51 protein-coding genes (2 of these 51 cut by a window edge) are annotated in these 57,671 nt (G+C 47.2%); 40 read left to right on the top strand and 11 right to left on the bottom strand.

Going from position 1 to position 57,671, the window contains the following annotated elements:
* The 7 genes from JK130_RS05605 to pseF all read right to left on the bottom strand — a co-directional run.
* Positions 1 to 917, bottom strand: the 5' portion of a protein-coding gene (locus tag JK130_RS05605) for a glycosyltransferase family 25 protein (protein WP_218353241.1). It extends 559 nt beyond the left edge of the window; the window shows 917 of its 1,476 coding nt (coding positions 1–917); it begins with the start codon at positions 915 to 917; its stop codon lies beyond the left edge, outside the window.
* A 106-nt stretch (positions 918 to 1,023) separates the two neighbouring features.
* Positions 1,024 to 1,680, bottom strand: a complete 657-nt coding sequence (locus tag JK130_RS05600; protein ID WP_218353240.1) for an HAD family hydrolase — start codon at positions 1,678 to 1,680, stop codon at positions 1,024 to 1,026.
* A complete protein-coding gene (locus tag JK130_RS05595) occupies positions 1,677 to 2,735 on the bottom strand; it encodes an ATP-grasp domain-containing protein (protein WP_218353239.1) in 1,059 nt (352 codons plus the stop codon). Before JK130_RS05595 ends, JK130_RS05600 begins: the two co-directional genes overlap by 4 nt.
* Positions 2,729 to 3,643 (bottom strand): LicD family protein, encoded by a 915-nt coding sequence (locus JK130_RS05590; protein WP_218353238.1) that lies wholly within the window; start codon positions 3,641 to 3,643, stop codon positions 2,729 to 2,731. Before JK130_RS05590 ends, JK130_RS05595 begins: the two co-directional genes overlap by 7 nt.
* Before the next feature lie 2 nt (positions 3,644 to 3,645).
* Positions 3,646 to 4,695: a pseudaminic acid synthase gene (pseI, locus tag JK130_RS05585; protein ID WP_218353237.1), complete on the bottom strand. Its 1,050-nt coding sequence runs from the start codon at positions 4,693 to 4,695 to the stop codon at positions 3,646 to 3,648.
* 1 nt (position 4,696) lies between these two features.
* Positions 4,697 to 5,728: a UDP-2,4-diacetamido-2,4,6-trideoxy-beta-L-altropyranose hydrolase gene (gene pseG, locus JK130_RS05580; RefSeq protein WP_218353236.1), complete on the bottom strand. Its 1,032-nt coding sequence runs from the start codon at positions 5,726 to 5,728 to the stop codon at positions 4,697 to 4,699.
* Positions 5,725 to 6,426 (bottom strand): pseudaminic acid cytidylyltransferase, encoded by a 702-nt coding sequence (gene pseF, locus JK130_RS05575; protein ID WP_218353235.1) that lies wholly within the window; start codon positions 6,424 to 6,426, stop codon positions 5,725 to 5,727. The genes pseG and pseF overlap by 4 nt, the downstream gene beginning before the upstream one ends.
* A 273-nt stretch (positions 6,427 to 6,699) precedes the next feature.
* Between pseF and JK130_RS05570 the strand changes: the two genes are divergently transcribed.
* From JK130_RS05570 to JK130_RS05390, 37 genes are all read left to right on the top strand, one after another.
* Complete coding sequence (locus JK130_RS05570; RefSeq protein ID WP_218353234.1) at positions 6,700 to 7,497, top strand: flagellin N-terminal helical domain-containing protein; 798 nt, start codon at positions 6,700 to 6,702, stop codon at positions 7,495 to 7,497.
* A 149-nt stretch (positions 7,498 to 7,646) separates the two neighbouring features.
* Positions 7,647 to 9,110 (top strand): sigma-54 dependent transcriptional regulator, encoded by a 1,464-nt coding sequence (locus tag JK130_RS05565; protein WP_218353233.1) that lies wholly within the window; start codon positions 7,647 to 7,649, stop codon positions 9,108 to 9,110.
* Positions 9,111 to 9,228: 118 nt separating this feature from the next.
* A complete protein-coding gene (locus tag JK130_RS05560) occupies positions 9,229 to 10,362 on the top strand; it encodes a sensor histidine kinase (protein WP_218353232.1) in 1,134 nt (377 codons plus the stop codon).
* Positions 10,359 to 11,702, top strand: a complete 1,344-nt coding sequence (locus tag JK130_RS05555) for a sigma-54-dependent transcriptional regulator (RefSeq protein WP_218353231.1) — start codon at positions 10,359 to 10,361, stop codon at positions 11,700 to 11,702. The genes JK130_RS05560 and JK130_RS05555 overlap by 4 nt, the downstream gene beginning before the upstream one ends.
* Positions 11,703 to 11,934: 232 nt before the next feature.
* Positions 11,935 to 12,264: a flagellar hook-basal body complex protein FliE gene (fliE, locus tag JK130_RS05550; RefSeq protein ID WP_218353230.1), complete on the top strand. Its 330-nt coding sequence runs from the start codon at positions 11,935 to 11,937 to the stop codon at positions 12,262 to 12,264.
* 16 nt (positions 12,265 to 12,280) lie between these two features.
* The gene (gene fliF, locus JK130_RS05545) at positions 12,281 to 13,978 is read left to right on the top strand and encodes a flagellar basal-body MS-ring/collar protein FliF (RefSeq protein WP_218353227.1); all 1,698 of its coding nucleotides are present in this window, start codon (positions 12,281 to 12,283) and stop codon (positions 13,976 to 13,978) included.
* Positions 13,979 to 13,990: 12 nt separating this feature from the next.
* Positions 13,991 to 15,031 carry a flagellar motor switch protein FliG gene (gene fliG / locus JK130_RS05540; protein ID WP_218353226.1) on the top strand — a complete coding sequence of 347 codons (1,041 nt, stop codon included), beginning with the start codon at positions 13,991 to 13,993 and terminating at the stop codon, positions 15,029 to 15,031.
* A 22-nt stretch (positions 15,032 to 15,053) separates the two neighbouring features.
* Complete coding sequence (gene fliH / locus JK130_RS05535) at positions 15,054 to 15,827, top strand: flagellar assembly protein FliH (protein WP_218353224.1); 774 nt, start codon at positions 15,054 to 15,056, stop codon at positions 15,825 to 15,827.
* Positions 15,820 to 17,154: a flagellar protein export ATPase FliI gene (gene fliI, locus JK130_RS05530; RefSeq protein ID WP_218353222.1), complete on the top strand. Its 1,335-nt coding sequence runs from the start codon at positions 15,820 to 15,822 to the stop codon at positions 17,152 to 17,154. The genes fliH and fliI overlap by 8 nt, the downstream gene beginning before the upstream one ends.
* A gap of 87 nt (positions 17,155 to 17,241) precedes the next feature.
* Entirely contained in the window at positions 17,242 to 17,688 is a 447-nt protein-coding gene (gene fliJ / locus JK130_RS05525) for a flagellar export protein FliJ (RefSeq protein WP_218353220.1), read from the top strand.
* A 161-nt stretch (positions 17,689 to 17,849) separates the two neighbouring features.
* The gene (locus JK130_RS05520; RefSeq protein WP_218353218.1) at positions 17,850 to 19,631 is read left to right on the top strand and encodes a flagellar hook-length control protein FliK; all 1,782 of its coding nucleotides are present in this window, start codon (positions 17,850 to 17,852) and stop codon (positions 19,629 to 19,631) included.
* 74 nt (positions 19,632 to 19,705) lie between these two features.
* Positions 19,706 to 20,236: a flagellar basal body-associated protein FliL gene (gene fliL, locus JK130_RS05515; RefSeq protein WP_218353217.1), complete on the top strand. Its 531-nt coding sequence runs from the start codon at positions 19,706 to 19,708 to the stop codon at positions 20,234 to 20,236.
* A 13-nt stretch (positions 20,237 to 20,249) separates the two neighbouring features.
* Positions 20,250 to 21,308, top strand: coding sequence for a flagellar motor switch protein FliM (gene fliM, locus JK130_RS05510; protein ID WP_218353216.1), 1,059 nt, complete (start codon positions 20,250 to 20,252; stop codon positions 21,306 to 21,308).
* Positions 21,309 to 21,340: 32 nt separating this feature from the next.
* Positions 21,341 to 21,751 carry a flagellar motor switch protein FliN gene (fliN, locus tag JK130_RS05505; protein WP_218353215.1) on the top strand — a complete coding sequence of 137 codons (411 nt, stop codon included), beginning with the start codon at positions 21,341 to 21,343 and terminating at the stop codon, positions 21,749 to 21,751.
* A gap of 28 nt (positions 21,752 to 21,779) precedes the next feature.
* Positions 21,780 to 22,196 (top strand): flagellar biosynthetic protein FliO, encoded by a 417-nt coding sequence (gene fliO / locus JK130_RS05500; protein WP_218353214.1) that lies wholly within the window; start codon positions 21,780 to 21,782, stop codon positions 22,194 to 22,196.
* A 19-nt stretch (positions 22,197 to 22,215) separates the two neighbouring features.
* Entirely contained in the window at positions 22,216 to 22,944 is a 729-nt protein-coding gene (gene fliP, locus JK130_RS05495; RefSeq protein WP_218353270.1) for a flagellar type III secretion system pore protein FliP, read from the top strand.
* Positions 22,945 to 22,953: 9 nt separating this feature from the next.
* On the top strand, positions 22,954 to 23,223 hold the full coding sequence (gene fliQ / locus JK130_RS05490) for a flagellar biosynthesis protein FliQ (RefSeq protein ID WP_218353213.1): 270 nt from the start codon (positions 22,954 to 22,956) through the stop codon (positions 23,221 to 23,223).
* A gap of 2 nt (positions 23,224 to 23,225) precedes the next feature.
* Positions 23,226 to 24,008, top strand: coding sequence for a flagellar biosynthetic protein FliR (fliR, locus tag JK130_RS05485; RefSeq protein WP_218353212.1), 783 nt, complete (start codon positions 23,226 to 23,228; stop codon positions 24,006 to 24,008).
* A 12-nt stretch (positions 24,009 to 24,020) separates the two neighbouring features.
* Positions 24,021 to 25,148 carry a flagellar biosynthesis protein FlhB gene (flhB, locus tag JK130_RS05480; protein WP_218353211.1) on the top strand — a complete coding sequence of 376 codons (1,128 nt, stop codon included), beginning with the start codon at positions 24,021 to 24,023 and terminating at the stop codon, positions 25,146 to 25,148.
* A gap of 96 nt (positions 25,149 to 25,244) precedes the next feature.
* Positions 25,245 to 27,344: a flagellar biosynthesis protein FlhA gene (flhA, locus tag JK130_RS05475; RefSeq protein WP_218353210.1), complete on the top strand. Its 2,100-nt coding sequence runs from the start codon at positions 25,245 to 25,247 to the stop codon at positions 27,342 to 27,344.
* Between the two features lie 27 nt (positions 27,345 to 27,371).
* A complete protein-coding gene (flhF, locus tag JK130_RS05470) occupies positions 27,372 to 28,808 on the top strand; it encodes a flagellar biosynthesis GTPase FlhF (RefSeq protein ID WP_218353209.1) in 1,437 nt (478 codons plus the stop codon).
* On the top strand, positions 28,805 to 29,671 hold the full coding sequence (locus JK130_RS05465) for a MinD/ParA family ATP-binding protein (RefSeq protein WP_218353208.1): 867 nt from the start codon (positions 28,805 to 28,807) through the stop codon (positions 29,669 to 29,671). The genes flhF and JK130_RS05465 overlap by 4 nt, the downstream gene beginning before the upstream one ends.
* Positions 29,668 to 30,396: an RNA polymerase sigma factor FliA gene (locus tag JK130_RS05460; RefSeq protein WP_218353206.1), complete on the top strand. Its 729-nt coding sequence runs from the start codon at positions 29,668 to 29,670 to the stop codon at positions 30,394 to 30,396. The genes JK130_RS05465 and JK130_RS05460 overlap by 4 nt, the downstream gene beginning before the upstream one ends.
* 47 nt (positions 30,397 to 30,443) lie before the next feature.
* Positions 30,444 to 30,827 carry a chemotaxis response regulator CheY gene (cheY, locus tag JK130_RS05455; RefSeq protein WP_218353205.1) on the top strand — a complete coding sequence of 128 codons (384 nt, stop codon included), beginning with the start codon at positions 30,444 to 30,446 and terminating at the stop codon, positions 30,825 to 30,827.
* A gap of 36 nt (positions 30,828 to 30,863) precedes the next feature.
* Entirely contained in the window at positions 30,864 to 31,613 is a 750-nt protein-coding gene (locus JK130_RS05450; RefSeq protein WP_218353204.1) for a protein phosphatase CheZ, read from the top strand.
* 12 nt (positions 31,614 to 31,625) lie between these two features.
* Positions 31,626 to 33,887: a chemotaxis protein CheA gene (locus tag JK130_RS05445; RefSeq protein ID WP_218353203.1), complete on the top strand. Its 2,262-nt coding sequence runs from the start codon at positions 31,626 to 31,628 to the stop codon at positions 33,885 to 33,887.
* Between the two features lie 29 nt (positions 33,888 to 33,916).
* Complete coding sequence (locus tag JK130_RS05440; RefSeq protein ID WP_218353202.1) at positions 33,917 to 35,053, top strand: protein-glutamate methylesterase/protein-glutamine glutaminase; 1,137 nt, start codon at positions 33,917 to 33,919, stop codon at positions 35,051 to 35,053.
* Between the two features lie 26 nt (positions 35,054 to 35,079).
* The gene (locus tag JK130_RS05435) at positions 35,080 to 35,856 is read left to right on the top strand and encodes a ParA family protein (RefSeq protein WP_218353201.1); all 777 of its coding nucleotides are present in this window, start codon (positions 35,080 to 35,082) and stop codon (positions 35,854 to 35,856) included.
* The gene (locus tag JK130_RS05430; protein ID WP_218353200.1) at positions 35,853 to 36,596 is read left to right on the top strand and encodes a chemotaxis protein CheW; all 744 of its coding nucleotides are present in this window, start codon (positions 35,853 to 35,855) and stop codon (positions 36,594 to 36,596) included. The genes JK130_RS05435 and JK130_RS05430 overlap by 4 nt, the downstream gene beginning before the upstream one ends.
* Before the next feature lie 23 nt (positions 36,597 to 36,619).
* Positions 36,620 to 37,111 (top strand): chemotaxis protein CheW, encoded by a 492-nt coding sequence (locus tag JK130_RS05425; protein WP_218353199.1) that lies wholly within the window; start codon positions 36,620 to 36,622, stop codon positions 37,109 to 37,111.
* Positions 37,112 to 37,219: 108 nt separating this feature from the next.
* Positions 37,220 to 37,636 (top strand): DUF2802 domain-containing protein, encoded by a 417-nt coding sequence (locus JK130_RS05420; protein ID WP_218353198.1) that lies wholly within the window; start codon positions 37,220 to 37,222, stop codon positions 37,634 to 37,636.
* Between the two features lie 500 nt (positions 37,637 to 38,136).
* The gene (metA, locus tag JK130_RS05415; RefSeq protein WP_218353197.1) at positions 38,137 to 39,081 is read left to right on the top strand and encodes a homoserine O-acetyltransferase MetA; all 945 of its coding nucleotides are present in this window, start codon (positions 38,137 to 38,139) and stop codon (positions 39,079 to 39,081) included.
* Positions 39,078 to 40,133, top strand: coding sequence for a homocysteine S-methyltransferase family protein (locus tag JK130_RS05410; RefSeq protein WP_218353196.1), 1,056 nt, complete (start codon positions 39,078 to 39,080; stop codon positions 40,131 to 40,133). The genes metA and JK130_RS05410 overlap by 4 nt, the downstream gene beginning before the upstream one ends.
* Positions 40,134 to 40,142: 9 nt before the next feature.
* The gene (gene metH / locus JK130_RS05405; protein ID WP_218353195.1) at positions 40,143 to 42,767 is read left to right on the top strand and encodes a methionine synthase; all 2,625 of its coding nucleotides are present in this window, start codon (positions 40,143 to 40,145) and stop codon (positions 42,765 to 42,767) included.
* Positions 42,760 to 43,344 carry a DUF938 domain-containing protein gene (locus JK130_RS05400; protein WP_218353194.1) on the top strand — a complete coding sequence of 195 codons (585 nt, stop codon included), beginning with the start codon at positions 42,760 to 42,762 and terminating at the stop codon, positions 43,342 to 43,344. The genes metH and JK130_RS05400 overlap by 8 nt, the downstream gene beginning before the upstream one ends.
* A 451-nt stretch (positions 43,345 to 43,795) precedes the next feature.
* On the top strand, positions 43,796 to 44,737 hold the full coding sequence (locus tag JK130_RS05395; RefSeq protein ID WP_218353269.1) for a transposase: 942 nt from the start codon (positions 43,796 to 43,798) through the stop codon (positions 44,735 to 44,737).
* Positions 44,738 to 45,230: 493 nt separating this feature from the next.
* Entirely contained in the window at positions 45,231 to 47,252 is a 2,022-nt protein-coding gene (locus tag JK130_RS05390; protein WP_218353193.1) for a methyl-accepting chemotaxis protein, read from the top strand.
* Here JK130_RS05390 and JK130_RS05385 read toward each other — a convergent pair.
* A complete protein-coding gene (locus JK130_RS05385; protein ID WP_218353192.1) occupies positions 47,249 to 48,142 on the bottom strand; it encodes a LysR family transcriptional regulator in 894 nt (297 codons plus the stop codon). The genes JK130_RS05390 and JK130_RS05385 overlap by 4 nt on opposite strands.
* Before the next feature lie 97 nt (positions 48,143 to 48,239).
* Between JK130_RS05385 and metE the strand changes: the two genes are divergently transcribed.
* Positions 48,240 to 50,537 carry a 5-methyltetrahydropteroyltriglutamate--homocysteine S-methyltransferase gene (metE, locus tag JK130_RS05380; RefSeq protein WP_218353191.1) on the top strand — a complete coding sequence of 766 codons (2,298 nt, stop codon included), beginning with the start codon at positions 48,240 to 48,242 and terminating at the stop codon, positions 50,535 to 50,537.
* On the opposite strand, the gene JK130_RS05375 is transcribed toward metE, so the two are convergent.
* Positions 50,489 to 51,442 carry a hydrogen peroxide-inducible genes activator gene (locus JK130_RS05375; protein WP_218353190.1) on the bottom strand — a complete coding sequence of 318 codons (954 nt, stop codon included), beginning with the start codon at positions 51,440 to 51,442 and terminating at the stop codon, positions 50,489 to 50,491. The two genes, metE and JK130_RS05375, sit on opposite strands and share 49 nt — an antisense overlap.
* A 1,374-nt stretch (positions 51,443 to 52,816) precedes the next feature.
* On the opposite strand from JK130_RS05375, the gene JK130_RS05370 reads away from it, so the two are divergent.
* Positions 52,817 to 53,455, top strand: a complete 639-nt coding sequence (locus tag JK130_RS05370; protein WP_218353188.1) for a carbonic anhydrase — start codon at positions 52,817 to 52,819, stop codon at positions 53,453 to 53,455.
* A gap of 19 nt (positions 53,456 to 53,474) precedes the next feature.
* Positions 53,475 to 55,115: a SulP family inorganic anion transporter gene (locus JK130_RS05365; protein ID WP_218353187.1), complete on the top strand. Its 1,641-nt coding sequence runs from the start codon at positions 53,475 to 53,477 to the stop codon at positions 55,113 to 55,115.
* 92 nt (positions 55,116 to 55,207) lie between these two features.
* On the opposite strand, the gene JK130_RS05360 is transcribed toward JK130_RS05365, so the two are convergent.
* Positions 55,208 to 57,286: a M13 family metallopeptidase gene (locus JK130_RS05360; RefSeq protein WP_218353186.1), complete on the bottom strand. Its 2,079-nt coding sequence runs from the start codon at positions 57,284 to 57,286 to the stop codon at positions 55,208 to 55,210.
* A 29-nt stretch (positions 57,287 to 57,315) separates the two neighbouring features.
* A protein-coding gene (locus tag JK130_RS05355) for a GNAT family N-acetyltransferase (protein WP_218353185.1) crosses the window boundary here: on the bottom strand, positions 57,316 to 57,671 show its 3' portion. The gene runs 823 nt beyond the window's last position; only the last 356 of its 1,179 coding nucleotides appear in the window; the start codon falls outside the window, past its right edge; the stop codon is at positions 57,316 to 57,318.

Below are 57,671 nucleotides of genomic sequence, written 5' to 3'. Positions count from 1 at the left end.
AATTCTTCGTGGCCTACATCTAATCTCAGCGCATTTAGTAGACTAGCGGTATAGCCTGAGCCACAACGTGGATGACCAATACCAAGGATGTTATAAACGCTCACATGCTTATTGTGAAACTGAATTTTTTTCTCAGTATCTTTAATTAACTGGTTATCTTGCTTATGGGCAGTCAGGTAGTCCAGGCGAACTTGCTTGGGGTGGATCAAAGAGTCTACTTCACCAGTGCTCCATGAAAGCTCATAAAATAGTGGCGGGAAACACGTAGCTGAGTTTGTCTCGTTTGCAACCTGATTATGTTGAAAAATATCGACGGTGGTATCGATATTTGTGGCCGCAGTTAGCAGTTTTGCGGCCATTTTTTTATTAATCGCGTGTGCGGGGTTCGCCATTCGGGAAAAGGTTTCAAGGCGAACTTCCGACTCAAGAGCATGCTCTTCACAAAGCGCCCATCCAAACCGTACCAGGTAGGCTGATTCATTAAGTAGCAGTGGCGAGGAGTCTAACAAACCTTTATTGAAAATATCTTGCGAACGACTTTCTGCGTTATCGGCCAATACAAGGTCGTCCTCAACCAACAGTGCATTAGACAAACTGCTTTTTGCTAACCAGGCCCATACCGCCTTATAACTTAGAAATGTGGCGACCTGGGCAGGAATCAGAACATTATTGCAGTCATCGTTTCCGCAGCTGAGTTTTTTGCATCTAAAGCACGGCGGAAACGTTGCTACCTTGCCTTCAGAATAACATGCAGCCACTTCCTCACTGCTCTTATCAACAGCATCGAAAAACATATAATTAGCGATACCGATTTGCTTGAACACGGCGCGCATTCGCGCTCTTCTTTCAAGACTATCGGCAAGTGATATGCAGATGACTTTATCAAACTGGTTAAAAAATCGGTGAATATTCTTCAAAATACAACTCTAAAAAATTGGGCAGTTTTTTATAATTAGGTTAACGGCGCAGGTTTAAAAATCTGAAGTCAGGTGGCCAGCAGTATTACCCAATATCCGGATCTTTCTACCGGCTGAATGCGCCTTTTAGTTGAAGTAATGAGTTGATGACGACCGAAGCATCAAAACCTTTTTTAGCCGGCACATCACGATGCACACCGGTTAGTACCCGTACCGTGTGCATACCCAGCTTGTTCAGATTAACAAAGTCTTTGGCTGGGTTATCGCCGATATAAACCATATCATGCCAGGCGCAATCTTCGGTTTGTTTGATAATTTCAAAGCAATGAATAGAGGGCTTGGCATGCCTTGTTCCAAACCGGTGAGTAATAAAAACGCGTTTAAATAGAGGTTCGATACCCAGCGCCTTTACTTTATTGTGTTGTACGATTTTATTGCCATCGGTCACCAGGTACAGCGGTTTTGGTAAACGGTGCAGTAGCTCTGAATGTGCCTCGGGCATATTAATATCTGGCTGATGCATACGGTAAACCGAAAGACAGCGCTTTATATTGGTCTTGCTATCTAGGTTAAATAACGCTAACCAGCGATTGAACACCGCCCCGCGGCCTTCGTTGTCAAGTATACCTATCATGGATTTCAGCGAATCTTGCTCGTTCAGCCCCCACTGCTGCTTAGCAAAACGGGCCACCGCTTTAAAGCCACTTTCAACATATTGGCGCTCATCGTATAGGGTGTCGTCTAAATCGAAGATATAAATCACAAATAACTATCCTGAGAATGACGGATCTGGGTAATGGGGGTAGGTAAAGGTGCAAAAGGAAGGAGTTGAATATCGTGGCCCAGGCTTTCGGCCAGACTCCAGTAAAAACTGTCTACACCGGCCTTAATACCTAGTGTAGATGCGCCGCCGAAACGCGCGTTACATTCGATAATATGTAAAACATCATGGGCATCTATAATGGCTTGCAACACAACCGGGCCACTCAGCTTTAAGCCTTCTAAAAAGCTGGCCACCACCGGGTCGAATTTTGGCAGACTCACGGTTTGTGTTACCTGTGACTCGCCGTGCCTGACTATCAGGCGGTAGCGATAGATATGACCTTTTAACTTGTGATGTTTATCAAGCCAGGCGTCAATGCTTATCTCGCTGCCTGCAATAAATAGCTGGTAGATAGGATGAGTTAACTTTTGAGCGTGTCTTGTTGCTTCGGCCTTTTTAACATTGAGCAACATGCTTCGACTGCCAGCGCCATACCGCTCTTTCACTACATAGCGGAGGGTGTCCAGTGATTGGTGGGTGTCCAATGACTGGTGGGTGTCCAATGACTGGTGGGTGTCCAATGACTGGTGGGTGTCCAATGACTGGTGGGTGTCCAGGGACTGGTGGGTGTCCAGTGACTGGTGGGCGTCCAACAAATCTATGGCTTCGCTTGCAGCAATAGTCGGGCCGTTGAGTTGCGCAAATTTTAATTTGTCTAAACATAAGTCAAGGGCGGCTGATGACGCACAGACTAGCTCAATGTGATGCTGCTTAAGCAATTCACGATTTGTTGCCCAAAACTGTAATTCGGCATCGCGACTGGGGATCACATGTGTAATATTTCGACTTTTTAGCCCTTCTACAATAAGCTGGATATTCGCGGCGCAAACAGCCGGCATACACCAAAAATCATCTGCGAAATACTGACTTATCGCCTCGTTGTCGCTGTCGCCAGCAATTACCTGTGCTTTGTCATCTAATCTCACCGCGGCCTGTTTAATTGCCTTTAACATCGGAATTTTGGCTGCGGCACTGGTCAGGAGTAGGGTTAACATGGTCGTGCAATTTCCTGTTTGGTAATAACAGGCTGAGCTTTATCCAAGGGCAAATCTGCACGACGACTGTGATATTCGGTAATACGAAAATCTTTTTGTGGTGTTTGCCAATTGCCGTACATAAACGTTAAAAAATCGTTGGCTTTAGACGGGATCCAGAATATTTTGCCCAAAAACTCTTTTTGCTCAAGCTGGGCAAAATGCTCTGCCGGAGCAAAAAACAGACCGGTAGACGATATCAATTCTGAATAGCCGCCCGACACTTCACGCAGTTGCAGGCTTAAATCAAAAGAAATCCAATCGCCGGCAACTTCGCAAGTAAATTCAATATTGATACAGCACGCACGCCCATTAACCTCTATTTTTACCAGCTGCCAGTGTAAACCAGACTGACTCGGTAAATACCGATATAGCTGGTCTGATACCAACAGCAGTCGGTTAAAATTGACTGGGTCGAGGGCTAAATCAATATCGTCGTCCCACGGAATTAATTGTTGGTCACGCACCGCACCCAAAAGGGTGCCAGAATCCAGACAGGCTACAATTCCATAGGTTTCAAGAAAGCTATGCAGTTGGTGCATCAAGGTATGAGCCAGCTTAAGAGTCGGGGGGTGCATAAAGGGGTGTGCTGCTTTTACCTGCTGTTTTGGCGGGATGTGAATTAATGCCGGGTCAATATTGAGCTCGTTCACCAGTTGGTGGCGAATAGCGTCTACCCACTGGCTGGTAATAATAAGAGCATCAAAATTCAGCTCAGATAAACGGGCGGGGGGAATCACCGGAACATCTAACAGCTGGGTGCCATGACGCCCGGTATCATTGTCGGCCACGGCCACAATATTGGCAGAAGGATTTTGCTCAATAAAGTATTGCCCGGCTTTACTTGCTCCAAATAACACCGTACGCATGGTTATATCAAATCCCAGCTCATGGCGGTGCCTTTGGTCACAGCCTGTTTTACCGGCTTACCCAGTAATAAGGGTAAATACTTTGGTGCCAGCCCTAAGCCTGGGCGCACAGACCGTAAGTTCGTTTCAGTAAGAATATCTCCGGCTTGCATGTCCTGCGCAATATACAATGAACGCCGGTGTACCTTTGAGGCCTGCTCTTTGGCAGTGGCACCATAGGTTACCCGACCTAAAGCAATGGCCGCACGCTCGGTTTCTTCTACCAGTAATTTTACTTCATGGGGCTCTAAAGAAAATTCGGCGTCTACTTCTCCGCCATTACGGTCAAGCACAAAATGTTTTTCGATAACCGTAGCACCTAACGCCACCGCCGCCACAGCTACGCCCACGCCGGGTGTATGATCAGACAATCCAACCTGACAATCAAACAGCTGAGACATATGCGCAATAGTGCGTAAATTTGCATCTACCGGACGAGCCGGATAATTACTGGTGCATTTTAATAAAATAAGATCTTCACAGCCGTTATTTTTAAGCACCTCAACCGCTTCGGCCAGCTCTGCCTGAGTTGCCATGCCGGTAGATACAATAACCGGCTTACCGGTTTTGGCTACCGCCGCCAAAAGCGCATGATCAATATTTTCGAAGGAAGCTATTTTGTAGCACGGCGGATTTAGTGTTTCTAAAAATGTTACTGCCGATAAGTCAAATGGGGTACTAAAGGCTAGCAGCCCCTTTTGTTGGGCATAATCAAACAGTTCGGCGTGCCACTCCCACGGTGTCATGGCTTCGCGATAAAGATTGTACAGCGAATTTCCTTCCCACAAACTATCGGGGTCATTAATAAAAAATTCGTTTTCATGCACATCAAGGGTAATGGTGTCGGGCGTATAGGTTTGAAACTTTACCGCATGTGCGCCTGCGCCAGCGGCTGCATCAATCAATGCTTTTGCCTTTTCCATCGACTGACCATGGTTACCCGACATCTCCGCTATAATAAACGGCGGATTGTCGGCGCCAATGGTGTAATGTCCAATGGTAATGTTTTTCATATTAACCTCTTAAATACGCACGAATTTGGTTTGCCACCCACGCAGCCCCGCCGGTACGCGGAACAACGTTTTGCGCCTGTACGGCCATAGCTTGCAGTTTGCTCGGCGAGCTTAGCAAACTTTCAATACTGTCAGAAAGCTGCAATGTCTCGGTTTCACGGGCATCGCCCAGCCACCAGCATGCTTTTTGATTTGCCAGTGCTTCGGTTGTGGCGCGCTGATTATCGGCAATGGTAATCACAATTCCCGGCAGCCCACTGATGCAGCGTTCCCAGTGAATGGTGCCCCCGCTGCTGACCATCAACGTGGCCTGTTGCATGAGCCTGGCCATATAGTCACACTGATGATGTAGGGTCATCTCAGGGTGGTTCGTTATTTGCTCTTGCAATTGTTTAAGCCAGGGATAACTGCCGCCCACTACAATATCGGTGCGTATCGGTAAATTCTTTAATTTTTGCAGTGCGGTAACGGTTTTACCGGTCATATTGAGCTCATCGGCGCCGCCAAAACAGACTAAAACCCGATTAGCCTGACGGGGCAGGGTACGCTGATAAAATTCGTCACGTAAAAGCGCGTAGCGGGGTCCAAGCAGCAGTTGGGTGGCGGGTGACACCCACTTTTGGTATCGGTGTTGCGTATTGGTGAATAAATTCTGATCCAGCAAAAAATCACAATGGTGGGGCCGGTTAGCAAGGTCGTCTATTACTAACGTTGCCTGACGATACTGGTGCAGCACCTTACAAAATGTTGAGCCTAATGCGTAATGATCTACCACTAATACTGAAAACGGCAACACATCGGCCAGCATGTTAAGTGTCGCCCGGGCATCCTGAGTTTCATCAATATCGTCAGTCGCTGTGATTAACCGACATTCAAACCCGGCTTCATAAACAACTTGCTGCAAGTGTCCTGGCAAATTCTGACACACAAACACACAGCGTTTTGGCTGTAAGGCTTTAGCCAAAGTTATACAGCGCATCACATGACCTGAACCGATATGGGTTGATGCATCAACCCTGAATACCGCACTCACGGCTGTACCTTTTGCTCAATCAGTTTATACAGCATCTCAGCGCGCTCCCAATCTTCGGGCGTGTCGATATCCTGAACCTGATAATCTGGCAGCACCAGCATGTGCGAATTAGCCCCAAAAATATGTTTTTGCGGGTCAAGCCAGGTTTTGTAGTGGGCCCAGTATAATTGTCCCGCATCATGAAATGCCGGGGGCAAATCTTGCGAGCGCTGAGTAATTCCAAAGGCATCAAATGGCACTACTCCGCCCTTATCTGTTTGCATAATAGCGCGTTGAATAGGAAACGAATAACGGGCTGCGGTAAATACATAGTCCCATGAACTTTGCTCAAGTTGGCGCAGCGCATCGCTCACCTGTTCAGACTGCAATAGCGGTGCGGTAGCATAAATACATGCGCAAGCGTCAAGCGGCCAACCCAATGCCAGTAGTTCGTTAATAGCATGACGTACCACAGGAGAGGTGCCGGTATAATCATCGGCGAGTTCGGGTGGGCGTAAAAATGGCACTTCAGCCCCGTAATCACGAGCGACCTGTGCAATGTCTTTGTCATCGGTCGATACAACCACTTTGTCTACCACACCGCTGGCTAAAGCCGTATCAATCGAATGAGCCAGCATAGGCTTACCACAAAAGAGCCGAATATTTTTACGCGGTATACGTTTGCTGCCACCCCGGGCCGGAATAATGACGATATTCATGCTTTTCCTTAATTTAAAACCCGGGCCATACAGACTGATAAAAGCTCCTTTGGTACTCAGGTATCAAAAAGACAATGTTTTAAAACTGGCTGACTGCTTTATTTTTGAATTACAAATGTGTAATAAAATCAGAGTATAACGCAATACTCTACCGGGAGGAAAACGAGTAAGTATGGGCGTCAGAGCATTTTTGGCGTTATCAACACACATACCCATAATAGTCTGCAAACTTAGACGGCTGTGCTAACATGTAATCAGTAAAAGGAGCATCTTATGATTAACTTCAATTCCGAAGGTCCGTCAAGTTTGTTGCAACAGGTACAGGACAAAAAAACTGACCTGATGGAAAAACTTGCCAGTGGCAAACAGGTAAACAACGCCTCAGACGGCGCTGCAGCGCAACAAATTATTGACCGGTTGACCTCGCAGGTTGAAGGCAGTCGTCAGGCGGTCAGCAATGCTTACGATGGTATTTCGCTGGCGCAGGTAGCAGAAGGCGGCCTGGCGAATATTAATGAAGATGTTAGTCGTATTCGTGAGCTTACCATGCAGGCAGGTAATGGTATTCTTACCGGCAGTGACCGCGAAGCCATTCAAGCAGAGATTTCAGCCTTGCAGGACAACATCAGTCTAACTGCAGAACAAACTAACTTTGCGGGCAAGCCATTATTGGGCGAGTCTAGTCAGGTGAGTTTTCAGGTAGGCGCCAATGCGGGGCAGAATATCGACGTTCAAACGAACGATGTGGTCCGTGAACTTAGTGAAGTTATGAGTATTGATGTTACTTCCGGGGACATTAATGATGCCCTGGAGGCTACCGATGCTGCGCTGCAAACTGTCGGCGGATATCGCTCTGATCTGGGTGCAACCCAAAATCAGCTGGCCAGCAGTGCGCGTAACATGACGCAGTCTGAGGTAAACACCGCAGCCGCACGTGGCCGTATTCAAGACCTTGACTATGCGCAGGCTGTCACGCAAAGTGTGACACAGGATGTATTGAGTCAGTCCAGTACTTCGGTACAAGCTCAGGCCAATCAGCAACAAGGGCAGGTTTTAGCTTTGTTAAGCTAAATACGTTCGGCATTTTTTAAAAGCAGGCTCGCCTGCTTTTTTTCTGAGCACAATTTAGCGATCAATAGTTGCGCCAGATTCGTTTACCGCTAAAATCATGCAAATGCGCTAAACTGTTAATAATAAGAACGCATCTTTTCGGGGAATTAATGAAGGATATTCTGCTCGTTAGCAATAACGGCGAACTGATTCATAAGCTAGAAACCATTGTTTCGTTTATCGGTGAACCCTATACCACTCGTGCGGCCAGCAGCAGCGCACAGTATTTAAAGGATAATCCGGTAGACGCAGTGTTGCTGGACTTTACCGCAGCCTCGGTTCAGGAGCTTATCCTGCAGTTTCCTCATATTCCTTTTGTGGCGTTGGTAAACGAAGAGGCCAACGTAGGTCCCGAGCGTAATTTAGTGGGCGTGGTTACCCTGCCCATGACGTATCCAGCGCTAACTCAGGCTATCCATCGTTGTCAGGAATACAGCCGCCGTCGCCCCGGCTCTGATAAACCATCGGGCGTGAAGACCCGTTTGTTCCGTTCTTTAGTAGGTAAAAGCGAAGAAATTCAGATGGTACGCCGGCTGGTAGAGCAGGTGGCACCTACCGATGCTACTGTATTGATTTTAGGTGAGTCGGGCACCGGCAAAGAAGTAATTGCACGTAATGTCCACTTTTTCTCTGACCGCAAAGACGGCCCCTTTATTCCGGTAAACTGCGGTGCTATTCCAGGCGAGCTACTGGAAAGCGAATTGTTTGGCCACGAAAAAGGCGCTTTTACCGGCGCAATCGGGGCCCGTAAAGGGCGCTTTGAACTGGCCGAAAATGGCACCTTGTTTTTGGATGAAATTGGCGATATGCCAATGCAAATGCAGGTAAAACTATTACGGGTTTTACAAGAGCGTACCTTCGAGCGTGTAGGTGGCAGTACCCCCATTCGCTGTAATGTTCGAATTGTTGCCGCTACCCACCGCAATCTTGAAACGATGATCACCGATAACAAGTTTCGCGAAGATTTGTATTACCGGCTTAATGTGTTTCCGGTCGACAGTCCGGCGTTGCGTGAACGTCGCGAAGACATTCCGTTGCTGTTGCAAGAACTGATCAGTCGCATCCAGGGCGATGGCGTTAATGCCGTTCGATTTACCGAAATGGCTATTGCGTCGCTTATGGAACATCAATGGGCAGGCAATGTGCGCGAGCTGTCTAATTTAGTCGAGCGTTTGAGTATTTTATACCCTGGACAAATTGTCGATATTCAGGAGCTTCCGCCTAAATACCAGTATGGCGATGTTCAAGCCTATCAGCCTGAATACCCTGAAGAGCTATTAGAGCGTGATGCTTTTAACGCTTTATTTGCCGAAACCGCTTCGCAGGACGAACCTTCGTCTGCAGAAACCCCGATGACGGATATGCCAGAGCAATCGCAATTGCCAATAGAAGGCGTAAATCTGAAAGAGTATTTGTCAGATCTTGAAATTAACCTTATTATCCAGGCGCTGGAACAGCAAGACTGGGTGGTGGCGCGCGCTGCAGATAAATTAGGAATGCGCCGTACCACCCTGGTTGAAAAAATGCGCAAGTACAATATTCAGCGCGAAGAAAACTGCTCGTCAGATAATTGACAATCCCTCAGTATTAAAAGTCAGCTTAACTAACTGAAAGTAAAGGTTTATTAAGTTGGCACGCCAAATGCTAGTTAAATAGTCATAAAAAACACGTCTGCTTTTTGACGAGGACGATATGACATACGACAGCACGCACTATAGCGCCAACTACGATCCATCGTACACCGCGTCACCCTCCCGGTATTATGATAGCTGCGAGCCAGAGCAGTCTGGCGAAGATCTGCAGGCATTGCGCCAGCAGGCTAATCGTCTTTCCCACTTATTGCAGGTAATGCCCGCAGGCGTCATTGTGCTTGATGGCAAAGGATTTGTGCGCCAGGCCAATGGTCAGGCTATGGATCTGTTGGGTGAACCTCTTGAAGGGCAGCTTTGGCGTACTATTATTGGTCGCTCGTTTAAACCGCGAGCTGATGATGGTCACGAAGTCTCTTTGATTGACGGTCGCCGGGTTAAACTGTCTATTACGCCTTTGCAAAACGAACCCGGACAGTTGATTGTGCTTACCGACTTGACCGAAACCCGGCAATTGCAGGCTCGGGTAAGCCATATGCAGCGTTTATCTGCTCTGGGCAAAATGGTCGCCTCATTAGCCCATCAAATTCGTACACCGCTGTCTGCCGCCATGCTTTATGCAGCAAACCTGACGCGTAGTGATGTGGATAAGGATTCGGGCATCAGCTTTGCTCATAAGCTTACAGACCGCTTACATGAATTAGAAAGCCAGGTGAATGACATGTTGTTGTTTGCTAAATCGGGCGAAGATCAGGTGGTGACCCGCCTTAGCCTTAGCGAGATAAAAATGGCTATTGCGCCCAATGCAGTCGGGCTTACCGACCCGCGACGCCAGCAGCTGGTGTTTGAAGGTTTTGACGCTCCCGCTCAGGTTATTGGTAACCAAAGCGCATTAAGTGGCGCGCTGTTAAATTTAATTCACAACGCCAGTCAGGTGAGCGCTCCGAATTCAAAGATAATAATTACGGCTAAAGTCGATAAAGCATCGGTACATCTTAGCGTAATTGATTCGGGCCCGGGCGTCCCCGAAACTGAAAAAGACCGAATTTTTGAGCCTTTCTTTACTACCAAAACGCACGGCACAGGATTAGGGCTCGCCGTAGTGAAATCGGTAGTTAATGCCCACAAAGGCCGACTAAGTGTCACTAACCTTACGCCGGCAGGCGCCTGCTTTAGCCTGATTTTACCTGTGGCTCAAGACAACGCCGCGGTTCATCAGCCAGGAGACAAAAAATGAGCCAAACCAGTATATTGATTGTCGAAGATGATGCCGGACTACGTGAAGCGCTGGTAGATACCCTGAATCTGGCAAAGTACCGGGTAATAGCGGCAGACAGCGCCGAAGAAGCCATAAGTTTTTTAGGTCAGTATTCAATTGACCTGGTGGTCAGCGACATTCAAATGGCGAAAATGAGCGGGCTGGTTTTGCTTAAGCATATAAAATCCCGGTTTCCGCAGTTGCCTGTTTTATTGATGACGGCATACGCCACCATCGACGATGCGGTACAAGCCATGCGCGATGGCGCTACCGATTATTTATCAAAGCCTTTCGCCCCTCAGGTTCTGCTTAACTTAGTTGAACGGTATGCTCCGGCTCAGCAAGTAGAGTCTTGTACACCGGTGGCCGCCGACCCCAGCAGTCTTGAGTTGCTGGCTCTTGCCGGCAAAGTCGCAAAATCTGAAGCGACTGTTATGGTGCTGGGCCCCAGCGGTTCTGGTAAAGAGGTGTTATCGCGCTATCTTCACGACCAGTCCAACCGCGCTGCTGCCCCCTTTGTGGCCATCAATTGTGCGGCGATACCTGAAAACATGCTTGAAGCGACCTTATTTGGCTATGAAAAGGGCGCGTTTACCGGCGCCCTGCAGGCCAGCCCGGGTAAGTTTGAGCAGGCTCAGGGCGGTACGTTGCTGCTTGACGAAATTACCGAAATGGATTTAGCTCTGCAGGCAAAACTGTTACGGGTGCTGCAGGAAAAAGAAGTCGAACGTTTAGGGGCACGAAAAACGGTGAAACTGGATGTTCGGGTGGTGGCCACCAGTAACCGCGACTTACGGGCCGCGGTAGATAACGGCGAGTTTCGCGAAGACCTTTATTACCGGCTCAATGTTTTCCCTATCACGTGGCAGGCGTTAGCAAACCGGCCCGGCGACATTGTACCGTTAGCCGAACACCTGATTGCCCGTCACGCTCAAAAGCAAGGTCAGGTTAATATTAAACTCAGTGCTGCTGCCCGTAATAAGCTTATTCAATACGACTGGCCGGGTAATGTCCGCGAACTTGATAATGTTATCCAGCGAGCGTTGATACTGCACAGTGGCGATACGATTGATGCCGGCGATCTTATGATTGACATGACCGCTACGCTAATGAGCCACAGCGCCAGCGTAGCTCCAGAAGAAGACAGCAGCCGCCTTGGCAGCGAGCTTCGCCAGCAAGAACATCAGATTATTTTAGATACACTGCAGGTATGCAATGGTAAGCGCAAAGAGGTCGCTGAAAAACTTGGTATTAGTCCACGCACCTTACGCTATAAATTAGCCAAAATGCGCGAAGATGGAATTGAGGTTCCTGCCTGACCTATTGCAGCAAAATTTTTTGAACCTACGAGACCGCCCGGTCTCGTAGTATTTTTGTACAATCCTTAATTTTCCTTTTCCACACACGCTCATCTTCTGTCATTTTTTTGGCTTATTGCTTCCAAGTCATTGAACTTAATAGTGAATAAAAGTTGGCTTAGCCTTTGCTTTAGCTTACCTATAGCAAAGAGTCAGACAAGCTTCTGACGGTTACCATTTTGGGAGAATAGCGATGGACATTAAAGCCGACAGTTTGTATCAGGAAATGCAAGCCATGATTGGCCAGGCACGCCTGCAAACCAGCGCCACACCCGAAATTCAGGCAAACCCCGGTGCAGCAGGTGAATTTTCTACCATGCTTAAAAGTGCCATTGAAGGGGTGAACGATATGCAGATGAATTCAAAATCGATGCAGCAATCTTTTGAAATGGGCGATCCTTCGTTAAGCATGGCTGACGTAATGCTGGCCAAAGAAAAAGCCGGTATTGCCTTTGAGGCCACCGTGCAGGTACGCAATAAAGTGCTCGATGCGTACAAACAAATCATGAATATGCCGGTTTAGGTAAGGAACAACAATCATGGCTGATACTGGAACCAATTTGACTGTGTCCGACCCCGAAGCCTTAAGCGGCGCACCAGAAACTGAAAGTAAATCGGGTTTTATGGATACCCTTGGTAGTGCCGATATGATGCGTCAGATGGCGCTGGTGGTAGTGCTGGTTATTTGTGTCGCCATTGCCGTGTTTATTATGATTTGGGCGCAGGAGCCTGATTACCGGCCCCTTGCCAAAATGCCCACCGAAGAGTTAATTGAAACACTGGACTATCTTGATGCCAATCAGATTGAATACAAACTGGAAGGCAATACCGTTTTTGTTCGTAATGATGAATTTCAAAATGTGCGGTTGGGAATGACCCGCCAGGGGCTGGTAAGCAATGAAGATGCTGGTTCTGATATTATTATGCAGGATATGGGCTTTGGTGTCAGTCAGCGGGTTGAGATGGAGCGGCTAAAGCACGCTCGTGAAAAACAGATTGCCGCAACTATTGAAGATATGTCCAGCGTACAAAAAGCCCGCGTTTTGTTAGCGATGCCCAAAGAAAATGTGTTTGCCCGGCGCGAGAAAAAAGCCAGTGCTACGGTAGTATTAACTGCCAAACGTGGACAGGTAATTGGCGGTGAAGAAGTAGACTCGGTGGTAGATATTGTCGCCTCAGCAGTGCAAGGCATGGAGCCTTCGAATGTTACTGTTACTGACAGCACGGGGCGGCTATTAAATTCCGGTTCGCAAGACTCTATGAGCTCGCGCGCCCGAAAAGAATATGAAATTGAAAGCAAGCGTGAACAACAGTATCTGCAAAAAATTGATGCGATTTTAATTCCGGTACTGGGAATTGGTAACTATACCGCGCAGGTTGACGTGTCGATGGACTTTACTGCCCGCGAGCAAACACAGCGTAGTTATAACCCGGATCTTCCTGCCATTCGCAGCGAAATGGTCACCGAGCACAATACGGTAGGTGCGGGTGCAGGTGGAATTCCTGGGGCTTTAAGCAACCAGCCACCCATGGAGTCATCGATACCAGAAGACGCTATCGGCACAAATTCTATGGCGCCGGTGCCAGGTAGCAACAGTAAAGAGTCTACCCGCAACTACGAATTAGACACCACCATCAGCCATACTAAAAAGCAAACAGGGGTAGTACGACGGTTAAGTGTATCGGTTGCGGTAGATTATATTTCTACTACAGCTGAAGATGGTACACAAACCAGTGTGCCGCGTAAGCAGGAACAAGTACTTAATATTCGTCGGTTATTGCAAGGGGGCTTGGGGTTTGATGTGACCCGCGGCGACTCATTAGAAGTGGTCAGCGTGCCATTTACCCGAGTCGATACCGGCGAGATTGAAGAAGCTCCAATATGGGAACAACCCAAGTTTTTACCCATCCTTAAGCTGGTGGTGGGTGGTTTGGTGATTATTGTGCTTATTATCTTTGTAGTACGGCCAATGCTTCGCAAACTAATGAACCCGGAAGCCACTAAAGAATCCGACGACTACGATGCTGATGAAGGGCTTGATTTGGGCGATGAAACCATCAGTATGCTGAATCAGGAATTTGATGAAGGCCAGGTAGGATTTGCCCCCGACGGGTCCCTTATGTTGCCAGATTTACACAAAGATGAAGACGTATTAAAAGCGGTTCGCGCCCTGGTGGCAAACGAGCCGGAACTGTCAGCCCAGGTCGTTAAGGGCTGGCTGTTGCAAGACGAATAGGAGCAGTAAACTATGGCTGAAGAAATAGCAAATACCGAGGAGCCCAGCTACGATGTGGGCAAACTTGAAGGGGTCGAAAAGGCGGCTATCTTACTGCTAAGTTTGTCAGAAGAAGACGCGGCTCAAATTTTAAAGCATCTGGAACCAAAGCAGGTTCAGAAGCTGGGCGGTGAGATGGCCAAAGTCGAAGACATGACACAGGCCAAAATTACTTCGGTGCACAAGCATTTTATTGATGAAATTCAAAACTACAGCACCATTGGTTTCCAAAGTCAGGACTTTGTCAAACGCGCATTAACCGCGGCCTTAGGCGAAGATAAAGCAGCAAACCTGATAGACCAGATTTTACTGGGCAATGGGGCCAAAGGTCTCGATTCATTAAAGTGGATGGACTCAAAGCAGGTTGCTTCGATTATTCGCAACGAGCATCCACAGATTCAAACCATCGTGTTGTCGTATCTTGAGCCTGAACAAAGCGCCGAAATTCTGGCGCAATTTCCTGAAAAGGTACGCCTTGATTTACTTATGCGTATTGCTAACCTTGAAGAAGTGCAACCCGCGGCGCTACAGGAGCTAAACGAGATTATGGAAAAACAATTTGCCGGACAAGCAGGCACTCAGGCTGCCAAAATGGGGGGCTTAAAATCTGCTGCGGATATTATGAATTATCTGGATACCTCAATTGAAGGCCAGTTGATGGACGCCATCCGCGAACAAGACGAAGAAATGAGTCAACAAATTCAGGATCTGATGTTTGTTTTTGACAACCTGGTCGATGTTGACGATAAAGGCATTCAGGCGATTCTTCGTGAAGTTCAGCAAGACGCATTGCTTAAAGCCATAAAAGGCGCCGACGAAGAATTGAAAGTCAAAATTACCCGCAATATGTCTAAGCGTGCGGCTGAAATGTTAACCGATGACCTGGAAGCAATGGGGCCGGTACGATTGTCTGAGGTAGAAACCGCACAAAAAGAAATTTTGTCGGTAGCCCGACGCTTAGCTGACTCTGGCGAAATTATGCTGGGCGGCGGCGGTGGTGAAGAGTTTTTATAACAAGTAAGCAGGAAACGCATTAATGTCTGACGATCAAAACGATAAGGCGCAGGATACCCGGCTTTGGGACTTACCGTTTATGGAGGATCCCAGACAGCGACAATCTGATGGCAGTACTAATGCTCTTAATCGGCGTAGCGATTGGGTTTACGAGCCGCCCGAGGAAGAAGAAGAAATAAAGCCGCCGACCCTGGAAGAAATTGAATCTATTCGCGAAGCTGCCCGCGAAGAAGGTTATAACGAAGGTCGACAGGCCGGATTTGAAGCAGGCAAAGCAGAAGGCTTTGAACAGGGCAACTCTGAGGGGCGCAGCGCTGGCCATGAAGAAGGCCACGCCGAGGGTCTGGCCCAGGGGCAGCAGCACATTGAAGAACAACAAACGCGGTGGGAAAGCCTGACGCAAACCCTGCATGACCCCCTTGAACAAGTTAATGCGCAAGCTCGTCAGGAGCTGGCAAAACTAGCCGTGGCGCTGGCACGTGCGGTGATACGCACTGAGGTCAACACTAACGATACGGTTATTATGCAGGCGCTTACCGAAGGCATTAAAGCCTTACCGCTTACCGAAAATCAGTACCAGATTCATATGCATCCAGACGATATTGCTATGCTGCGCGAGCAGCTGGGTAGCGAAGCAATAAGTGAAAAAGGCTGGCAACTGATTGAGGCCCCTGCCATGTCACGGGGCGGCTGCGATATTGTTACCAGCCAAAATGCAGTCGATGTGTCGGTTGAGCGGCGGTGCCGGGATACCTTAGACAAATTTTTGCTACAGCAAGGGCTAAGTGGTGAGTGATGAGTTTATCCGGTACTTTAGTCAGCTAAGTCAGCAGGTTGTGCAGCCTCCTGTGGTCGCTGCTGGTAAGCTGGTTCGCGGTATCGGACTTACCCTTGAGGCGGTAGGTTGCCAGTTGCCGGTGGGCAGCCAGTGTATGGTACAAACCATTGAAGGCGAAATTGAAGCTGAAGTCGTCGGCTTTGCCGATGATATTACCTATCTGATGCCAACCGAAGCGGTGCGAGGTATTGTGCCTGGCTCAAGAGTGATGCCGCTAAACCGCCAAAGTGGTTTGCCGGTAGGGCCGGGCTTATTAGGACGCGTGCTTGATGGTAATGGACAGCCACTTGACGGGTTGGGCGCCGTAGTCGCCGAAAGCCGGGCGGCGACCACCAAAGCGCCAATGAACCCCCTGATTCGTATGCCAATAAAACAGCCTATGGATGTGGGAGTTCGTGCTATTAATGCCTTGAATACAGTCGGGGTAGGTCAGCGAATGGGGCTTTTTGCCGGCAGTGGTGTAGGTAAAAGTGTATTGTTAGGCATGATGACCCGGGGCAGTGAAGCCGACGTGGTGGTGGTAGGCCTGGTAGGTGAGCGGGGCCGCGAGGTAAAAGAATTTATCCATGATATTTTAACCGACGAAGAGCGCGCCCGGGCGGTAATTATCGCCGCACCTGCCGACACCTCACCATTGATGCGGCTAAAGGCATGTGAAACCGCGGTCACGGTGGCTGAGTATTTTCGCGACCAGGGCAAAAATGTATTGTTGCTGGTTGACTCGTTAACCCGATACGCTATGGCTCAGCGCGAAATTGCACTGGCGGTAGGCGAGCCCCCGGCCACTAAAGGATATCCGCCGTCGGTGTTTGCACGACTGCCCGCCCTGGTAGAGCGAGCAGGAAATGGCGCCAAAGGCCAGGGCTCTATTACTGCGTTTTATACGGTGCTGACCGAAGGCGATGATTTGCAAGATCCGATTGCTGATGCGGCGCGCGCCATTTTAGATGGCCACGTGGTGCTCTCGCGTAAACTGGCCGATGCCGGTCATTATCCAGCCATTGATATCGAGGCCTCCATCAGTCGGGTTATGCCGATGGTGGTATCTGAAGAGCATTTACTACAGGCGCGCCGCGTACGTCAGGTTTATTCGACCTATAAACAAAATCAGGATTTGATTGCTATTGGTGCTTACGCCCGGGGCTCTGATCCACGTATCGATTTGGCCATTCGCGCCGAGCCCGCCATCAATGCATTTTTACAACAGGGCATGACACAGGTATTGTCTTTTGAGGAATGCCATCAAGCTATGCAGGCATTGGCTACAGGGCTGGGCCCTGCTTAACAAAGCGGCTGAAAAATGGTGAAAAAACTAGTGAAAAATGGGTTTAGTGCATTGTTTTTGAACGGTCAAATACATAAAGGTTAGCGCATGAGCCAGCTGCAAACAGTTATAAAAGTAGAACGCGATCGTGAAGACAAGGCGGCCCGCGCATTGCAAATGGCTGAAGGCAATGTACAGCAGCAAAAACAAAAGCTGAGCAGCCTGCAACAGTACCGGCTTGATTATGTTCGCCAGATTCAGCAGTCGGGCAAGCAGGGCGGGGTCGATGCCCGGAATTATCATCAGCATCTGCAGTTTGTCGGCAAACTCGACAAAGCCATACAACAGCAAATGAATATTATTTCGCAAGCCAGGATGGTGGTAGACCAGCGTCGCCGGCAGTGGCTAGAACAACAAACGCGTCGAAAAGCCGTCGATATGCTGATAGAAAAAAAGCAAGCCGAGGCAGCCATTACCGCCAACCGTCGTGAGCAAAGTATGTTGGACGAATTCGCTAATCAACGTTTTTTACGTGCAAAAACAAGTCGCTGGTAACGGCTTACCAATATTGAAAACGACTTTTTAAAATATTGGAACGCGACTTGCTCTTACTCATCACATAACACCATATTCATGACGCTTATTGCTTAGAAGCTCGGCCTGTAGGGCCGATTTAAGTAAAAAAAGCCACTATTGTCGCTAAGAGGACCCCGGTTATGATGCAACAGGTTGCCCCCAAACGCCAGAATGTTGCCGCCCTGCCCATTGAGATTGAGCGCGCCCCTGCAGTATCGGGCGTTGATACAGGCTTTAATAAGGCGATGCAACAAGCTTCCGAGGCAAAAAAGACCCCGGCTCGCGGCGATATCGACTCGGCTGCTGCAAATAATGCGACCGTGGCGGGCAAACAGACTGACAGCATGCGCGATCGCAACTCTTCAGACACCGTGGATTCATCGAATTCTGAAAATCCTACCGAAACATCCGGTCAACAAACAGCAGATAAGAGCTCACAGCCTGAAAGCGAGCAAGTGACAAAATCTGCCGCGCCCGAAGATATAGCCGGCAAACAAGCCGATACAGAAGAAACCGACTGGCTGGCGTATGTAGATAATATTCGAAATCTGGATAATCGTGAGGGCAAAAGGGGTGAGCTTGACGTTAATGCAACTGTCCAGCCGATAGCCTCTGAAAAAGATACCTTGCGTCTAATGTCGGATGAGCTTGCCGGACAAAATCACCAGCTTATATTTGAGGCTGGCGATAGCGCCCCTAAAGCCGGTGATGAACAAAAAGTGACGCCGATTCCGGTGATGGTGGGCACGTTGGCAAAAGACATGATTAAACAACTTGGGGCAGGCGATGATGGCGAGGCCGGTGAAGACCTGGCCTCTTCTGAAGATATTGAAGCTTTGTCAGCGGCTATTATTGAGGCATTAAATGCGGAAGCTCAAAATAGTCATAGCGACAATGACGATGCCTCTGAGACACCGGACTTCTTGTCTGAACTGGCGCGCTTTCAGCAGGCACAAAATAATCAATCAAAAGATACCGGGTTGCTTTCAGGTTTAATTACTACCGAGCTAAACCACGCGGCTGCTGATGCTGGCCAGTTATCAGATACTGTCGATACCGGACTAATCGAGCAGCTCAGCCAGCTGTCGGTACAAGGTCAGCAGCAAATGGTTCAGGCTATAAGCGAACGGATTACCGAGCTGGCGCCCGCGCAAACCAGTGAAGCCAATAAAGCTCAGCTAAATGCTGCGGTTATCGCCGGCGTTAAAGAAATGCAAGAGCAGGTAGCGCAAGGGCACCAGCCAGGTTTTAGTGTTGGCGATATAGCGGCCCAGGCAATGAGCGAAAGCGGTATTGAAGTAACGCCGCTGTTGCAACAAAACATTGAACAGCAGGTTAAGCAGCTATCGAACATCGCTTTAGGGGCAAGTTCAGTCGCGCAGGCGGCCACTGCGGTAAACTCGCCGACGGCAATAGCCTCAGTCGATACGCTGATTACCGAAAATACGCAACTACGCAGTGAAGCAAGTTCGGGGGCAAAACTGGCAGAAGGACTGGACAGCGCGGTTAATATCCAGCAGCCTGACGGACAAAAACAGTTGGCGGAAAAAGTACGCTGGATGGTTAACAGCCGCAATATGATGGCCGAAATTCGCCTTGATCCTCCTGAAATGGGTAGCATGCAGGTGCGTGTTAATGTACAGGGTGATGCTGCAGCGGTCAGTTTTGTGGTGCAGTCGGTTCAAACCCGGGACATGCTGAACGAAGCTGAACCCCGCTTGCGAGAAATGCTTGCCGAACAAGGCATTGAGCTGGGTGAGTCTTCGGTTGAACAACACCACGAGTCAGGCGAAAATGATCAGGGTGGGGGCCAAAGCGCAGGACATGGCAATAGCGATGAAACAATGGATGATGACAGCACCACTGTGTCACAACAATCGTTATCGCGCCGGGCACAAGGTGGCGTTGATGACTATGCTTAATACATCTATCGCCCTGTTGCGCTTTTTGTAACAAATACGATAATACACGTACCCAACCAGAAAGAGAAAAAACCTTGGCTGATGAAGAGTTACAAATAGAAGAGCCCCAGAAAAAGAGCAAGCTCCCCCTGATAATTATTATCGCGGTGGTGCTGATTGCCGGGGGCGCCGCCGCCTGGTTCTTTTTATTTTCAGGCCCAGACGAACCGCTAGCACCCGAGCAAACCGCAACAGGCGGCTCGCCTGAGCAGGCAGCCTCACCAGCGCCCTCATCGGCCAGTGTAGGTACGGCGCTGTACGTGGCTATGCCCAGGCCTTTTGTTTTTAATGTGCCTGGCGCCGGGCGTGATCGCCTGGTGCAAATTAAAGCACAATTAATGGTGCGTGGCAGCGATAACGAAGAAACCGCGAAAATGCACATTCCCTTAATTGAAGGAACCTTACTCCAGGTCTTTAGCGCCAGTACTGCCGACGAACTGGTTACCGAGGCAGGTAAAGTTGCCTTGCGTGAGCAGGCGGCCAGTGAAGTACAAAAAGTGATGCAGGAAATGACCGGCGAGCAAGTTGTCGATCGGGTTCTGTTCACTGGCTTTGTAATGCAATAAACAGGATGACACTGTGAGCGATTTATTATCTCAAGATGAAATTGATGCCCTGTTACACGGCGTTGATGATGTAGAAGAAGAGGAAGTCAGCAGCGAACCGACTGACACTTCTGCGCTCGAATATGATTTTTCCTCGCAGGATCGAATTGTTCGTGGGCGTATGCCGACGCTGGAAATTGTGAATGAACGCTTTGCGCGACATTTACGGGTGAGCTTATTCAATATGATGCGCCGCTCAGCTGAAGTGTCAATTAATGGCATTCAAATGATTAAGTTCGGCGAATATATTCATACTTTATTCGTGCCCACCAGTTTGAATATGGTGCGTTTCAGACCACTAAAGGGTACTGGCCTGATTACCATGGAAGCCCGTCTGGTGTTTATTTTGGTGGATAACTTTTTTGGCGGTGATGGCCGTTATCATGCCAAAATTGAAGGTCGCGAATTTACCCCCACCGAGCGCCGTATTATTCAAATGCTGCTCAAGATTATTTTTGAAGATTACAAAGAAGCCTGGGCGCCGGTGATGGATGTCTCGTTTGAGTATCTTGATTCTGAAGTAAACCCGGCCATGGCCAACATAGTAAGCCCCACCGAAGTGGTAGTGATCAGCTCTTTTCATATTGAACTGGATGGTGGCGGCGGCGATTTTCATGTGTCGCTACCGTATTCGATGCTGGAGCCTATTCGCGAACTATTAGATGCGGGCGTGCAAAGCGACAAAGAAGACACCGATTTACGCTGGAGCAAAGCGCTGCGCGATGAAATTATGGATGTAAAAGTAAATTTATCTACGCACATGCTGGATGTAGATGTGAGTCTTCAGGACATTATGGAATTTAAAGCAGGCGATATAATACCGGTAGAAATGCCCGAGCATATTACGGTGTTAATTGAAGAACTGCCTACCTTCAGAGCTAAGTTAGGGCGTTCGCGTGACAACCTGGCGCTGAAAATAACCGATAAAATTGCACGGCCCACTTCAGTGAAGTCGGAGCTACAGTTATTAACCCGCGGTGGCCGCGTTATCGACAATGACGCTGAACTGCAAATTCTTGAAGAAGATCTGTAATACAGACTTTTTGGATGACATGAGGCATTCTTATGAGTGAACAAGACGGATTGGATGATTGGGCTGCGGCCATGGCTGAACAAGCCGAATCAGAGTCAGAAGACGGCGAACAATCGCAGGATAACGTACAAGCCGCAGAGCTGGACGAATTTACTGACGATGCGCCTATCAGCGCTGACGAAAAACGCAAGCTGGATACCATTTTAGATATACCTGTGACTATTTCAATGGAAGTAGGGCGCAGCCAAATCAGCATTAGAAATCTGTTACAACTGAACCAGGGTTCAGTGGTGGAGCTTGATCGTGTAGCCGGCGAACCATTAGACGTACTTGTCAATGGAACGCTAATTGCGCATGGTGAGGTAGTAGTGGTTAACGACAAATTTGGTATTCGACTCACCGATGTTATCAGTCAAATCGAGAGAATTAAAAAGCTTAGATAAATTCGCTTTTGTATCATGGGGTTGCATATTGCTGCCCCTGTTATTTTGCTTCCCGGCGTACGCCCAGTCTACGCAGTCTATAACTAATCCCGGCTCGGTGTTGTCTATATTCCTGTCGCTGTTGTTGGTGGTGGCGGTTATTTTTGCCCTAGCTTATGTCATGCGTCGATTTAATGTCACCCATGTCGGACAAGGACAGATGAAAGTGGTGGCCAGTATGGTAGCTGGAGCCAAAGAGCGGGTAATGGTTATTCAGGTGGGCAATGAGCAACATCTTATCGGTGTAACCAGCCATACCATTTCACACCTGAGTAAACTTGAAGAGCACCTGGCGGTAAAAGAAAATAACTTTGGCGCTGGTGGTCAGTTTAAAGATAAATTGGTGCAGGCCATGGCAGGTAAAATAAACCCGGCGATAAAAAAGGACCCCTCGGATGATAACTAAAGGACGACTGCTACTGCTGATGCTTGTTGCCGGTATGTTCAGTATGCCAGTATTTGCCCAACAGGGGATTTCTGCGGTCACTGTGTCAACGAATCCGGACGGAACCCAGGATTATTCAATGACGCTACAGGCGTTGTTTATCATGACCGCGCTCAGCCTGATTCCGGCTTTTATCATGATGATGACGTCGTTCACCCGTATTATTGTGGTGTTATCAATATTACGACAAGCTATAGGATTGCAGCAATCGCCTTCTAATCAGATCCTGATTGGGGTAAGTTTATTTTTATCGATGTTTATTATGGCGCCGGTATTTGAACAGGTGAACGAACGTGCGTTACAGCCGTACCTGGATGAACAGATGACCAGTATGGAAGCCTTTGAACAGGCCAAAGAGCCCATGCGCGCATTTATGTTATCGCAAACCCGGGTTAAAGACTTAGATACGTTTGTTCGTATTGCCGGTGATGAAGACAAATACGACGAACCTTCGCAAGTTCCGCTGACTATTTTAATTCCTTCTTTTGTGACCAGCGAACTTAAAACCGCGTTTCAAATTGGCTTTATGCTGTTTATTCCATTTTTGATTATTGATTTAGTGGTGGCTTCTATTTTAATGGCCATGGGTATGATGATGTTGTCACCCATGATTGTCTCATTGCCGTTTAAATTAATGCTGTTTGTGCTGGTAGACGGTTGGAATCTTATTTTTGGTACCCTGGCCACCAGTTTTGGTATGGGCGTTTAGGAGTACGTTATGTCCCCTGAAGTCTTTGTTGAAATATTAAGAGAGTCGCTGTTTCTGGTTATTTTGCTGGTATCTGCGGTTATTGTGCCCAGCATGATAGTGGGCTTGATTGTGGCTGTGTTTCAGGCGGCAACGTCTATCAACGAGCAAACCATGAGCTTTTTGCCACGTTTAATTGTGACCCTGCTGGCATTAAGCTGGGGCGGTAACTGGCTGGTTTCACAATTGATGGATTTCACCTTTCATATGGTTGAGCGTATACCCCAGGTCATAGGCTAATCATGCAGTTTGAGCTGGCCACTATCACGCAATTTTTAGCCGATATGATGCTGCCATTTATGCGCATCAGCGGTATGTTTGCTGCCATGATAGGGCTTAGCGCAAAATCAATTCCGGCCCCGGTTCGGGCTTTACTTGCCGTATTTATGACGTTGGTTATTGTGCCGGTGGTCAAACCGGTTCCCATTGATAACCTGGTCACCCTCGCTGCTTTTTTAGAAGTTATGCGGCAATTGCTGATTGGTATTGTTATTGGATTTATTTCGATGATGGTGCTCAATACATTTGTTATCGCGGGGCAGATTATTGCAATGCAAACCGGACTGGGGTTTGCTTCAATTGTCGACCCGGTGAACGGCATTAATGTTCCCGCAGTGGGGCAGTTTTATCTTATTTTAGCGACTCTGTTGTTCTGGGGCATGGACGGGCATTTGTCGATGATCCAGATGATAGTGCTAAGTTTTGATGCGTTTCCTATTGCTGAAAGCTGGTTTACTCCCGCGCAGTTTCGGGAAGTGGCACATTGGGGGTCGTGGATGTTTGTTTCGGCGGTCACCTTATCATTGGCGCCTATCGTTTCATTGCTTATTGTGAACCTGGCCTTTGGGGTTATGACCAAAGCCGCGCCTCAGCTGAATATCTTCAGTATCGGTTTTTCTATCGCGCAAATTACCGGGTTGGTGGTTATGTGGGTGACGCTGGAAAACTTTTCTTCTCACTTTTCGGCCCAGTGGGCCAGGGCAGAGCAGTTTATGTGTCAACTGCTGGCAATTTGCCCCGGGTAAGGAGGCGCTATTATGGCTAATGATGCGCAGGAAAAAACAGAAGACCCCACGAGTAAAAAGCTCGATGAAGCCCGAAAAAAAGGCCAGATAGCGCGTTCCCGGGAGCTGTCCACGGCGCTGGTATTGATTGTCAGCGGTCTGGCGTTTTTGTTGTTTGGCGGCATGATTGCCAGCGCGATTTACGGTATGACCATGCGCATGTTCACCCTGTCGCGCGATGAAACCTACGATCCCTCCCATATGTTTATAGTGGGGGGCGAAGCACTGATGGAAGTGGCCTGGCCGGTATTTATTTATATGGTGGTGGCTATGTTCGCCGGCATTTATGGTTCGATTGCCTTAGGGGGATTTAATTTTTCGTGGGAATCAGCCGCGCCAAAAGCCAACAAAATTAATCCCATCAACGGTTTTAAACGCATGTTTGGGATGAACGCGCTGGTTGAGCTTATTAAAGCGTTTGCGAAGTTTGCTGTTATTGGCGGGTTAGCCATAGGCGCTTTAATGTATTACAAAAATGAAGCGCTGCATCTGGACATGGAGATGTATCCCCTTAATATTTTTCACGCAATGAACATGCTGGAATGGGCATTTTTATTGCTAACTTTGGGGATGATTCCTATTGCTGCGCTTGATGTGCCGTATCAGATATACAAGCACAACAAAGAAATGAAAATGAGCAAGCAGGAAATTAAGGACGAAAACAAAAATGCCGAAGGCGATCCGATGGTAAAAGGCCGTATACGGCGCTTACAATATCAGGCGGCGGCCAACAGAATGATGCAGGATGTGCCCGAGGCCGATGTTATTGTAACCAACCCGACCCACTATTCAGTGGCGCTCAAATACGAAGAAGATGGCAATCGGGCGCCTGTGGTCGTGGCTAAAGGGATTGATGAACTGGCCATGCATATTCGTAAAATTGGCAGCGCTCACGATGTGCCGTTGGTAGCCTCTCCTATGCTCACCCGGGCAATTTATTATTCGACTGAAGTTAATGATGAAATTCCACACAAATTGTTTATGGCAGTAGCGCAAATTTTAGCGTACGTATTTCAGTTACGTGCGTATAAAGCCGGTAAAGCGGCGAAACCGAAACCGGTTAAAAAAGACCTTCCTATACCTCCTGAGCTTCGTCGCTAGAATAATTTCATCACCAAAGCATTGTGGCATGGTAGTTGTACTATCCGGATTAGACTGACAGTAAGTGTCAATTTTCTGATAGTGAGATAATACGCGATGGAGTTAACAGGTTTTCTGCGCCGGTTTGATAAAAATCAGTTGCAACAGTTTGCTGGCGGGCTGGGTGTCCCAATCGTGTTGCTGGCCATCATGGGCATGGTTATTTTACCCATGCCCCCGTTTCTTTTAGACATTCTGTTTAGTTTCAATATTGCATTGTCACTGGTTATTATTTTGGTGGCGGTGTTTACCGACCGTCCCGTCGATTTTGGTATTTTCCCGTTAGTCTTGCTTATTGCTACGGTGTTACGACTGGCGCTGAACGTGGCCTCTACCCGGGTGGTCCTGTTGTATGGCCATGAAGGTGGCGATGCGGCCGGTAAGGTTATCGAAGCCTTTGGTGAAGTAGTTATCGGTGGTAACTACGCCGTAGGGGTAGTGGTGTTTGCTATCTTACTTATCATCAACTTTAAGGTAGTCACCGCGGGGGCTGGCCGCATTTCAGAAGTAAGCGCTCGCTTTACGCTAGATGCCATGCCCGGTAAGCAAATGGCGATTGATGCCGACCTTAATGCTGGATATATCGACCAGGATCAGGCGCGCGTACGCCGCGAAGAAGTTACGGCCGAAGCCGACTTTTACGGCTCTATGGACGGTGCGTCAAAATTTGTAAAAGGTGATGCCGTGGCTGGCCTGTTTATTATGTTGATTAATATTGTCGGTGGCTTGTTTATTGGCATGATTCAACACGACCTGAATTTTGGGCGAGCGGTCGAAGTTTATACGTTGCTCACCATCGGTGATGGGTTGGTAGCACAAATTCCCTCACTGTTGTTGTCAGTGGCCACTGCCATTATTGTGACCCGTGAAAACGAAACACAAGAAATGGGTCGCGAGATTCGTAATCAGCTTGGCGACCCAAAAGCCTTGTATATTGCTTCGGCAGTCCTGTTTATTATGGGAATTATTCCGGGTATGCCGCATATTGCCTTTTTGGGTTTTTCGGCTATAGCGGGGGGGTATGCATATTGGCAAAGCCTGCAAATTAAGAAAGAAGCAGAACAACCCGCCGCTGCCAGTCTGCCAGTAGAAGGCGATAGTGGCATACCTGAAGCTAAAGAGCTGGGATGGGATGATGTACAACACGTCGATACGATTGGTCTTGAAGTAGGATACCGGTTAATTCCTCTGGTTGATAAATCTCAGGGGGGGGAGCTATTAACCCGAATTAAAGGCGTTCGTAAAAAACTGTCGCAGGAGCTGGGATTTTTAATTCCGCCGGTACACATTCGCGATAACCTGGATTTAGATCCTAATGCTTACACTATTGCCATGTTAGGCGTAAATATTGGCGATGCGCAAATAAGCCATGATGAAGAGCTGGCGATTAATCCAGGTCAGGTTTTTGGCGAACTACAGGGCCGAGCAACGCAGGACCCGGCATTTGGACTTGATGCTGTATGGATCAAGCCTTCTCAACGTGAACACGCACAAACCTTAGGCTATACCGTGGTTGATGCAGCGACGGTGGTGGCCACTCATCTATCACAACTATTAACCAATAACGCGTATCAGCTGTTAGGACATGAAGAAACCCAACAATTGCTGGATATGCTGGCAAAAAGCAGTCCGAAGCTGGTAGAAGGCTTAGTGCCCGATATTCTGCCCCTAAGCACCGTGGTAAAAGTGCTGCAAACCCTGCTATTTGAAGGGGTGCCAATTCGCGATATGCGCACTATTGTGCAAACCCTCAGCGAGTATGGCACTAAGAGCCAGGACCCGGATGTGTTGGTCTCTGCCGTGCGAATTTCGCTGAAACGTCTTATCTCACAAGAGATATGTCAGGGTGGCCGTGAGATCCCCGTCATAACTCTGGCGCCAGAGTTGGAACAGATGTTGCACCAGTCATTACAAGCAGGTGGGGAAGATGGCGCAGGCATCGAACCTGGACTGGCAGACCGGATGCAAAAAACATTGCAACAGGCGAGTCAGCAACAGGAGCTTTCCGGCGAACCGGCCGTATTATTAACATCCGGTATGCTGCGCCCCGTACTTTCCCGCTTCTTCAAGTATTCTGTGGCTGGTCTTCATGTGCTGTCTTATCAGGAAGTACCAGACGATAAACAGATAAGAATAGTCAGCTCAGTGGGTCAATAATCTGACACCGGGTGTAAAGAGGTTGCGATGAAAATCAGACGTTTTTTTGGTAAAGACATGCGCGAAGCGCTCAATGCAGTAAAAGCCGAACTTGGCAGTGATGCAGTGATTATGTCCAATCGCAAGGTTGCCGACGGTATTGAGCTGGTAGCAGCTTTTGACAAAGAGCCTGAAGCTAAATTAGCTCCGCGTCCCAAACCAGCCATGTCACAGGCTGCAAAACAGTCGGGCTCAAAAAGTGCGACGCCAAGTTTAAGCGAAATTATTGGCGATGATGGCCCCGACAGTTTGCGTGCTTTGTTGCAAAAGCAGCAAGAAGTACGGGCAGCAGCGACTTCTTCGCAAGAGCCTGCTTATCAGGCGCCGGCGTTTAATGAACCGGCGGCATCGCGGCCTGCCGTTAATCAAGCCCCTGCCCAGGCAGCGCAATCCCGTCATATTAGTGAACCAAAAGGCGACTTCAATTTTGATATTGATGAGCCTACGTTTAACGACTCTCCTACCCAGTTTACCGGACAAACCGCGCCTTCAGCCGGCCCCAGCGATTTAGACTCAATTAAAGAAGAACTGGCATCGCTGCGTAATGTTCTGCAGTTTCAGGTAGCCGGTTTAATGGAAACCAAACAACGTCAGCAAAATCCGGTGCATAGTTATTTAATGAAATGCTTATCGGGCATGGGGTTAAGCCAGTCTTTGGCCGAACAGCTGGTACACTATACGCCTAACCATTACGATGAACGCGAAGCCTGGGTCTATTTATTAAACCTTTTGGCTAATCGTATGAATGTTGCAGGTAATGATATTCTTTCTCAGACCGGCGCGGTTGCGTTGGTAGGCCCAACAGGCACCGGAAAAACCACCACTGTGGCAAAGCTGGCCGCCCGGTATGCCCAAAAATATGGTGCCGACCAGGTCGCCATGATTACGATTGATACTTATCGTATTGCTGCCTATGAGCAATTAGCGACCTACGGCAAAATTATTGGCTGCACCGTACGCAAAGCCCAGTCCAGTGAAGAATTGGCAGAGCTGTTGTTTCAGTTACGCCACAAACGTATGGTGCTAATTGATACGGCCGGGTTTAGTCAACGCGACAGTCGTTTAATAAAGCAATTAAGTCAGTTTGATCACGGTCAGATGCAACCTGTCAAAAAGTACCTGGTTACTCAGGCTAATACCCAATATCCGGCGTTACAGCGTATCATCAATGCCTATGATGCGGTTAAACTAGATGGGTGCATTTTTACCAAACTTGACGAGTGTTACAGTTTGGGCGAAGTGTTAAGTGTAGCGATAGAACATAGTTTGCCGGTTAGCTATGTTACCGACGGTCAGCAGGTGCCAGAAGATATTAAAGTAGCAGACGCGAAATCTTTAGTATCGGTTGCGGCAAAGCTTTATAAAAAGTACGGTTTGAATCATACTAACCCTAATCACCTTGTTAACTCAGCACAGGCAGTATGATTGAAGATCAAGCGAGTAGCTTACGAAAGATGAATCAGTCACAATTAATTAAAGTTATCGCCGTTACTGGCGGTAAAGGTGGTGTGGGTAAAACCAACATTACGCTTAACACGGCTATATCGATGGCCAAGCAGGGGAAGCGCGTCATGGTATTAGACGGCGACCTTGGCCTGGCGAATGTCGATGTAATGCTGGGATTGCGGGTTGAACGCAACCTTTCTCATGTGCTTTCTGGCGAATGTACATTAGATGAAGTGCTGGTTACCGGGCCCCACGGAATCAAAATTGCGCCGGCGACATCCGGAACGCAATCAATGACCGAGCTTAGTGCAATAGAACATGCAGGGCTTATTCGGGCATTCAGCGAACTACGCTCACAAGTTGATGTGTTAATTGTTGATACGGCCGCAGGCATTTCAGATATGGTGCTGAGCTTTTCAAAAGCTGCTCAGGATATTATGGTGGTGGTGTGCGATGAACCGACCTCACTCACCGATGCTTACGCACTTATTAAGATACTCAATCGTCAACATGGGGTGTTCCGCTTTAAAGTGGTGGCCAACATGGTGCGCGATACCCGCGAAGGGCACGAACTGTTTAACAAACTATCTAAAGTAACCGGTCGTTTTTTAGATGTGGCATTAGAACTGGTTGCCACGGTTCCTTTTGATGAAAATATTCGCCGGGCCGTACGTAAGCAAACCTCTATTGTCGATGCCTATCCTGGCTCACCGGCTGCCGTTGCCATTTCACAGCTGGCAACCAAAGCCATGAATTGGCCGATTCCGAACCAACCGGGCGGGCATTTAGAGTTTTTCATCGAACAACTGGTTTCACCCAAAGCAACGGGTACGCAACGTTGAATAGCAAAGCCGCTGCCTATCAGCAGCAAACAAGCAAAACGCAGCTGGTAGAACGTCACGCTTCACTGGTGAAGCGTATCGCGCATCATCTTATGGCTCGATTACCTGCCAGTGTGCTGGTGGACGATCTTATCCAGTCTGGCATGATAGGCCTGTTAGAGGCGGCAAAGAATTTCGATGGCACCAAAGGTGCCAGTTTTGAAACATTTGCGGGTATTCGTATTCGCGGGGCCATGCTTGATGAGATACGAAAAGGCGACTGGACACCACGTTCGGTACACAAAAACAGTCGCGCTATTACCGAGGCAATCTCGCAAGTCGAAAAAGAAACCGGACGAGACGCCAGAGATGTGCAGATAGCCGCTAAATTAGACGTTAGTCTGGATAGCTATCATCAGATGCTAAATGAAGTTAATGCCGGTAAACTGGTTGGCATTGAAGATTTAGGCGTTTCTGAGGATGTCATTACCCCAGAAAATCATCAGGGCAATGACTCGCCGTTAGAAGATCTGATGCAAGGTGCTTTTCAAAAAGCGCTGGCACATGCCATAACCACCTTACCCGAACGCGAAGCCATTGTACTTTCACTTTATTATGACGAAGAGCTTAATTTACGTGAGATTGGCGACGTGCTGGATGTCAGCGAGTCACGGGTAAGTCAGATTCATAGTCAGGCCATGTTGAAATTAAAAGCTAAAATGCAGACCTGGCGTGCCGATAGTTAAAACAACAATCAAAATAACAAATTTATTGATCCCCGGTGGAGGCCATTTTGGATAAAAGTATGAAAATTCTTGTGGTAGACGATTTTTCTACTATGAGACGAATCATAAAGAACCTGTTAAAGGATTTAGGGTTTTCTAACATCCAGGAAGCAGATGATGGCAGCACAGCATTACCCATGCTTCAGCAAGGCGATTTCGACTTTGTCGTTACCGACTGGAATATGCCTGGTATGCAAGGCATCGACCTGCTTAAAAACATACGTGCCGATGATAGTCTTAAGCATTTACCGGTATTGATGGTGACTGCGGAAGCCAAAAAAGAACAAATTATTGCCGCGGCTCAAGCGGGTGTAAATGGCTATGTTGTAAAGCCGTTTACCGCTGCCACACTAAAAGAAAAACTAGATAAAATCTTTGAACGTTTAGGTTAATCCAGACGATCTTACGGTATTTAAAAGGAATACTGGATGACAACGAATGTGAATGTACCTATTTCGCTTGAAGAAGCCCGCCAACTTGTGGTCCATCTTGAAGAAGGTGACAATACTGCTGCTCGCGAGCTGCTCGACGCTATCTCTACAAAAGAGTCGATTGAGCTTTTTGCTGAGGTAGGCAAGTTAACCCGCCAATTACACGACGCGCTGAACAGTTTTCAGTTAGACGAGCGCATTGTAGGGCTGGCAAACGACGATATTCCCGATGCGCAAACGCGTCTGACTTACGTTATTGAAGAAACGGAAAAAGCAGCAAATACCACTATGGATGCTGTGGAAGCCAGTATGCCTATTGCCGAAGGGTTGTCAGAACGTATCTCAACCATAATGCCAGAGTGGAAAAAACTGATGACACGTCAGATTGATGTGGCTGAGTTTAGAATATTGTGTGCTGATTTAGATAAATTGCTGACCCACACGGCTACCGATTCAGCGAAGTTGAATGGCCTGTTAACCGAAGTATTAATGGCACAGGGTTATCAGGATTTAACCGGGCAGGTTATTCGCCGCGTTATTGAACTGGTTAAAGAAGTAGAAGACAGCCTGGTCCATATGCTCACCGTTTTTGGCGAGACAGAGTCTGAGCAGCCAGTGGCTACAGAAAAAAAACAAGAAATAAGTAGTGTCGAAGCGGAAGGGCCCATTGTAAATGCCGAGGAACGCGACGACGTGGTGAAAGGCCAGGATGATGTGGACGATCTTTTGTCCAGCTTAGGTTTTTAAAGGAGCCGGCGCATGTCGTTTGAATTAGACGAAGATATTTTACAGGACTTTTTGGTCGAAGCGGGCGAGATTCTTGAACAATTACAAGAGCAGCTGGTTGATTTAGAAAATAATCCAGAAAACAGCGACTTACTGAATGCTATTTTTCGTGGCTACCATACTGTAAAAGGTGGTGCCGGGTTTTTGGCACTGACCGAACTGGTAGAAATTTGCCACGGCGCCGAAAATGTTTTCGATACCATGCGAAACGGCCAGCGAACTCTGACACCTGAACTGATGGATGTTATTTTGCAGGCCACCGATGTAGTGGTAGCGATGTTCGAAAAGGTGAAACAGCGAGAACCCTTAGAGCCTGCAGATGCGGGTTTGGTAGACATTCTTCATAAGCTAAGTCATCCCGAGTCCCCAGATGAAAATATTTTTTCTGATAATACTTCAGCGGGTCAGCACCCTGCCGGCGGTATCAATATGGATGATGCAGCACAGGATGTAGTAGAACCTGCGCCTGTTGCGCCAGAAGTGGCGGCTATGCATAGCACCAGTGCAGCAGACAACAGCATAGAAGAAATTACCGAAGACGAATTTGAAAAACTACTTGATGAATTACATGGTAGCGCCGCGCCCGGGCGACCGGCTTCGCCCGAAAACGCTGTAGCAAACACCGAGAACAAATCTGTAAATGCGACCGCGGCGCCTTCGGGTGAAGACATCACCGACGATGAATTTGAGGCATTGTTGGACGATCTTCACGGCAAAGGCCAGTTTTCTGCCGCTGAGTCTGCAAAACCTGCCGAGCCCAAGACGGTTCCTTCAGCATCTTCGGAGTCTCAGTCAAGTGACGAAATCAGCGATGATGAATTTGAAGCCTTACTGGATCAGCTTCACGGTAAAGGCCAGGGGCCTACCATTAAGTCAGAGGAAGATACTCAGTCAGCACCTTCGGAAAAACCCCGGGTCAAAGTAGATATTGATGCGACAGCAGCTATTGCGCAGGCAAAGCAACAGCAAGTCGCCAAATCGGTGCCGGCAAAGCCTGAACCACAAGAAGCGAAAACTGCAGTAACACCTGCTAAAAAAGAAGATAAAAAACCAGCCAGCTCGGGACAACAAACCGAAACCACGGTTCGGGTAGATACAAAACGACTTGACCAGATTATGAACATGGTAGGCGAATTAGTGCTGGTGCGAAACAGGCTATTGAGTCTGGGTATCAATACTAATGATGAGTCTATGTCTAAAGCAATTGCTAATTTAGACGTAGTAACCGGGGATTTGCAGGGCGCGGTAATGAAAACCCGCATGCAGCCTATCAAGAAAGTGTTTGGTCGGTTTCCTCGGGTTGTACGTGACCTTGCCCGCAGCCTTAAAAAAGAAATTACCCTTGAACTTGAAGGTGAAGAGACTGATCTGGATAAAAATCTGGTAGAAGCTCTGGCCGATCCATTAGTGCATTTGGTCAGAAACTCTGTCGATCATGGTATTGAGATGCCTGATGAACGCCAGGCTTCGGGTAAAGCCAGTATGGGTACCGTCAAGTTGTCTGCGTCTCAGGAAGGTGACCATATTTTATTGACCATCGCCGATGATGGTAAAGGCATGGATCCCGATAAGCTTAAAGACATCGCGATAAGTCGTGGGGTTTTAGATGCTGATGCAGCCGCCCGAATGTCGGATGTTGACGCATTTAATCTGATTTTTGCTCCGGGTTTTTCAACCAAAACAGAAATAAGCGATATTTCTGGCCGCGGTGTCGGTATGGATGTCGTTAAAACCAAGATTAATCAGCTGAACGGGACCATCAATATTGACTCGCAACTGGGTAAGGGAACCCGGTTGGAAATCAAAGTACCCCTGACTCTGGCCATTTTACCCACCCTGATGATTGTGGTTGGTAAGCAAACTTTTGCGTTACCGTTGGGCGCGGTCAGCGAAATCATTAATATGGATGTGAGTAAAACGAATACGGTTGATGGTCAGTTAACGTTGATTGTGCGCTCTAAAGCCATTCCGCTATTTTTCTTAGGAGACTGGTTAACCCGGACTGCTACAATTAATCGCGAGAAGGGTCATGTAGTTGTAGTGCAAATAGGTACCCAGCAAGTGGGCTTTGTGGTGGATGCCTTAATTGGGCAGGAAGAAGTGGTAATTAAACCCCTTGATGCATTATTACAAGGAACACCGGGCATGGCCGGTGCCACCATTACCTCTGATGGGGGCATTGCGCTGATACTGGATATACCTGGCTTACTTAAACGTTATGCGCGTAAATCTTAAAGACACGGTGTTCAGGGAACAATTAAAAGATGGTCTTTAAAGTACTGATTGTCGACGATTCTGCCTTTTACCGTCGCCGGGTACGCGACATTCTTAATGAAGATCGCGAACTGGAAGTCGTAGGCGAAGCCTGCAATGGTCAGGAAGCATTGGATATGTTGATAAGCTGCGCGCCCGACGTGGTAACTATGGATGTTGAAATGCCGGTGATGGATGGTATTTCAGCGGTGCGGGCAATAATGACTAAACGACCGGTGCCTATTTTGATGTTTTCATCACTTACGCATCAGGGCGCTCAGGCCACATTAGATGCGCTTGAAGCTGGCGCGTTAGACTTTTTACCCAAACGGTTTGAAGACATCGCTCAGGATCGCCGGCAGGTTTCGGGAATACTGCGCACCAAGGTGCGGTTGTTAGCCCGCCGAAATGGCAGTCTGAGCCGGCTCTCGGTGAACTCTAAAGCACGCAGTGCTCTCGATATGCCGGTTAACGCCCCACGCAACACTTTAATCCGAAGCTCATCACTGTTGACCGGGCGGCCGGAGCAAACAATACTGCCAACCGTTTCTACGGTTAGCCGCTCAGGAAAATCATATCATTGTTTAGCCATTGGGGCGTCTACGGGTGGGCCTGTAGCGTTACACAAAGTACTGGCACCCTTACCCGAAGAATTTCCGTGTCCCATTATTCTGGTTCAGCATATGCCGAGCACGTTCACCCATGCCTTTGCACAACGCTTAGACAGCCAGTGTAAAATAAGGGTGAAAGAAGCAACTGATGGCGATGAACTAAAAGCGGGTTGGGCTTATCTGGCCCCGGGTGGTAAGCAAATGGTGGCTGAGCGCCGAGGCGCACAACAGGTATTACGGATAATTGACGACGATAAAAATCCTGCAAGCTACCGTCCCAGTGTGGATATTACCTTTACCAGTTTGGCGGATCTATTTGGCGGACAGGTTTTAGGTCTCATTTTGACTGGCATGGGCGCCGATGGTCGTGAAGGTTGCCGGGCCCTGAGTAAAAAAGGGGCCAGTATCTGGGCTCAGGATCAGGCTTCGTCGGTGGTGTATGGTATGCCCCAGGCGATTGCCAAAGAGCGCATTGCGCAAAAAAGCATTGGTATTGACCATATCGCCAACTGCATTATTACTGAAATGGCGACATAGCGATATGGTCAGGTACGGATACTAGAATGAAAATCTGGACCATCGCTAACCAAAAAGGTGGTGTAGGTAAAACTACCACTACGGTCACGTTAGGCGGCTTACTGGCTCAGGCTGGCTTTCGGGTGCTACTTATTGATACCGACCCTCATGCTTCGTTAAGTTATTACTTTGGCATTGAGGCGGAAGGGCAATCTTTGTCGGTTTATAATATTTTTACTGAAAAAGAGCCGATAACAGCCGATAAAGTATTAGATTGTTTATCGCCCTCAAAAGTGGATGGCTTGTTTGTATTGCCGGCCACTATGGCATTGGCGACGTTAGATCGGCAAATGGGTAGTGAACCTGGAATGGGCTTAATTCTTAAAAAGGCGCTTAATTGCATTGCCGATGAGTTTGACTATGTCTTGTTGGATTGTCCGCCGGTTTTGGGTGTTTTGATGGTTAATGCGTTAGCAGCATGTCATAAAGTTATTGTTCCGGTACAAACAGAGTTTCTGGCGCTTAAAGGGCTTGACCGAATGATGTATACCTTAACGATGATGAGTCGGTCGCTAAACAAAGCTTTTGATACCATTATTGTACCCACCATGTTTGACCGGCGTACCCGCGCCGCTATCCAGGCGCAAGCCAGGTTAATGACCGATTATAGTGACACCGTATGGCAGGGCATGATTCCGGTCGATACACGCTTTAGAGATGCCAGTCTTTATCATTTACCCGCCTCTGTACTTTATCCTAAAACACGCGGTGTAGGAGCATACCAATTGCTGCTGAAAAACTTAGAAGCAGGTGAAGGCTCATGAGTAAAGGTACGCCGTTTGCAAATGAGAAGGTGGTAGAAACGTATCTGGAAGGTTTGCTTAGTGAACCTGAAGATCCTGCAGAAGCCGTCGCCGCTACCGCGCGACTATTAGAGGTAGCGACACAACAGCTGCAAGATTCACAAATAGACGTGGCTCACACAGTGCAGGCGAAACTTGCTATAGGTGAGGGTGATGAGCACGCTTTTAAGTCTGGAGAACAAGCAGAATTAACCCCTTCTGAAGACAAGTCTGCACCTGAACCTGTAGTCACAACTCACAGCTTACAGGAGCAATTACCTGAGCAGTTTCAGGCGCTTTTTTTTGAAGTAGGGGGGTTAACCCTGGCCGTACCGCTAATTACATTAGGGGGTATTCATCAGCTTGATAAAATCAGTCCGCTTATTGGTAAGCCGGCTTGGTTTAAAGGGGTAATGTTGCATCGGGATGAGAAACTCAGTGTGATTGATTCTGCGATGTGGGTCATGCCCGAAAAATACACTCAATCATTGGCAGAGCAGCTAAACTATCAGTACCTTATTATGTTAAGTGATAGCGCCTGGGGTCTGGCCTGTGAAAAGTTGGTAAATACCGTTACGTTATCGAAAAGCGAGGTAAAGTGGCGCGAAGTTACTGGTAAGCGTCCCTGGCTAGCGGGGATGGTAAAAGATAGAATGTGTGCGTTAATTAACGTACAACAGTTAATTTTAATGCTAAACCAAGGGCTGGGAAGTCAAGGTTAGTACCCGGCAACCGGAGCAGGTTCATGAACGAAGATAGAACAACAAATAACACTCAAGATAGCAATGACCAGGTTTTACAGTGGGTGACTTATCGCCTGGGCGATGAAACCTATGGTATTAATGTCATGCAAGTACAAGAAGTACTGCGCTATACAGAAATTGCGCCTGTTCCCGGAGCACCTGACTATGTTCTGGGCATTATTAATCTGCGGGGCAATGTAGTGACCGTTATTGATACTCGCTCTCGATTTGGGCTGCCACCGAGTGATACTACCGATAACACCCGTATTGTTATTATCGAATCAGACGAGCAGGTGGTCGGCATACTGGTCGACAGTGTCGCAGAGGTGGTATATCTGAAATCTTCAGATATAGACAGCGCGCCAAACGTGGGAACAGAAGAAAGTGCTAAATTTATCCAGGGCGTCAGCAATCGTGAAGGTGAGTTACTTATTTTAGTCGATCTGAATAAGTTGTTATCAGACGATGAGTGGGATGATTTGTCAACATTGTAGTGGCAATAGTATACGTGTATAAAGCAGGCTAAATGCCTGTTTTTTCGTACTTAGCGACGGGTTCTCACTTAGAAATCTTTAATACAACAGGTGTTTGAGGGAAGAATTATGGCGACAACCCAATTAGCAATTGTAGCTCTGGCATTGAGCGCTATCGCTATGGTATTGCTAATTGCCATAGGCTTTTACGTTTTTTCGATAAAGCGAAGTATGGCCCTGCTGCAATCCGAACATGAACACCGGGTCAAAGTGACTGAAGAACAGTTGCGCCACTTTCAGCATCAATTAGACGAAAAACAAAACCGTTCATTAGTACAAAGTCGCCATTTACAGCAACTACAAGACAGCTTTACGGCCCTTGAAGCGCAAGTTAAAGAGGTTAAGTTGCAAGACCCTTCAATGCGTTTGTATCAACGAGCTGCCGAATTAGTGAAACAAGGAGCGTCGGTAGAAGAGTTGATACAAACCTGCGATATACCGCAAACAGAAGCTGAAATGATGGTGAAAATTCATAAAGATGCTTAAGGACAGAGTTAACCACTTTAAGAGTTACACGCCATAGACGTTGTCTTAAAATTTTTTTGCATGGACACCCACTTTTTCTCCTAAGCATGGACACCCACCTTCACTTTCAATTTGAGTGATCTTGAGACTGTGCTCATTTTGGACACCCACCGTTGCTCTCCGTTAACGCTCATTTTGGATACCCACCGTTGCTCTCCGTTAATGTGCTCATTTTGGACACCCACCGTTGCTCTCCATTAACGCTCATTTTGGACACCCACCGTTGCTCTCCGTTAACGCTCATTTTGGTTACCCACCGTTGCTCTCCGTTAAAGCCATCAGTTATCTAAGCCAATTAAGCAGGAGCATCTATTCGTTTAGCCGTTCGAGCGCATAGAACCGCGCTCATAGACACCCATCTTAGTTTTCCTCTCAACATTTAGACGTCTAGACGTAAAGATGTTGATTATTCTATTTCCTTAAGCCAGAATGTCACTATTACCGTTTGTCATGGAGTCATTATGCCCATTAGAATTCCCGAGCAACTTCCTGCCCAGGATGTGCTGTTAGGAGAGAATATCTTCACAATGGACAGCCTGCGCGCGGCTAATCAAGATATTCGTCCGCTTGAAGTTGGCATACTCAACCTTATGCCAAACAAAATTGAGACCGAGGTGCAGCTACTCCGGTTGCTATCAAATACGCCGTTGCAGATTAATGTAGATTTGATTCGTATTGATAATCTTGCACCTAAACATACTCCGCAATCGCATATGGACTCGTTTTATCATGATTTTTCCAGCGTAGCTTCTAAGCGTTACGATGGGCTGATTGTCACCGGCGCGCCGTTGGCGCACCTGGATTATCGACAGGTCAAGTATTGGGATACCATGGCTGAAATTCTCAATTGGTCTGAGCGACATGTGCAGTCTACGTTATATCTGTGTTGGGCAGCTCATGCTGCGATGTTCCACTTTTTCAATGTTGAGCGAAACTTGCGTGAAGAAAAGCTCTCAGGGGTATTTGAGCATAAAGTTTTAAATCCACATCATGATTTATTACGCGGTTTTGATCCGTATTTTTATGCGCCACATTCTCGGTTTGGGCATATCAGCTGCGACGCTTATTCGGGGGTTAAAGACTTAAGCGTGTTAGCGCGCTCTGACCAGGCCGGGGCCTATCTGGCCGCCACCAGTGATAATCGCAAAGTCTTTGTCACCGGGCACCCTGAATATGATCCAGAAACCTTACATGAAGAATTTCAGCGCGACCAGCAAAGTGGTCAGCCTGCAATTGTCCCCCAAAACTACTATCCGAACGATAATCCTGAACGAGAGCCTTTAGTACGTTGGCGCTCACATGGTAGCTTGCTATTTACCAATTGGCTGAATTACTGTGTTTATCAGAATACGCCTTATGATCTGAATTTATTAGCCGGCCATGCTGGTGTAAGAGGTGACAAATGAAAACAGAACAGACAAAGGCACTTAATATCGCCGCTGCACAGCGAATTTTGGTATTAGACGGTGCCATGGGCACCATGATTCAGCAACATAACTTAAGCGAAGCTGATTATCGGGGCGAACCGTTCAGTGATTGGCATTGTGATGTCAAAGGTAACAATGACCTGCTGTCGGTAACTCAGCCCGAACTGATTTATGATATTCACTGTGCGTACCTGGCGGCCGGTGCTGATATCGTTGAAACAAATACATTTAATGCGACCACGATTGCTATGGCTGATTACGACATGCAGGTTCAGTCGCGTGAAATCAATTTGCAGGCTGCCAGATTAGCCCGCCGGGCAGCCGATGAATTCACTCGTAAAACACCCGAAAAACCGCGCTTTGTAGCGGGCGTCCTGGGGCCTACAAATCGTACAGCATCGATATCGCCTGATGTGAATGACCCGGGGAAACGAAATGTAACGTTTGATCTTCTGGTAGAAGCCTATGTTGAGTCGTGCCAGGCATTAATTGATGGTGGGTCAGACATTATTATGATTGAAACTGTGTTTGATACCCTGAACGCCAAGGCGGCGGTCTTCGCGGTTTCGCAGGTCTTTGATTCGATAGGCTATGAGCTACCAGTGATGGTGTCGGGAACGATAACCGATGCTTCAGGACGAACGTTATCAGGACAAACCGCCGAAGCCTTCTATTATTCATTGCGTCACATAAAACCTTTTTCGTTTGGTCTTAATTGTGCGCTAGGCCCCGACTTGTTGCGTCAATATGTGGTTGAGATAGCTGCCGTTGCTCAGTGCATGGTGTCGGCCCACCCTAACGCGGGCCTACCCAACGAATTTGGTGAGTACGATATGGATGCTGCAGAGATGGCATCTCATATTGGCGAGTGGGCCCAAAGCGGTTTAGTAAATATTGTCGGGGGCTGCTGTGGGAGCACACCGGAGCATATTAAAGCGCTCGCTGACGCGGTCGCGGATGCAACGCCTCGAACTATCCCCAAACTTGAAACAAAATTGCGGCTGTCGGGTTTAGAGCCCTTTGTCCATTAAGGTGGTTACGTGACAACAGATATAGCAACTTTTATTAATATCGGTGAACGTACCAATGTTACCGGTTCTGCCCGTTTTAAACGATTAATATTGGACGGCGAGTACGAAGCCGCACTGGATGTGGCCCGTCAGCAGGTTGAAAATGGCGCTCAAATTATCGATATCAATATGGATGAAGCCATGTTGGACTCGGTAGAAGCCATGCAAACTTTTTTAAACCTGATTGCTTCAGAACCTGATATTAGTCGGGTGCCAATTATGCTCGACTCTTCAAAATGGGAAGTGATAGAAACCGGCCTCAAATGTGTTCAGGGCAAAGCCATTGTGAACTCTATTAGCCTGAAAGAAGGTGAAGCCCAGTTTTTGCAACAGGCTCGTTTGGTTCAGCGTTACGGGGCTGCTACCGTGGTAATGGCTTTTGATGAAACCGGGCAGGCCGATACCCAGCAACGTAAAATTGAAATATGTCAGCGTAGCTACAAGTTGCTCACTGAAGAAATTGGATTCGCCCCTGAAGATATTATTTTTGACCCTAATATATTTGCAGTAGCAACCGGTATTGAAGAGCATAATAATTATGCCGTCGACTTTATTGAAGCAACCCGGGTTATTCGTCAAACCTGTCCTCACGTTCAGGTGTCGGGGGGGTTATCAAATATTTCATTCTCGTTTCGTGGCAACAATCCCGTACGAGAGGCCATGCATTCAGTCTTTTTATATCATGCCATTCGCGCCGGACTGAATATGGCTATTGTTAATGCCGGTCAGCTTGAAGTTTACGATGCTATTGCGCAAGAGCTTCGCGAAGCGGTTGAAGATGTCATTCTAAACCGGCGGGATGATGCTACCGAACGTCTACTTGAGTTGGCCCCTAAATACCAGGGAGATGGCAAAGCGGCCGCAAAAGAAGACTTAAGCTGGCGGGAAGCCCCTGTCAATAAACGGCTTGAGTATGCTTTGGTAAAAGGCATAACTGATTATATCGTTGATGACACCGAAGAAGCCCGGCTGGCTGCCGAGCGGCCACTACATGTTATTGAAGGGCCGTTGATGGATGGCATGAATGTAGTAGGCGACCTGTTTGGTGAAGGAAAAATGTTTTTGCCACAGGTAGTTAAATCTGCCCGGGTTATGAAAAAAGCAGTCGCTCATTTGAATCCCTATATCGAAGCGGAAAAAGATGGTGTAGGTAGCAGCAACGGCAAAATTCTCATGGCCACGGTAAAAGGCGATGTTCACGATATTGGCAAAAATATAGTGGGCGTGGTGTTGCAATGCAACAACTTTGAGGTGATTGATTTAGGTGTAATGGTGCCGTGTGAAACTATTTTGACCACGGCGCGTGAACGTAATGTCGATATGATTGGTCTGTCAGGTTTAATTACTCCATCATTGGACGAAATGGTGCACGTGGCTAAAGAGATGGAGCGACAGGGCTTTGATATGCCACTGCTAATCGGTGGGGCAACAACTTCTAAGGCCCATACAGCCGTAAAGATTGAGCAAAACTACCATGGGCCGGTAGCGTATGTTGCCAACGCCAGCCGCGCTGTAGGGGTCTGTCAGAAATTGCTAAGCCCCACGGCTCGCCCCGAATTTGCTAAAGCGCTAAGCGAAGAGTACGACAAAGTGCGCGATCAACATGCACGAAAAAAACCAAGAAGTAAGCCTGTTACGCTGGCTGAAGCCCGGGCGAACAAAGCGAAGCCTGATTTTTCAGGGCCACCAGTTTCGCCTAATAACCCCGGGGTTACGCCTGTCACCGCCGATCTGGCTACGCTGCGTCACTACATTGACTGGACGCCTTTCTTTTTGACCTGGTCGCTAGCAGGGAAGTACCCACGTATTTTAAATGATGACATTATCGGTGTGCAGGCTCGCGAATTGTTCGAAGATGCAAACCAGATGCTTGATGACTTTATCGCCAACAAGCGCTTGCAGGCAAAAGGGGTCATTGGTCTATTTGCCGCAAACAGCATTGGAGATGATATTGAAATCTATAGCGATGAAAGCCGGCAAAATTTGGCCGGTATCGCGCATCATCTGCGCCAGCAAACGTTCAAACCTAATCATCCGAATTATTGTTTAGCCGACTTTGTGGCCCCTAAAGATAGCGGTCATGCCGATTACATTGGTGCTTTTGCGGTGACCGCAGGCATTGGTGAAGATGAACTAGCTCAGGAATTTGTCGACGGCGGGGATGATTACAATGCAATTATGGTAAAAGCTGTGGCCGATCGTTTAGCTGAAGCATTCGCCGAATATTTACATGAAGCGGTGCGAAAGCAATATTGGGGCTATGCGAACCAGGAGCAGCTGGATAACGATGACCTTATTCGTGAGAAATACCAGGGGATTCGCCCTGCGCCCGGTTACGCGGCTTGCCCTGAACATAGTGAAAAACAACTTATCTGGGATCTGCTTGAGGTAGAAAAGCATACTAGCATGCGCTTAACCGAAAGTTACGCGATGTGGCCGGGAGCAGCGGTCTCGGGGTGGTATTTTGCCCATCCTGAAGCACGCTATTTTGCGGTGGCTAAAATACAGCAAGACCAGTTACACGACTACGCAGGTCGTAAAAATTGGGATGAAAAGACCGCGCTTAAATGGTTAGGACCTAATTTGAATGACTAAGCCCTATAGCCAGGCCTGTGAAAATAATCGTGGGCCAATATTATCAGTATTAAAGCAAGCTTTTGCCAACAGCAACGCTGTGTTAGAGATAGGCAGTGGTACGGGGCAGCACGCCGTATATTTTGCAAAACACCTTGAGCACCTGCAGTGGTTCACCAGCGATCAGGTGCAATATCATGAAGGAATTCAAGCCTGGATAGATGAAGCGCGGTTGTTTAATTTGCATCCGCCCAGTGAACTCAAAATAGGCCAAAATGCGATACCTGATATAGAGGCAGATGCCGTATTTACTGCGAATACCACTCATATAATGCAGCCTGATGAAGCGCGGCAAATGATGATTCAGGTGGACGAAATGTTGCCTGCCAGTGGTGTGTTTTGTCAATATGGGCCTTTTATCGAGAATGGGCGTTTTAACAGCCAAAGCAACGACGACTTTCACCATAGACTTATTGCGCAGGGTTATGGCGGGTATCAGGATATTGTCACGTTGAAAAGTTGGGTCAGCAGGCTGACATTGCGCCATATTCATACCATGCCAGCTAACAATTTGTTGCTGGAGTGGGTGAAGGTATAGGGTTACAAGGCTTCGTTAGCATGATGCCGATTCGGTTTCTTTTAAAGAGACTTGGTAAAATTGCCAAATGACACCCACCTTCTATCGATAATTTATCCTCAGACACCCATTCTATACTTAGACACCCACAGTCTATGGTAAGGACAATATTATCAGGCTGCCCAGGTTGTGCAGTCGGCTTAAAGATTTATGAAGCTGAAGGCGACGGCTGGCTGTGTTGCGAATATCTGCCTATCAGAGTTTATTCTCAGACACCCATTCTATTCTTAGACACCCACAGTCTATGGTAAGGACAGTATTATCAGGCTGCCCAGGTCGGGCAGTCGGCTTAAAGATTTATGAAGCTTAAGGCGACGGCTGGTTGTGTTGCGAATATCTGCCTATCAGTACAGTAGCGGTAGGATTGAAGACAGGGCAACATAGCGTTTTGATTACCGACAACGACCTGCTCATGCCTCGCCCCAGAAAAAGTCTCATATCTTTGTCTGAAACGCCTTATTATCATTGTGTTTCACGCTGTGTGCGCCGAGCATTCTTGTGTGGAAAAGATAAATTGACCGGCCAAAGTTATGAGCATCGCCGCCAGTGGGTAGAAGATCGTTTATTATTCCTTGGCTCGATATTTTCTATCAATATCTGCGCCTATGCGGTAATGAGTAATCACACGCATGTAGTGTTACATGTCGATAAAGATACTGCTGTTCACTGGTCTACAGAACAAGTTTTACATCGCTGGCACCGCCTCCACAAAGGCACCGTGCTTACTCATCGCTATTTAAACGCTGAACAAAGAAGCGCTTTGACTATGATTGAAATTAAGACCGTAGAAAGCGCTGCCGAGGTTTATCGTAATCGATTGTATGACATCAGCTGGTTTATGCGATTACTAAACGAGTCCATCTCTCGACGGGCCAATAAAGAAGATAAATGCACCGGCAGGTTTTGGGAGGGGCGTTTTAAATCACAGGCACTCATGGATGAAACGGCTTTAGCAGCTTGTATGGTCTATGTTGATTTGAATCCCATGCGAGCAGGCATTGCCAAAACTCCAGAAAGATCGCCGCATACCAGCATTAAAAAGCGGTTACGGGCAATAAAAAATAACAAACAACCACGTCAGCTCAGTTCCCTCATAATTTATCAAAGAAAAACAACACGAGCTGTTCTGCCATTTCATCTTCATGACTATATTCAACTTGTGAAGCAATCCGGGCTTCAGCTGAACGGTGTTAAACAGAGGCCTGGGTCTGGCTCTTTATCAATACTACAAAAATCACAATGCAATCTCATAGATTGGCAGTGGTTAGTTAAAAATATAGAAGCTGAATTTACCACTCAAATAAGCTTACAAGCGGCCTATAAAAAGATAGAGCGGCGTCAGCGGGTAGGCTGAATATTAAAACGTTGCCGAACCATGCCCTCAACGAGCTCAATTTTTATTCTATAGACGTACCGGCTTACCCCAATATTCTCTTCTTAAATATCAGCGGCGTTGAATGCTTTTTATTCGCAAAATATCAAAATTAGAGCCTATCTTTTATAGGATAGGGCTTCGCTAGTGAATTTTTGCTAACCAAAGTAGATTCTTGGCAGTGCTGGTAAGGGCTTCGAGGGCTCAAAGTTCTGATACTTATGATGGCTGTCTGAATTGTAATAAGCATGGGTGTCCAATCAATATGTGGGTGTCCAATTACTAACATGTGGGTGTCCAATTACTAGGATCTATCAAATGTGAGCGCCTAAAAAGTGAAGGAGCTTATAACAGCATGGCGTATACCGTTTTAAACGTTTGGATCGGCATATTAAATTTATGACTTTCTACCATGCTAAAGTATTAGCGGTTATAGTCGACATAGAGATTATGGATATAGTTAGGTAGGAAACAAATGAGCTCACTGTCTCTTCGTCAAAAATTTATGCTAATTATGGGCGGCAGTTTAGCCGCTATATTATTGTTTACAGCCTTTCTGACTGTGAACTATGTAGGCGAACAAGCCAGGCAATCGGTTGAGCATGATCTTACCAGTCGGGTAGCGTTAGAGGCTGAAAAAGTAGAGGGCTTTTTTGCCCGTTACAGTGAAGTTGCCCGGACATTTTTAAACAATCCGTTTTTTAAGGATTTTTTTACCACACATTCCCAGCGTGGTGCTTCTGATTCAAACCTTAACGATGTAACACGTCTCTATTCATTATTTGAAAATATAAGCCAGGCCGATAAAAACATTAAGTCGGCATTTTTTGGTTCTGCCGCTACAGGTGAGTATTTTTACGAAGAGGGCCGGGTAGGTGTCGAAACCACGGGCCCGGAGAAAAACGATCCTGCCAAAGGTTATTTTGCTAACCAAAGACCCTGGTTTAAGCAAGCCGTGGAAGTCGGTGAGCTTTATGTCAGTAAGCCTGCCGTGGACTCTCAGGATGGCAGCGTATCAGCAGTGATACAGGCACCGATTTACCAGGATAGTAAACTACTTGGTGTGGGGGGCATTGATATTCTGATAAGCACCTTAGGTGAGGTATTGAGCCAGGTGAAATATCAGGGGCAGGGCACCGCTTTTTTACTGGATGCTTCGCAAAACCTGGTTTACTTTCCATCTACAGGTAAACTTTTGCCGTTGCATACACCGCTGAGCAAGTTTGACAGCACTTTCGATAACACCTTAGGGTTTGCTGAGCTAGCTAAAATTATAAAGCGCCGGGCTAATGGAATGCAGCGTCTGACATGGCGCGGCGAAGCTTACATTGGTGTGTTTGAGCATGTGACGCTGGACAATGTGAAAATGGATTGGACCATGGGGTTACTGGTACCAGAGTCTTTGGTAAGTGAACCTGTGAAACAAACTTTTACCTGGGCGATGTTTACCGCTCTGGGTATTATCTTACTGGTACTGATCATTACCTACCTCGCCGGGAGTGCTATCGTTGCGCCTATTTTGAAAATGAAAAATGCAATGGCCGATATAGCCAGCGGAGATGGCGATTTAACCCAACGCCTTGAGGTGAAATCGAATGACGAGCTGGGTAAGCTTGCCGGCGAATTCAACCGTTTTACCGATAAACTACGTGATTTACTCAGTCAGACCGCCACCAATACTAATGCTGTGGCTGCCGCGGCTCAGCAACTCAAACAGGTTTCTGAAAATACCAGCCAGGAGATTTCTCAAGAGCGTGACCAAGTTGATACGGTCTCATCTGCGGTCATGCAAATGGCCGTCACCGTAAATGAAATATCAGAAAATGCGGCGCAGTCAAGCGCAGCTGCAACCAGTGCTGACGAACAGGTACGCACCGGAACTCAGCAAGCTCAGGATGCCATGCAGGAGATTGCGAGCTTGGCAAAAGCGAATAACGAAGCGGTGTCGGTGGTACGCGAGTTAGCTGAAGAGTCTGATAACATCGGCGCCGTAATTGATGTAATCAATAGCATTGCAGAACAAACTAACCTACTGGCTTTGAATGCGGCGATTGAAGCAGCGCGGGCGGGTGATCAGGGGCGGGGCTTTGCAGTGGTCGCCGATGAGGTGCGTTCGCTTGCCAGCCGCACGCAGGATTCAACCGATGATATCCGGCGTATGGTTGAAAAGTTACAAATGATGGCCAGTCAATCAGACAAAGCCATGCGGGATGGGCAGGTGCGTTCTGAGCGTACGGTTGAAAAAACCGCATCGGTGGTTACCACGTTGGAGCGCATCAGCCAAAGCATCGGCACGGTACAGTCTCAAAGCGGATATATCGCTCAGGCTACTGAACAACAAACAGTGGTTGCGGAAGATATTAATCGTTCGCTGGTTAAAATTACCGGTTTAAGCGATCGGACCAATCAACACGCCTTTGAATTGGCGGCGCAGGCCACCAAGCTGAATGGCGTAGCTGAAGAACTGCAGCAGGTGGTAAATCAATTCAGAATTTAAGCAATTCCCCCTTGTTGTTGAGCTAATGAAATGAACGCCTGTAAATAGCCATCAGGCGTTTCTTTTTGCCGGTAACCCAGATGCAGCGCTTTATGTATTCCTTTTTCACCCAGTTTTACCGTAGACAATGGCAACGTGTCTGAATACTCCTTAACAAGCCAGTCGGGTAAGGCAGCTACGCCTCTGCCAGCGTTTACCATTTGTAATAGAATTTCGGTAGTTTCAATGGTTTTATGACGTTTAATACTCACTCCCGTCGGGGTTAGAAACTGATTAAAAATATCCAGTCGGGAGGGCTCTACAGGATAGCTAATCAATACCTCACCTGATAGCTGTTGCGGCGCTATCCATGTATCGCTACTCAAAGGATGCTGACTGCTTACTACCAGCACTTGCTCATATTCAAAAACCGGGACATAAGTAACGGTATCTAAAATCAAGGGGTCGGGAGTAAGTAACAAATCTATTTCGAAGTTGTGTAAGGCATGTAGCCCACCGAACTTGAAGGCTTGCCGGACATCCACATCTACCGCAGGAAATGCAGTTAAAAAAGGCTCAACAACCTTTAGTAGCCATTGATAGCAGGGGTGACACTCCATACCAATTCTCAATATGCCCTGTTTTCCCTGGGCAATCTGTTCAATTTGATCTTCAGCATGTTCAAATAATGGCAATACGCGCTGAGCTAAAATCAGTACAGCTTCACCGGCCTGAGTCAGCCTTAACTTGCGTCCTTCTTTTTGCCATAAAGGGGTGCCAAGCTGACTTTCTAACCGTTTGACGGCATGGCTTAAAGCAGGTTGAGTTAAATGTAGCGCTGAAGCCGCTTTTGTTAAGCTGCCCAGGCGCGATACATGCGCGACAATTCGTAAGTGCTGACGATCAATCATAATATAAACTTTTGTCATGCGATGATGAAAATATAACATTATTTTTTATGGCTAACCTACCGTACAGTTCTGATTCATTCATTATTTGGACGGATAGATGGCTAAAATACATAATTTAGGGTTTCCCCGCATAGGGCCCAATCGCGAATTAAAACAAAGTCTCGAAAGTTATTGGAGCGGTGACATTGATGCGAGTGAGCTAGATAAGCAAACTGAAACATTACGGCTGAACAACTTAAAGGCACAGGAAAATTTAGACTATGTGCCGGTAGGGGATTTTTCTTTGTATGATCATATTCTCGATACCAGCTTTTTACTCGGCAATATTCCGTTACGTTTCCGCGAACAGGGGATTAGCGAATTAGATCAATACTTTTTGGCGGCCCGGGGAGCCAGCGATCAAAGCAACTGTTGCGCTGCAGCCTCAGAAATGACGAAATGGTTTGATACCAACTATCACTATATTGTACCTGAAATAAATACCAACACGAGTTTCGCCTTAAATTCAAAAAAACTATTAGATGAAGTTCGACAGGCTCGAGCGCAAGGGTTTGAACCTAAACCTGTTGTGGTAGGGCCATTAAGTTATTTATATCTGGCTTCAAGTACGGATCAAACCGATAAGTTGCAGCATCTTGATACTCTTATTCCCCTGTATATAAAATTGTTCAATCAGTTGGCTGCTAATGGCGTAGAGTGGGTCCAGGTCGACGAGCCGATTCTGGCAACTGATTTATGTGGCCAGTGGAAGATGGCGTTTAAGTACACCTACGAAAAGCTTAAACAAGGCAATTGCAAGCTTTTGCTAACCAGCTACTTTGGTGATTTACGTGACAACCTGACCACCGTGGCTGGTTTACCCGTCGCAGGGCTTCATATCGATGCTTTAGCGAACCCGGAAGATGCAGACCAGCTGATGGCGACCTTGGCGCCAGACCAAGTTTTGTCACTAGGTGTCATTGACGGTCGTAACGTTTGGCGTGCTCAGACTCAAGCATTGGTAGAATGGTTAAGCCCCTATGCACAGCAACTGGGGCCTCGCTTGTGGCTGGCGCCTAATTGCTCCTTGTTGCATGTCCCCTACAGTGTTGAGGCAGAACAGAACCTGACACATACGCTTACTCATAAACTGGCTTTTGCAGTTCAAAAATTAGACGAGCTGGTGGTTTTACGCAGTGAGCTAAATAATCCGCAAATAAATATAAAAAGCCCAAAGCAGCTTCACAGAAACGGCCATACCGGTCACAATCAGGCGTTGCTGGACTCTGATAATTCGCGGTACGCCCGGCGCTCAACGTTTGTTACCCGGCGAGAAGCGCAACGTCATAAATTGCAATTACCAGTCTTGCCCACCACCACTATTGGCTCTTTCCCACAGACGAGCGAGATTCGCCGGGCCCGCGCGGCTTTTAAACAAGAAAATCTGAGTGCTTCAGACTATCAGGATTTTATTGAACGCCAAATTCGTGATTGTATCGAAATTCAGGAAGAACTGGGACTTGATGTGTTAGTGCATGGAGAAGCCGAACGTAACGACATGGTAGAGTACTTCGGAAATCTGCTTGAAGGAGTAGCAGTAACTCAGTTTGGATGGGTACAAAGTTATGGCTCGCGCTGCGTTAAGCCGCCCCTTATTTATAATCAGGTACGCCGCCGTGAGGCAATGACGGTAGCCTGGGCGCGCTATGCACAATCTTTGACAGACAAACCTGTGAAAGGAATGTTGACCGGCCCGGTCACACTTTTAAACTGGTCATTTGTTCGAAATGATATTGCTTTAAACGAGGTTGCTGAACAACTGGCTTTAGCTATACGAGAAGAGGTACAAGACTTAGAACGCGCGGGTATTCGTATTATTCAGGTCGACGAAGCCGCACTGCGTGAAGGCTTACCATTACGTGAGGCCGATAAAGCACAATATATGACGTGGGCGCTTAATGCCTTCAAATTAGCGACAGCCGGCGTGGCAGATGATACACAAATTCACACCCACATGTGTTATTCAGAGTTTAGCGATATTATTGATGAGATTATTAAAATGGATGCCGATGTTATTACCATAGAAACGGCGCGCTCGCATCTTACGCTACTTGAAGCGTTTAAATCGTGCGGTTATCCGAATGATATCGGACCTGGCGTTTACGATATTCATTCACCCGCCTGTCCTTCGAAAGCTCAAATTAGTGACCTAATTCACAAACTAAGTAATTTGCTACCCTTAGAAGCGCTTTGGATAAACCCAGATTGCGGATTAAAAACACGAACCTGGCCCGAGGCCAGAGCCGCTTTAAGCAACATGGTGGAAGCAGCGAAAGCATGTCGCCAGGCACTTGTGAATAATCAAATTCAGGATTCTGAAGGCTCGGTTACGGTTACCGCATCACCCAGTCTTTGACGAATAATAGTACGCATTGTCGCCGATAAATCCCGAAAAAAAGCACGTGCTGGTGAAGTGTTGCGCCACGCCAGTACGTGCTGTCTGACTACGGGCATATCTGCCAATTCACAAACGTGTAGTGCTTCGGGTTTGTGCAGTTCAGAGTGAACATATAAACCAGGCAAAAACGCCACGCCCATACCCATTACGACCATCTGACGTAAAGTATCCAAACTGGTGCCTTCATAATCTCGGGCAACGTTTGCGCCCAATTGCAGACAAAGTTCTTGAACCTGATGATGAAAATGGTGGCGGTTTTCCAGGGCAAGTACCTGTTCATTTCGAATTTGTTCGGGTCGGATATAAGCTTTACCTGCCTGAGGGTGATCAAATGGCATTACAAACTTAAGTGGCTCACAAAACAAAGGCTGACTCTGGATTTGACTGTTGGACTTAGACATCGGCGATAAAATTAAATCGTACTGACCGGTAAGTAACCCCTGAAAAAGTTGGTCAGGAGCCGCTTCACGAACATAAAATTTGAGTCCCGGTTTTAGCGCATGGATATCGGGCAAAATATGGGGTAGCAAGTAAGGGCCCAGCGTAGGGGGGATACCCAGTCGATACATCGTGTTTTCGCCATCGGAAAGATTTCGCGCAACTTCGTGAAAGTGCAGGTTAGCTTTCAAAACCTGTTCGGCGTGGTACAACAGTGCATGCCCATGCGCGCTCAATAGCGTACCCGAGCGCGAACGTTCAAACAGCGTTAAGCCAAGCTGGGTTTCCAACGCATTTATCTGAGTCGTAAGCGTGGGTTGGCTGACACCAAGATCATGGGCCGCCCGCCTGAAATTCAGTTGTTTAGCCACAGTCACAAAATAACGTAGCTGATTTAATGAGGGAGATTTTCCAACTGACAACATAATAAACGATCACTAGTAACGGGCCAAACGTGCCCAGCAAACTGATAGTTAAATCTTATCACCTAGCAATTTGTAATGGTAAGGGATTGATATAATGTTTTATCAAACGGCAACTTCCTTCATGTAAGACACCCATGTGTAAAGTATCCATGCTGAGCACGATATACGCATTCTAGCTTCGTCATATAGAAGTTACTTTTGCTAAAGCTAAATCGCGCGGATAAAAATTAACTACTTAAAATTGTATAGGACATCCATAAAAATAATGTGGGTGTCCATTAGTTTGTTTGTGCCAAATGGCAACTTCCTTTATGTAAGACACCCATGTGTAAGGTATCCACACTGAGCACGATATACGCATTCTAGCTTCGTCTTATAGAAGTCACTTTTGCTAAAGCTAAAGCTAAATCGCGCGGATAAAAATTAACTACTTAGAATTGTATAGGACATCCATGAAAATAATGTGGGTGTCCATTAGTTTGTTTGTGCCAAACGGCGACTTCTTTTATGTAAGGCACCCATCTGTAAGGTATCCACGCTGAGCACGATATGCGCATTCTAGCCCCGTCTTATAGAAGTTACTTTTGCTAAAGCTAAATCGCGGATAAAAATTAACTACTTAGAATTGTATAGGACATCCATAAAAATAATGTGGGTGTCCATTAGTCAATGTGAGTGTCCATTAGTCAGGGTGATGAAATAACGTGAGTGTCCATTAGCCTGTGCTATCAGCCTGGTCGCTCTAGTCGATCCAGACTGATGATAATCAGGCTTCTATCGAATTATCAATGGCAGTACTTGGTATTAAACTGGTCGTTGGATTAGCCCACACCGGTTGGGAGGCAATGAACGGCGCGATTGCTTCTGAAAACTCTTGCCAGCTTTTTTCATGTTAAAGAGTGACATGAGCACTGCGTTTGTGCTTACCTAAGTGGTCTTCGAAAAGTATTCTGGGTAAGCGGATCGCAAGGTAAAGTGGTTCCCCAAAGAAACTGTTTTGCAGCCAGTTCAGCGTTTGAGAACGCCCCCCTGAGTAGCCGCTAAACTTGCCGCCGGCAAATTGCAATGACATGGCTGGGTATAGGACATTGAAAGCCGGGATGCATTAGGTTTTAATTATGAAACTAATAGTTTTTCACCTATGCCTGATATTTATAAAACTATTTAAATATCATTACCTTAGAATTTCACTGGTATCTTTAAAAATTCTGGTAATCAGGCATTTTAACAAATACAAAGTTACCGAGCTGATAAATAGTGATAGTATTTAGCTATCACGAGTTTCCGTATTATTCTATAAAGCTATCAAGTGACACTTCTGTAACACTAAATTAAGATTATTGTACACTTATCGAAATTCACAGGAGTAACACCATGGATAATATCATCGCGGGCGTAGCCAAATTTCAGAAAGAAATTTTTCCGGAGAAGAAAGCCGCGTTTGAAAAGCTGGCGACTGGACAAAGTCCGGAAGTTCTGTTTATCACCTGTGCAGATTCACGTATCGATCCTAGTCTGATAACGCAAACCCAGCCGGGTGAGCTTTTTATATGTCGTAATGCGGGCAATATCGTTCCTCCCCACTCAAATGAAACCGGTGGAATGACAGCTTCAATCGAATTTGCCGTTGCCGCTTTGGGTGTATCTCACATAGTAGTTTGTGGACACACAGACTGTGGAGCCATGAAAGGGGCGTTAAACCCTGAAGGTCTGGATAGCCTGCCGCACGTTAAAGAATGGCTGGGCCATTGTCGCAGTGCCACTGAAGTAGTCAAAGAACGCCATGGCAAAGCAAACGCAGAGCACCTGGAAGAAATCACTCAGGAAAATGTTGTACAACAGATACAGCACCTGCGCACTCACCCTGCGGTTGCAGCGAAATTGGCGACCGGTCAGGTTAAGCTGCATGGATGGGTTTATAATATTGGTTCAGGCGATGTTCTTTGTTATGACGAAGCGAACGGCACGTTCGAGCGCATGAGTCAGGCTAACGCTGAACAGCAGTTAGCGTAAATAACGTTTAGGGTTATAAATGATAAAAATAAATACATCTAACATTCGAGGCGATCTTACCGGCGGGTTAACGGCCGGTATTGTCGCATTACCTTTAGCTTTAGCACTTGGTGTTGCATCAGGTTTAGGTCCTATGGCCGGCTTGTACGGCGCTATCGCTGTAGGTTTTTTCGCGTCATTGTTTGGCGGTACCCCTTCACAAATTTCTGGGCCCACTGGCCCTATGGTGGTGGTCTTAGCTGGCTTGTTTGCCAGTCTGTCTGGTGATGCAGAACTTATCTTTACTGCCGTGTTACTGGCAGGTGTATTTCAGATTGTGTTTGGGGTGTTGGGGGTCGGACAATATATCCGTCTGGTGCCTTATCCGGTAATATCGGGCTTTATGTCGGGCATTGGTGCAATCATCATCATATTGCAACTTGGTCGATTGATGGGGCATGAGCCGCCGGGTGGCACGATTGGCGCTTTAAGCTATTTGCCAACCGCACTGGCCGATATGAACTTCACTACTTTACTTCTTGGTTTAGGTACCTTAATTATTGCCTATAAATGGCCTGCAAAGTTGGGTAAATACGTTCCTGGCGCTTTAGCAGCGTTGATAATTGGTACGCTGGTTAGCCTGATGCTGACAAACGTTCCTATTTTAGGCGATATTCCAACTGGGTTACCTAGCATACATTTACCTGTATTTGAGCAAGGTCAGGTATTGCTGGTTATCGAAGCCGCATTCATATTGGCGATTCTGGGCGCTATTGACAGTTTGTTAACCTCACTGGTCGCCGACAATATGACGCGTACCCGACATGACAGTAACCGTGAGTTGATCGGACAGGGTATTGGTAACACTGTGGCGGGCTTAATCGGCGGTATTGCGGGTGCGGGTGCGACCATGCGTACGGTAGTTAACATTCGCAGTGGTGGTAAAGACCGTATATCAGGTATGACACATGCGTTGGTATTGTTAGCGATAGTTTTAGGTTTAAGCCCGTTGGCCGCTCAGATACCTCATGCTGTGTTAGCTGGTATCTTGGTGAAAGTGGGGCTGGACATTATTGATTGGGGCTATCTGAAGCGTGCTCATACCGGCCCTCGCTGGGATTTTGCGCTAATGATACTGGTACTGGGTCTGACGGTATTTGTTGATTTGATTACCGCGGTAGGCGTGGGTGTAGTTCTGGCTGCATTGGCCTATGTTCGCCAGGTTGCTCAGTTGCAAATTGAAGAAGTACAAAAGATTCCAGCGTATCTGGCCGATGCGGAAGAAAACGCATTGCTAGAAAAAGCCAATGGTAAAGTCAGTTTGTTTAGCTTTGGTGGTCCGCTAAGTTTCGGCGCCGCAGCAGACCTGGGTCATCATGTGCGAGAAAAAGTACAGCCAGGTTCACAGGTCTTGATTCTGGACTTTAGCCGGGTACCAGTAGTTGATGTTTCAGCAGCAATGGCCGTTGAAACCATTACTTCTGATGCCACAGCGGCTGGACGCGAGCTGGTAATAAGTGGTGCTACCGAGAATGTTAAGCGGGTGTTGGACAACATCAATGTGCACCAGGCTAACGTGCGCATGTTTAAAACGCGTCTTGAAGCATTAGACTGTGCTTTGCGTATTATCGATAACAAAGAAAATGGAAGTTCAGCTGACGGCAAACTTGCCGACGCTTAGTCAGTCGTTCCATAGATACAAAAAAGCCACTTCAATATTTTGAAGTGGCTTTTTTTTGTTAAGCGCGCCGGGATAGGTACCGGCGCAATTTATTACCAGATTTTTACCCGGTCTTCAGGCGCTAAATACATAGCATCGCCTGGTTTTACATCAAAGGCTTCGTACCAGGCATCAAGGTTACGTGGTGCCAAAGTACGATAGCGGGCCGGAGAGTGTGGATCAGAGCGTAACTGATTCATCAGACTTTCCTGCGTTCGCTTTTCTCGCCAAACCTGTGCCCAGGCCAAAAAGAAACGCTGGTCGCCGGTTAACCCGTCGATTACCGGTGCCTCTTCGCCATCAAGACTCAGCTTATAGGCTTCATAAGCCATAGACAAACCACCGACATCGCCAATATTTTCACCTAACGTTAAGCGGCCATTGACGTTATTACCTTCAATTGGCTCGTATTGGCTGTATTGGTCGTCAAGCTGATCAACCTTGTTGGTAAAGGCTTTTAAGTCTTCTTCGGTCCACCAGTTGCGCTGAATACCGTCAGCATCAGATTTGGAACCCTGATCATCAAAACCGTGGCCCATTTCATGTCCAATAACCGCACCTATGGCACCATAGTTCACTGCCGGGTCGGCATTAGGGTCAAAAAACGGCGGTTGCAAAATTGCGGCTGGAAATACAATTTCGTTAAACGAAGAATTATAATACGCATTCACGGTTTGCGGCGTCATACCCCAACGTTCGCGATCGGTAGGCTTAAGCTCGTTTTTAACATCTTTTTGCATAAAGAACTGACGCAAGTTACGAACGTTATCTACCAGGCTCTCAGAAGAGATTTCAACATCTGTAAGTTCAATCCATTCATCTGGGTAACCAATTTTAGGTCTGAAGGCGGCCAGTTTTTCTTTGGCCGCTTCTTTAGTCTCATCACCCATCCAGTCCAGATTTTCGATGCGTTTTTTAAGCGCTGCACGTAAATTTTCAACCAGATCGTTCATTTGTTCTTTCGAGCTTTCCGGGAAATATTCTTTAACGTAAGTCTTGCCGATGGCAAAGCCTAGCGACTCAGTGCCTGACATTTGCGACAACGCGCGCTTCCACCGGGGACGCGGCTCTTGCTGACCATTTAAGGTTTTACCATAAAAGTCAAAATTGGCCTGAAAAACATCTTGAGCCAACATGCCAGAGTTATTGGAGATAGTGTGATACGTCAGATAATCTTTCCAGGTCTGTAAGTCTTCAGAGTTCACCAGGTTAATGACATCTTTAAGTGGATCAGGCGTGGTAATGTTTAACTCTGGAGCTTTTAACCCTGTTTGCTCAAAATACAAATCCCAATCAAAACCTGTGTAAGTATCAGATAACTCGCTACGCTCAATTTGATTTAAGGTTAGCTCGCGGTCACGACGTTTTTCGCGCGGCCATTGGGCCTCAGCAATTTTAGTTTCTAAAGCCAGAATAGCTTTAGCTTTTTGAGCCGGATTTTCTGTTTTAGCAAAGCCTAGCATTTGTTCAATATGCTTAAGGTATGCTTCGCGGATATCGCTAAAGCGCGGCTGGTCTGATAAATAATAATCGCGATCAGGAAGACCCAAACCGCCTACACCCACAGAGACCTGATATTCATTTGGGTCCAACCGATTGTACCAAAGCCCGGCGTAGATAGGCGTTGAGTTGCCATACAGCCATGCATTACCAAATAGACGAGTTAAATCTTCCTGGTTTTTCGCCGCCGATATTTTATCCAGCACATCGGTAATCGGCTCGATGCCTTTTTGATTGATGCTTTCTACATCCATATAAGCGGTATAGTAGTCGTGGATCATCTGCTCTTCAGCATTCAGATCTTTTTTAGCCATGATGTCATCGATAATGGTTTTGACTTGCTCTTGGCTACGATCGCGTAATGCGGTAAATGCACCAAAACGCGTTTTATCGGCAGGTAGTTCATAGTTATCGTACCAATTACCACTGGCATAACGGAAAAAATCTTCACCCGGGTCGACTGATTTGTCCATGGCGCTTAAATCAACACCAAAGGTACCTAGTTCAGCTTTGCCCTGGGTTTCGGTGTTTTTCTTTTCTACCTGAGTTTGTTGCTGACTTTGTTCAGACTGGCCGCACCCGGTCAGTCCCAAAGAGGCTGCCACCATGGCGGCTATTACACTATATTTCATTGTCGTTTCTCTGTTTTATTGTGAAACTGTCAGGGTATGACAGTTTTTGTTGTGGTTGTAAGAAGACGCGACGTAAACGCATCGTTAAACGGTAAAATGTTACGGGCTTGTTGATAATACCCCTCAATGGCCGCAGCTTCACGCTGCACAAAGTCACCTACGGCATCATGAAAGGCAGGCTCGTATAAATAATGAAACGAGCGACAAATCACCGGCTCGAACCCCCGCAGTATTTTATGCTCACCCTGAGTGCCCGGGTTAAATAACGGCAACTGGTGTTCAATGGCGAACTCTATTCCCTGAAAATAGCAACATTCAAAATGCAACCCGTCTATATCGTGAGTGGCGCCCCAGTAGCGCCCATATAGCCCTGTTTTATCATAAA

The sequence above is a fragment of the Alteromonas lipotrueiana genome (assembly GCF_019249245.1).
Lineage (GTDB): Bacteria > Pseudomonadota > Gammaproteobacteria > Enterobacterales > Alteromonadaceae > Alteromonas > Alteromonas lipotrueiana.
This window is presented reverse-complemented; position numbering and strand designations above follow the sequence as displayed.

Excerpts from the sequence above, each read along its gene's own strand:
- JK130_RS05595 (WP_218353239.1), bottom strand. The coding sequence starts at position 2,735 with ATGTTAACCCTACTCCTGACCAGTGCCGCAGCCAAAATTCCGATGTTA.
- JK130_RS05590 (WP_218353238.1), bottom strand. The coding sequence starts at position 3,643 with ATGCGTACGGTGTTATTTGGAGCAAGTAAAGCCGGGCAATACTTTATT.
- pseI (WP_218353237.1), bottom strand. The coding sequence starts at position 4,695 with ATGAAAAACATTACCATTGGACATTACACCATTGGCGCCGACAATCCG.
- pseF (WP_218353235.1), bottom strand. The coding sequence starts at position 6,426 with ATGAATATCGTCATTATTCCGGCCCGGGGTGGCAGCAAACGTATACCG.
- JK130_RS05570 (WP_218353234.1), top strand. The coding sequence starts at position 6,700 with ATGATTAACTTCAATTCCGAAGGTCCGTCAAGTTTGTTGCAACAGGTA.
- JK130_RS05565 (WP_218353233.1), top strand. The coding sequence starts at position 7,647 with ATGAAGGATATTCTGCTCGTTAGCAATAACGGCGAACTGATTCATAAG.
- JK130_RS05560 (WP_218353232.1), top strand. The coding sequence starts at position 9,229 with ATGACATACGACAGCACGCACTATAGCGCCAACTACGATCCATCGTAC.
- JK130_RS05555 (WP_218353231.1), top strand. The coding sequence starts at position 10,359 with ATGAGCCAAACCAGTATATTGATTGTCGAAGATGATGCCGGACTACGT.
- fliE (WP_218353230.1), top strand. The coding sequence starts at position 11,935 with ATGGACATTAAAGCCGACAGTTTGTATCAGGAAATGCAAGCCATGATT.
- fliF (WP_218353227.1), top strand. The coding sequence starts at position 12,281 with ATGGCTGATACTGGAACCAATTTGACTGTGTCCGACCCCGAAGCCTTA.
- fliG (WP_218353226.1), top strand. The coding sequence starts at position 13,991 with ATGGCTGAAGAAATAGCAAATACCGAGGAGCCCAGCTACGATGTGGGC.
- fliH (WP_218353224.1), top strand. The coding sequence starts at position 15,054 with ATGTCTGACGATCAAAACGATAAGGCGCAGGATACCCGGCTTTGGGAC.
- fliJ (WP_218353220.1), top strand. The coding sequence starts at position 17,242 with ATGAGCCAGCTGCAAACAGTTATAAAAGTAGAACGCGATCGTGAAGAC.
- JK130_RS05520 (WP_218353218.1), top strand. The coding sequence starts at position 17,850 with ATGATGCAACAGGTTGCCCCCAAACGCCAGAATGTTGCCGCCCTGCCC.
- fliN (WP_218353215.1), top strand. The coding sequence starts at position 21,341 with ATGAGTGAACAAGACGGATTGGATGATTGGGCTGCGGCCATGGCTGAA.
- fliP (WP_218353270.1), top strand. The coding sequence starts at position 22,216 with ATGCTTGTTGCCGGTATGTTCAGTATGCCAGTATTTGCCCAACAGGGG.
- fliQ (WP_218353213.1), top strand. The coding sequence starts at position 22,954 with ATGTCCCCTGAAGTCTTTGTTGAAATATTAAGAGAGTCGCTGTTTCTG.
- fliR (WP_218353212.1), top strand. The coding sequence starts at position 23,226 with ATGCAGTTTGAGCTGGCCACTATCACGCAATTTTTAGCCGATATGATG.
- flhB (WP_218353211.1), top strand. The coding sequence starts at position 24,021 with ATGGCTAATGATGCGCAGGAAAAAACAGAAGACCCCACGAGTAAAAAG.
- flhA (WP_218353210.1), top strand. The coding sequence starts at position 25,245 with ATGGAGTTAACAGGTTTTCTGCGCCGGTTTGATAAAAATCAGTTGCAA.
- flhF (WP_218353209.1), top strand. The coding sequence starts at position 27,372 with ATGAAAATCAGACGTTTTTTTGGTAAAGACATGCGCGAAGCGCTCAAT.
- JK130_RS05465 (WP_218353208.1), top strand. The coding sequence starts at position 28,805 with ATGATTGAAGATCAAGCGAGTAGCTTACGAAAGATGAATCAGTCACAA.
- JK130_RS05450 (WP_218353204.1), top strand. The coding sequence starts at position 30,864 with ATGACAACGAATGTGAATGTACCTATTTCGCTTGAAGAAGCCCGCCAA.
- JK130_RS05445 (WP_218353203.1), top strand. The coding sequence starts at position 31,626 with ATGTCGTTTGAATTAGACGAAGATATTTTACAGGACTTTTTGGTCGAA.
- JK130_RS05440 (WP_218353202.1), top strand. The coding sequence starts at position 33,917 with ATGGTCTTTAAAGTACTGATTGTCGACGATTCTGCCTTTTACCGTCGC.
- JK130_RS05435 (WP_218353201.1), top strand. The coding sequence starts at position 35,080 with ATGAAAATCTGGACCATCGCTAACCAAAAAGGTGGTGTAGGTAAAACT.
- JK130_RS05430 (WP_218353200.1), top strand. The coding sequence starts at position 35,853 with ATGAGTAAAGGTACGCCGTTTGCAAATGAGAAGGTGGTAGAAACGTAT.
- JK130_RS05425 (WP_218353199.1), top strand. The coding sequence starts at position 36,620 with ATGAACGAAGATAGAACAACAAATAACACTCAAGATAGCAATGACCAG.
- JK130_RS05420 (WP_218353198.1), top strand. The coding sequence starts at position 37,220 with ATGGCGACAACCCAATTAGCAATTGTAGCTCTGGCATTGAGCGCTATC.
- metA (WP_218353197.1), top strand. The coding sequence starts at position 38,137 with ATGCCCATTAGAATTCCCGAGCAACTTCCTGCCCAGGATGTGCTGTTA.
- JK130_RS05410 (WP_218353196.1), top strand. The coding sequence starts at position 39,078 with ATGAAAACAGAACAGACAAAGGCACTTAATATCGCCGCTGCACAGCGA.
- JK130_RS05400 (WP_218353194.1), top strand. The coding sequence starts at position 42,760 with ATGACTAAGCCCTATAGCCAGGCCTGTGAAAATAATCGTGGGCCAATA.
- JK130_RS05395 (WP_218353269.1), top strand. The coding sequence starts at position 43,796 with ATGCCTCGCCCCAGAAAAAGTCTCATATCTTTGTCTGAAACGCCTTAT.
- JK130_RS05390 (WP_218353193.1), top strand. The coding sequence starts at position 45,231 with ATGAGCTCACTGTCTCTTCGTCAAAAATTTATGCTAATTATGGGCGGC.
- JK130_RS05385 (WP_218353192.1), bottom strand. The coding sequence starts at position 48,142 with ATGATTGATCGTCAGCACTTACGAATTGTCGCGCATGTATCGCGCCTG.
- metE (WP_218353191.1), top strand. The coding sequence starts at position 48,240 with ATGGCTAAAATACATAATTTAGGGTTTCCCCGCATAGGGCCCAATCGC.
- JK130_RS05375 (WP_218353190.1), bottom strand. The coding sequence starts at position 51,442 with ATGTTGTCAGTTGGAAAATCTCCCTCATTAAATCAGCTACGTTATTTT.
- JK130_RS05370 (WP_218353188.1), top strand. The coding sequence starts at position 52,817 with ATGGATAATATCATCGCGGGCGTAGCCAAATTTCAGAAAGAAATTTTT.
- JK130_RS05365 (WP_218353187.1), top strand. The coding sequence starts at position 53,475 with ATGATAAAAATAAATACATCTAACATTCGAGGCGATCTTACCGGCGGG.
- JK130_RS05360 (WP_218353186.1), bottom strand. The coding sequence starts at position 57,286 with ATGAAATATAGTGTAATAGCCGCCATGGTGGCAGCCTCTTTGGGACTG.